The organism is Patescibacteria group bacterium (assembly GCA_018817715.1).
GTDB lineage: Bacteria > Patescibacteriota > Patescibacteriia > Veblenbacterales > UBA10138 > JAHITT01.
Genome location: JAHITT010000001.1, coordinates 164,353 through 222,023, shown reverse-complemented (window position 1 = coordinate 222,023; position 57,671 = coordinate 164,353). Strand labels below are relative to the sequence as shown.

49 protein-coding genes and 2 tRNA genes (1 of these 51 running past the window's edge) are annotated in these 57,671 nt (G+C 37.7%); 27 read left to right on the top strand and 24 right to left on the bottom strand.

All coding sequences use genetic code 11. The annotated features are described in order from the left end of the window. On the top strand, positions 1-2,943 hold the 3' portion of the coding sequence (locus KKC17_01255) for a DUF2341 domain-containing protein (protein MBU1038852.1). Its footprint begins 1,908 nt before the window's first position; only the last 2,943 of its 4,851 coding nucleotides appear in the window; its start codon lies beyond the left edge, outside the window; its stop codon occupies positions 2,941-2,943. A gap of 103 nt (positions 2,944-3,046) precedes the next feature. Here KKC17_01255 and cas2 read toward each other — a convergent pair whose 3' ends face one another. Continuing rightward, positions 3,047-3,610, bottom strand: coding sequence for a CRISPR-associated endonuclease Cas2 (gene cas2 / locus KKC17_01250; GenBank protein ID MBU1038851.1), 564 nt, complete (start codon positions 3,608-3,610; stop codon positions 3,047-3,049). Positions 3,611-3,877: 267 nt separating this feature from the next. On the opposite strand from cas2, the gene KKC17_01245 reads away from it, so the two are divergent. From KKC17_01245 to recA, 6 genes are all read left to right on the top strand, one after another. After that, positions 3,878-5,146, top strand: coding sequence for a UDP-N-acetylmuramoyl-L-alanyl-D-glutamate--2,6-diaminopimelate ligase (locus KKC17_01245; GenBank protein ID MBU1038850.1), 1,269 nt, complete (start codon positions 3,878-3,880; stop codon positions 5,144-5,146). Between the two features lie 425 nt (positions 5,147-5,571). Beyond that, entirely contained in the window at positions 5,572-8,964 is a 3,393-nt protein-coding gene (locus tag KKC17_01240) for a DNA-directed RNA polymerase subunit beta (protein MBU1038849.1), read from the top strand. A 23-nt stretch (positions 8,965-8,987) separates the two neighbouring features. Beyond that, the gene (gene rpoC, locus KKC17_01235) at positions 8,988-12,992 is read left to right on the top strand and encodes a DNA-directed RNA polymerase subunit beta' (protein ID MBU1038848.1); all 4,005 of its coding nucleotides are present in this window, start codon (positions 8,988-8,990) and stop codon (positions 12,990-12,992) included. Positions 12,993-13,114: 122 nt separating this feature from the next. Continuing rightward, positions 13,115-15,388 carry a DNA translocase FtsK gene (locus tag KKC17_01230; GenBank protein MBU1038847.1) on the top strand — a complete coding sequence of 758 codons (2,274 nt, stop codon included), beginning with the start codon at positions 13,115-13,117 and terminating at the stop codon, positions 15,386-15,388. Between the two features lie 119 nt (positions 15,389-15,507). Further along, entirely contained in the window at positions 15,508-16,194 is a 687-nt protein-coding gene (locus KKC17_01225; protein ID MBU1038846.1) for a helix-turn-helix domain-containing protein, read from the top strand. Positions 16,195-16,546: 352 nt separating this feature from the next. After that, positions 16,547-17,584, top strand: a complete 1,038-nt coding sequence (recA, locus tag KKC17_01220) for a recombinase RecA (GenBank protein MBU1038845.1) — start codon at positions 16,547-16,549, stop codon at positions 17,582-17,584. A 165-nt stretch (positions 17,585-17,749) separates the two neighbouring features. Here recA and efp read toward each other — a convergent pair whose 3' ends face one another. From efp to rpsF, 4 genes are all read right to left on the bottom strand, one after another. Beyond that, on the bottom strand, positions 17,750-18,316 hold the full coding sequence (gene efp / locus KKC17_01215; protein ID MBU1038844.1) for an elongation factor P: 567 nt from the start codon (positions 18,314-18,316) through the stop codon (positions 17,750-17,752). A 21-nt stretch (positions 18,317-18,337) separates the two neighbouring features. After that, positions 18,338-18,568 (bottom strand): 30S ribosomal protein S18, encoded by a 231-nt coding sequence (rpsR, locus tag KKC17_01210; protein ID MBU1038843.1) that lies wholly within the window; start codon positions 18,566-18,568, stop codon positions 18,338-18,340. A gap of 17 nt (positions 18,569-18,585) precedes the next feature. After that, positions 18,586-19,017: a single-stranded DNA-binding protein gene (gene ssb / locus KKC17_01205; GenBank protein MBU1038842.1), complete on the bottom strand. Its 432-nt coding sequence runs from the start codon at positions 19,015-19,017 to the stop codon at positions 18,586-18,588. Positions 19,018-19,102: 85 nt separating this feature from the next. Continuing rightward, positions 19,103-19,597, bottom strand: coding sequence for a 30S ribosomal protein S6 (rpsF, locus tag KKC17_01200; GenBank protein MBU1038841.1), 495 nt, complete (start codon positions 19,595-19,597; stop codon positions 19,103-19,105). A 294-nt stretch (positions 19,598-19,891) separates the two neighbouring features. On the opposite strand from rpsF, the gene KKC17_01195 reads away from it, so the two are divergent. Both KKC17_01195 and KKC17_01190 read left to right on the top strand, forming a co-directional pair. Then, positions 19,892-21,094, top strand: coding sequence for a hypothetical protein (locus tag KKC17_01195; protein ID MBU1038840.1), 1,203 nt, complete (start codon positions 19,892-19,894; stop codon positions 21,092-21,094). A 160-nt stretch (positions 21,095-21,254) separates the two neighbouring features. Beyond that, on the top strand, positions 21,255-22,265 hold the full coding sequence (locus tag KKC17_01190) for an adenosine deaminase (GenBank protein ID MBU1038839.1): 1,011 nt from the start codon (positions 21,255-21,257) through the stop codon (positions 22,263-22,265). Here KKC17_01190 and KKC17_01185 read toward each other — a convergent pair. Both KKC17_01185 and ychF read right to left on the bottom strand, forming a co-directional pair. Further along, on the bottom strand, positions 22,258-22,998 hold the full coding sequence (locus KKC17_01185) for a polyphenol oxidase family protein (GenBank protein MBU1038838.1): 741 nt from the start codon (positions 22,996-22,998) through the stop codon (positions 22,258-22,260). The two genes, KKC17_01190 and KKC17_01185, sit on opposite strands and share 8 nt — an antisense overlap. A gap of 10 nt (positions 22,999-23,008) precedes the next feature. Next, positions 23,009-24,076 carry a redox-regulated ATPase YchF gene (gene ychF / locus KKC17_01180; protein MBU1038837.1) on the bottom strand — a complete coding sequence of 356 codons (1,068 nt, stop codon included), beginning with the start codon at positions 24,074-24,076 and terminating at the stop codon, positions 23,009-23,011. A gap of 139 nt (positions 24,077-24,215) precedes the next feature. Here ychF and KKC17_01175 point away from each other — a divergent pair, with 139 nt between their 5' ends. Both KKC17_01175 and KKC17_01170 read left to right on the top strand, forming a co-directional pair. Further along, the gene (locus tag KKC17_01175; protein ID MBU1038836.1) at positions 24,216-24,665 is read left to right on the top strand and encodes a putative toxin-antitoxin system toxin component, PIN family; all 450 of its coding nucleotides are present in this window, start codon (positions 24,216-24,218) and stop codon (positions 24,663-24,665) included. A gap of 5 nt (positions 24,666-24,670) precedes the next feature. Next, entirely contained in the window at positions 24,671-25,459 is a 789-nt protein-coding gene (locus KKC17_01170; protein MBU1038835.1) for a 1-acyl-sn-glycerol-3-phosphate acyltransferase, read from the top strand. Here the strand turns inward: KKC17_01170 and typA are convergent. The 4 genes from typA to yjjX form a co-directional block, all read right to left on the bottom strand. Continuing rightward, positions 25,452-27,269, bottom strand: coding sequence for a translational GTPase TypA (gene typA, locus KKC17_01165; protein MBU1038834.1), 1,818 nt, complete (start codon positions 27,267-27,269; stop codon positions 25,452-25,454). The two genes, KKC17_01170 and typA, sit on opposite strands and share 8 nt — an antisense overlap. A 181-nt stretch (positions 27,270-27,450) precedes the next feature. After that, positions 27,451-27,780 (bottom strand): RNA-binding protein, encoded by a 330-nt coding sequence (locus tag KKC17_01160; protein MBU1038833.1) that lies wholly within the window; start codon positions 27,778-27,780, stop codon positions 27,451-27,453. Between the two features lie 177 nt (positions 27,781-27,957). After that, positions 27,958-29,349 carry an Nramp family divalent metal transporter gene (locus KKC17_01155; GenBank protein ID MBU1038832.1) on the bottom strand — a complete coding sequence of 464 codons (1,392 nt, stop codon included), beginning with the start codon at positions 29,347-29,349 and terminating at the stop codon, positions 27,958-27,960. Next, entirely contained in the window at positions 29,346-29,885 is a 540-nt protein-coding gene (gene yjjX / locus KKC17_01150) for an inosine/xanthosine triphosphatase (protein MBU1038831.1), read from the bottom strand. Before yjjX ends, KKC17_01155 begins: the two co-directional genes overlap by 4 nt. A gap of 146 nt (positions 29,886-30,031) precedes the next feature. Here yjjX and KKC17_01145 point away from each other — a divergent pair. The 6 genes from KKC17_01145 (at position 30,032) to KKC17_01120 (ending at position 32,195) form a co-directional block, all read left to right on the top strand. After that, a tRNA-Ser gene (locus KKC17_01145) sits at positions 30,032-30,120 on the top strand. Positions 30,121-30,139: 19 nt separating this feature from the next. After that, positions 30,140-30,229: transfer RNA gene (locus KKC17_01140), tRNA-Ser, on the top strand. 273 nt (positions 30,230-30,502) lie between these two features. Beyond that, on the top strand, positions 30,503-30,748 hold the full coding sequence (locus KKC17_01135; protein MBU1038830.1) for a hypothetical protein: 246 nt from the start codon (positions 30,503-30,505) through the stop codon (positions 30,746-30,748). Between the two features lie 9 nt (positions 30,749-30,757). Then, positions 30,758-31,255 carry a GreA/GreB family elongation factor gene (locus KKC17_01130; protein ID MBU1038829.1) on the top strand — a complete coding sequence of 166 codons (498 nt, stop codon included), beginning with the start codon at positions 30,758-30,760 and terminating at the stop codon, positions 31,253-31,255. A gap of 87 nt (positions 31,256-31,342) precedes the next feature. Beyond that, positions 31,343-31,588 carry a DUF4342 domain-containing protein gene (locus KKC17_01125; protein MBU1038828.1) on the top strand — a complete coding sequence of 82 codons (246 nt, stop codon included), beginning with the start codon at positions 31,343-31,345 and terminating at the stop codon, positions 31,586-31,588. A 4-nt stretch (positions 31,589-31,592) separates the two neighbouring features. Further along, positions 31,593-32,195, top strand: coding sequence for a hypothetical protein (locus tag KKC17_01120; protein ID MBU1038827.1), 603 nt, complete (start codon positions 31,593-31,595; stop codon positions 32,193-32,195). Here KKC17_01120 and KKC17_01115 read toward each other — a convergent pair. The 5 genes from KKC17_01115 to KKC17_01095 form a co-directional block, all read right to left on the bottom strand. Then, positions 32,185-32,910, bottom strand: coding sequence for a ComF family protein (locus tag KKC17_01115; GenBank protein MBU1038826.1), 726 nt, complete (start codon positions 32,908-32,910; stop codon positions 32,185-32,187). The genes KKC17_01120 and KKC17_01115 overlap by 11 nt on opposite strands. A gap of 197 nt (positions 32,911-33,107) precedes the next feature. After that, the gene (locus tag KKC17_01110; protein ID MBU1038825.1) at positions 33,108-35,618 is read right to left on the bottom strand and encodes an ATP-dependent Clp protease ATP-binding subunit; all 2,511 of its coding nucleotides are present in this window, start codon (positions 35,616-35,618) and stop codon (positions 33,108-33,110) included. A gap of 183 nt (positions 35,619-35,801) precedes the next feature. Beyond that, the gene (locus tag KKC17_01105) at positions 35,802-36,683 is read right to left on the bottom strand and encodes a M48 family metalloprotease (protein ID MBU1038824.1); all 882 of its coding nucleotides are present in this window, start codon (positions 36,681-36,683) and stop codon (positions 35,802-35,804) included. Positions 36,684-36,760: 77 nt separating this feature from the next. Beyond that, positions 36,761-37,315 carry a LemA family protein gene (locus KKC17_01100; protein MBU1038823.1) on the bottom strand — a complete coding sequence of 185 codons (555 nt, stop codon included), beginning with the start codon at positions 37,313-37,315 and terminating at the stop codon, positions 36,761-36,763. A 485-nt stretch (positions 37,316-37,800) separates the two neighbouring features. Beyond that, positions 37,801-38,310 (bottom strand): hypothetical protein, encoded by a 510-nt coding sequence (locus tag KKC17_01095; GenBank protein ID MBU1038822.1) that lies wholly within the window; start codon positions 38,308-38,310, stop codon positions 37,801-37,803. A gap of 254 nt (positions 38,311-38,564) precedes the next feature. Between KKC17_01095 and KKC17_01090 the strand changes: the two genes are divergently transcribed. Both KKC17_01090 and KKC17_01085 read left to right on the top strand, forming a co-directional pair. After that, positions 38,565-41,735, top strand: a complete 3,171-nt coding sequence (locus KKC17_01090; protein MBU1038821.1) for a fibronectin type III domain-containing protein — start codon at positions 38,565-38,567, stop codon at positions 41,733-41,735. A 488-nt stretch (positions 41,736-42,223) separates the two neighbouring features. Next, positions 42,224-43,810 (top strand): T9SS type A sorting domain-containing protein, encoded by a 1,587-nt coding sequence (locus KKC17_01085; protein ID MBU1038820.1) that lies wholly within the window; start codon positions 42,224-42,226, stop codon positions 43,808-43,810. 228 nt (positions 43,811-44,038) lie between these two features. Here KKC17_01085 and KKC17_01080 read toward each other — a convergent pair whose 3' ends face one another. After that, entirely contained in the window at positions 44,039-44,803 is a 765-nt protein-coding gene (locus KKC17_01080; GenBank protein ID MBU1038819.1) for a hypothetical protein, read from the bottom strand. Between the two features lie 106 nt (positions 44,804-44,909). On the opposite strand from KKC17_01080, the gene KKC17_01075 reads away from it, so the two are divergent. Next, complete coding sequence (locus tag KKC17_01075; GenBank protein MBU1038818.1) at positions 44,910-45,578, top strand: deoxynucleoside kinase; 669 nt, start codon at positions 44,910-44,912, stop codon at positions 45,576-45,578. Between the two features lie 63 nt (positions 45,579-45,641). Here KKC17_01075 and KKC17_01070 read toward each other — a convergent pair whose 3' ends face one another. From KKC17_01070 to KKC17_01040, 7 genes are all read right to left on the bottom strand, one after another. After that, complete coding sequence (locus tag KKC17_01070) at positions 45,642-46,118, bottom strand: GreA/GreB family elongation factor (GenBank protein MBU1038817.1); 477 nt, start codon at positions 46,116-46,118, stop codon at positions 45,642-45,644. A gap of 9 nt (positions 46,119-46,127) precedes the next feature. Next, positions 46,128-46,361: a hypothetical protein gene (locus KKC17_01065; protein MBU1038816.1), complete on the bottom strand. Its 234-nt coding sequence runs from the start codon at positions 46,359-46,361 to the stop codon at positions 46,128-46,130. Beyond that, a complete protein-coding gene (locus KKC17_01060) occupies positions 46,354-46,794 on the bottom strand; it encodes an NUDIX domain-containing protein (GenBank protein MBU1038815.1) in 441 nt (146 codons plus the stop codon). The genes KKC17_01065 and KKC17_01060 overlap by 8 nt, the downstream gene beginning before the upstream one ends. 14 nt (positions 46,795-46,808) lie before the next feature. Further along, entirely contained in the window at positions 46,809-48,074 is a 1,266-nt protein-coding gene (locus KKC17_01055; GenBank protein ID MBU1038814.1) for a DegT/DnrJ/EryC1/StrS family aminotransferase, read from the bottom strand. A gap of 6 nt (positions 48,075-48,080) precedes the next feature. Beyond that, a complete protein-coding gene (locus tag KKC17_01050) occupies positions 48,081-49,097 on the bottom strand; it encodes a Gfo/Idh/MocA family oxidoreductase (protein ID MBU1038813.1) in 1,017 nt (338 codons plus the stop codon). A gap of 112 nt (positions 49,098-49,209) precedes the next feature. Beyond that, positions 49,210-51,069, bottom strand: coding sequence for an alanine--tRNA ligase (locus KKC17_01045; GenBank protein MBU1038812.1), 1,860 nt, complete (start codon positions 51,067-51,069; stop codon positions 49,210-49,212). A 136-nt stretch (positions 51,070-51,205) separates the two neighbouring features. Next, complete coding sequence (locus KKC17_01040; GenBank protein MBU1038811.1) at positions 51,206-51,382, bottom strand: 50S ribosomal protein L28; 177 nt, start codon at positions 51,380-51,382, stop codon at positions 51,206-51,208. A gap of 101 nt (positions 51,383-51,483) precedes the next feature. Here KKC17_01040 and KKC17_01035 point away from each other — a divergent pair, with 101 nt between their 5' ends. The 7 genes from KKC17_01035 (at position 51,484) to rpsJ (ending at position 57,457) form a co-directional block, all read left to right on the top strand. Continuing rightward, positions 51,484-52,101, top strand: coding sequence for a site-2 protease family protein (locus KKC17_01035; protein ID MBU1038810.1), 618 nt, complete (start codon positions 51,484-51,486; stop codon positions 52,099-52,101). Positions 52,102-52,272: 171 nt separating this feature from the next. Continuing rightward, a complete protein-coding gene (gene rpsL, locus KKC17_01030; protein ID MBU1038809.1) occupies positions 52,273-52,692 on the top strand; it encodes a 30S ribosomal protein S12 in 420 nt (139 codons plus the stop codon). A 14-nt stretch (positions 52,693-52,706) separates the two neighbouring features. Beyond that, positions 52,707-53,174 carry a 30S ribosomal protein S7 gene (rpsG, locus tag KKC17_01025; GenBank protein MBU1038808.1) on the top strand — a complete coding sequence of 156 codons (468 nt, stop codon included), beginning with the start codon at positions 52,707-52,709 and terminating at the stop codon, positions 53,172-53,174. 103 nt (positions 53,175-53,277) lie between these two features. Beyond that, complete coding sequence (gene fusA / locus KKC17_01020; protein ID MBU1038807.1) at positions 53,278-55,356, top strand: elongation factor G; 2,079 nt, start codon at positions 53,278-53,280, stop codon at positions 55,354-55,356. A gap of 3 nt (positions 55,357-55,359) precedes the next feature. Next, positions 55,360-55,689, top strand: coding sequence for a hypothetical protein (locus KKC17_01015; GenBank protein MBU1038806.1), 330 nt, complete (start codon positions 55,360-55,362; stop codon positions 55,687-55,689). A 160-nt stretch (positions 55,690-55,849) separates the two neighbouring features. Continuing rightward, positions 55,850-57,052: an elongation factor Tu gene (tuf, locus tag KKC17_01010; protein MBU1038805.1), complete on the top strand. Its 1,203-nt coding sequence runs from the start codon at positions 55,850-55,852 to the stop codon at positions 57,050-57,052. Positions 57,053-57,097: 45 nt separating this feature from the next. Next, entirely contained in the window at positions 57,098-57,457 is a 360-nt protein-coding gene (gene rpsJ, locus KKC17_01005; GenBank protein MBU1038804.1) for a 30S ribosomal protein S10, read from the top strand. The last annotated feature ends 214 nt before the right edge of the window (positions 57,458-57,671 follow it).

The following is a 57,671-nucleotide window of genomic DNA, read 5'->3' as shown; positions in this document are numbered from 1 at the left end:
ACAAGCTCTAACTTTATTTTTGGTTCTAATTCTCATACTTTTTCAGCTTGGGTTAAAGGAACCTCTTTTACCAATAGTTATAATTATATTTTTAGTGTTGGTGATAATGTCACAGGCCAACAAAGTGGTTTTGGTATTACCAGTGGTGGCAATTTATTTCATTCTGCTTATTCAAGTCCATTGGTTACTTTTACTAACACTATTTCTACTGGCAATTGGTATCATGTTGTTTTAGTTCACAAAGATGGAATTAGTTATGTTTATGTTAACGGTGAGCTAAAAAATCAACAGAATATAACAATGAATGTTGCCACAGGTAAATGTTATATAGGTTCGCATACTGGTGCATCTTCGTTTTTTAATAATGGTTCAATGGACGATGTTCGTGTTTACAACCGTGCTTTGTCCGGCCAAGAAGTAGCGGATTTATATTCTTGGGCGCCGGGGCCGGTGGGGTATTGGAAGTTTGATGAGAATACTGGTAGCACCGCTTACGATTCCAGTGGCAATGGTTTTAATAGCACTTCTTTTAGTGGTTCACCAACTTGGAAGCCGGGTAAACACGGTAGCGCTTTGGATTTTACTGGTACTAACAAATATGTTGCCTTGCCAGCCATGACAGGTAAATATGGTAGCGCTTTAACAGTTAGTGCTTGGGTATACCATACCGCCAGTAGTAACTGGGATGATATTGTAGCTGGTGGTTGTGCTGATATTTTATTTGGTTTTAGTAATAACCAATTAAATTTTGGTAGCCAGTGTAACAGCCCCGTAACTATGCTAGCTTATGCTACTAATATTAATGATGCCTGGCATTATGTTACTGGTACTTATGACGGAGCAACTTCCAGATTATATGTGGATGGAATACAGGTAGCTTCGGGAAGTAAATCTGGAAGTTTTACAGCTGCTGCTGGTTTAGCAATTAGCCGTAGCAGTGAAGATTTTCAGGGTAAAATAGATGAAGTAAAAATTTACAACTACGTTCGCACGCCAAAACAAATTCAAGAAGATATGGGAACAGGTATTGGTGGGCCAGTTAATTGGTGGCGGTTTGATGAGGGCCAAGGCACAACTGCTTATAATAATGTTGTAGGCGGACCCAATGGCACAATAACTGGTGGTACTTGGACTACCAGTGGAAAAATTAGCAAGGCTATAAGTTTTAATGGAACAACAACTAAAGTTAATATATCTCAACCGCTTGGCAATACTGTGCCTAGCCAACTAACAATTTCTACTTGGTTTAAAAGAACAAGGACTGGTGTGGTGGAATATGTGGTGGATAGTGACGGAGACGAAAGTACTATTTATATTAAAGCTGATAATAAAATTAGATGTGAATATTGGAATGGAACAGTTTCACCATCTGTTGATTCTAATACAACCATTACTGATACAAATTGGCATCACACAGCTTGTGTTCTGGACTACGGAAACCAACTAAGGGTTTATTTAGATGGTAAATTAGACAATACTAATAATTCACCATCAGGTGCTTTAGGTAATGGTATTTTAACAAATTCAAATATTGGCGCCCGTAACACAACTAACTTTTTTTCCGGTTTGATTGATGATGTAAAAATGTATACATATGCTCTAACCGATGCCGATGTTGTTCGAGATTATAATCAAGGTTCTGCTATAGCTTTAGGTAGCGGGGTAGAATCAGGGAGTACAGGCAATGCACCAGTGGCTTGGTGGAAAATGGACGATAATACCGGTACCAGCGCCGTAGATAGTAGTGGTAGTGGTGGTACAGGAACTTTAATTAATGGCCCAACTTGGAAGCCGGGTAAATACGGCTCGGCTGTAAGTTTTGACGGTAGTAATGATTATATAAATGTAGGTAATACTTTAGGTACCTTAACCGAAGGAACAATTTCTGTTTGGTTTAAGCGACGTACTTCTACGCCAACCTATCAGATGATTTTTACTGATAATGGTTCTCAGTTTGAAGTTTGTTATAACAATAATACTCTACAGTTTTATGTTAACAATGCAGTTGTTTCTACTGGTAGCGCTAATAATACTAATTGGCAGCACGTTGAAGGAGTATTCAGTGAAACTGGTAATTATCAGAATTTATATTTAAACGGTAATTTAGTGGCTAGCAGTACTTACCCTGGTGATGCTACAGCCGCTGTTCGTTATATTGGTAGTCGGGCAGGGAGTTTCCCTTTTGATGGTTTAGTTGATGATGTAAAAATTTATAACTACGCTCGCAATCAAGCGCAAGTATCTTATGATTATAATCGCGGTAAGCCAGTGGGGCACTGGGCTTTGGACGAAGGTGATGGCACAACAGCCCGCGATTTCAGCGGTAATGGTAATAATGGAACAATTACTATTGGGGCAACCGGCACACAAACTACTGTGGCTCAAGCTTGGTCTAATGGAGCAAGTGGTAAATTTGGTAAAAGTTTAAATTTTGATGGGACAGATGATCAAATAATAGCTTCAAACGCTTTAACCCTTAAATCAAAAACAGGTACATTTAGTTATTGGTTGAATTTAGCCGCTTCGGATAGAAATCATGGGCTTTTTCATTTTTATGAAAATAGTACTGCGGATTATATTAGGAGTTATATAAGTTCTGGAAATGTTATTGATTTGGTTATAGAAGACGATGATGTGGCTAAGGTTAATCTAAATTATGATTTAGATAATTTAGGGACGTTTACTAATCAATGGCTTCATATTGCTTGGGTGCAGGATGGCGTAGGGGTTAAATTATACATAAATGGTAAGGAAGTTACTGTAACTGGTACAAATTCTGGGGATTGGTGGAGCGATCATTTAATAAGCGGCTATCAATGGAGAATAGGTTTGGCTTGGTATTATTTGCAAGGTAAAATTGATGATTTTAGGGTATATAATTATGGTTTAACCGCCGAGCAGGTAAAGCAAGTTATGCAGGAAGCCAGCGCTGTTAGGTTTTAGTATTGTTGAGATTTTTTTGATAATTCAGCTTGCGGGGAAAAGTGTCCACGTGGACACTTTTCCCCGCAAAGTAATAAAACATAGATTGTATTTTTTACTCGCTTTATTTATAAATACTTTTAGGTAGGTTTAGTATTTTGTCAGCGTATAATATATTAACCCAGGAATCTAGGTTATTTTCTTTAATAAATTTTTTAAGCAGGTTATAATTGTCTTTTTGGCTTAGCCAAACACTTTGTTGTAGCATTTTAAAACCACCCCTCCTGAGTAGCCAGCGGAGGTGTCGACGAGCGGGATTTTGTGTTTTTGGTATGTCGAATATAACAATAGTGTAATTCTTTGCCATTTTGGGGGCTTGATTTAATTGGCAAGTCAGTAATTTAAAAAGTCCTTTGTCCGATATTTTATAAATCAAATTTTTACCGATTTTTTGGCTTTTAATATATTTGGATCTTTGGAGTTGTCTTAAAGTTTCCTTTAACTGTCTTTCTTTTTGGAATTGTTTAATTTCAGCCACATAGTCAGCACCTGAAGGAAGGGTGCGTAAATATCCGTAACGTTTAATGTCATAAAAAAAATTAATATAATTAAAACCGGCCTGGCCAGCCAAAGCTATCAGGTTTAATAATACTGTAGTTAAATTTAATTTAGACCCCTCCTTGGTCATGAATATAGTATAATAAATTTTTTTAATATATAAAAGAGTTCAATATCTTGCGGGGATTTATGTCCACGTGGACACTTTTCCCCGCAAGATAAAAAAGTAAGAAAACCACAAAAATATATAAGATTAGAAATGAAAGGGAATATAATTTTAAATATTTTGAAGGGATTTTTTATTAATTAAATAAAGGGTATAATAAATTACATGGGAATCAAGTCGTTTGTTAGAAAATTAATACCGCGCCCAGCGCTCCGGGTTTATCATTTTGTTATGTCCTGGTTAGTAGCTTTGTTTTATGGTTTGCCAGCCAGGCATTTAGTGGTAATTGGTGTAACCGGTACCAAAGGTAAAAGCACAGTTAGTAATATGATTTGGTATGCTTTGCAAAATATGGGCTATAAGACTGGTTTAATTTCCACAGCCCAAATGGCTATAGGTTCTACCGCCTGGCCTAATGATTTAAAAATGACTATGCCAGGCAGGCTAAAGTTGCAACAACTACTTAGGCAAATGGTTAAGGAAGATTGTCGGTATTTGGTAATGGAAACTTCGTCCGAGGGTTTGGCACAGTTTAGGCAAGCCGGCTTGCCTTATGTAGTTGGCGTGTTTACCAATTTAACTCCGGAGCATATTGAAGCTCATGGCAGTTTTGATAATTATAAATCAGCCAAAGGTAGGTTGTTTGCTTATTTATCTAAAATAAAAAAGCCATTAGTCAGTCCTTTAGGTTTGGTTAAACCAGCCAGTGTTATTAATTTAGATGATAAGTCAGCTGATTATTTTTTAAGTTTTCCTGTGGCCGAGCGTTATGGTTATAGTTTTAATAACAAAACGAGTAGTTTAGCAACTAATAATCAAATAGCTAAATTTGAAGAAGTTGGTTTGGATAAATTAAAAATAAATATAGATTCAATAGATTATGAATTTTTAGTGGGTGGTCAGTTTAATGCTTATAATATTTTAGCCGCGGCTTTGGTTGGGCAGGTTCTTAATTTCCCCTTGCCAAAGGTTTTAAATGTTTTAACTACTTATAGTGGTACGCCGGGCAGGCTGGAATTTATAAACGAGGGGCAAGATTTTAAAGTTGTGGTGGATTATGCCCATACTGTTGAATCTTTGGAGCAAATTTATAAATTACTAGGTGGTTTTAGTGAGTTAGTAGCAGTGCTGGGTTCTTGTGGTGGTGGTCGGGATAAAGCTAGGCGAGAGCCTTTGGGTAAGTTAGCTGGTCAATATGCTAAAGTGGTTTTGGTAACAAATGAGGATCCTTATGACGAGGAACCAGTAAGTATTATGAAACAGGTAGCGGTTGGTGTTTTGGATGTTGGCAAAAAAGAAGGTGTAGATTTATTTATTGAGCCAGATCGACGTCAGGCTATAAAAAAAGCCTTACAAATAGCTAAGGCCGGGGAGATAGTAGTTATTACTGGTAAGGGTTCGGAACAATGGTTATGTGTGGCTAATAATAAAAAAATACCTTGGGATGATAGGCAGGTGGTGAGAGAGGAGATTAGAAAAATACTAAACCCTAAATCCTGATTTCTAAATAATTCCAAAATCCAAATAGCAAATAACTAACCAATGACCAATTAATAAATATCAAATTTATTGATTTGATATTTATTAATTGGTAATTTGACATTAATTCTTATTTTATTCCTGTGGATTAGTTGTGCAAGCAGTTTTTTGATTTATTTAACAAAGCCAATTAAGGTATTATTTGGTTGATTTTTTTGGCTAAGTAGAGCCAAAAATAAATTAAATAGGAAATTATTGATTTTTAAGCTCTTGACAGCTTGACAAGGGGATAAGTAATTGATAGAATCTAACTACTTTAATGACGTTTTTTGGCTAAGCCGTGTGGCTTTTAACCTAGGCGTCTCCAAGCGTTTTGTCTAACATAATTAATTAATTTGCATCTCGTTCCTAAATTTGTCCCTTAAATCTGGAAGGAGATATTTTTTATGTCTGAAAAAAATACCGATCTCTTAAACCCGTATCGCCAGCGTCTTAGTTTTACTAATTTAAAGGACGCTATTGAGTTACCCGATTTAGTGGAAACACAGCGGGCTTCTTACGAATGGTTTTTTGCCGAAGGGCTTAAAGAATTATTCGATGAAATATCGCCGATTAAAGATTTTATCGGTCGTGATTTAGAATTATATTTTTTGGATTATTATTTGGATGAACCAAAATTTGATGAAGTAACTGCTCATGCCAAAAATACTACTTATGAGTCTCCCTTGCGGATTAAGGTTCGTTTAGTTAATAAACGGACTGGTGAAATAAAAGAGCAGCAGGTTTATTTGGGTGATTTTCCAGTTATGACACCCCGAGGTACTTTTGTAATTAACGGTATTGAACGTGTAGTGGTTTCACAGCTTATTCGTTCGGCTGGTGTATTTTTTACTTCAGAATTTAACCGCGGACGACGTTATTATGGCGCTAAAATAATACCTAATCGTGGGGCTTGGTTAGAATTTGAGGTGGATAGCAATAATGTAATTTGGGTAAAAATTGACCGTAAACGTAAAGTAGCCGCTACTTCTTTACTTAAGGCTTTTGGTTTGTCCGACAATGAAGAGATTAAAAAAACTTTTGCCGAAGTAGATAATCATCCGGAAGTTAATTATATTTCAGCTACTTTGGCTAAAGATATAACTAAAGATGAAGCCGAAGGTTTAATAGAAGTTTATAAACGTATTCGTCCGGGCGATTTGGCTACGGTGGAAAATGCTCGTTCTTTGATTCATAACATGTTTTTTAATTTTGCCCGTTATGATTTTGGCCGGGTTGGACGTTATAAATTGAATCAACGTTTTGGTTTAAAATTAGCTATTAATAAAGAGAACCGAGTTTTGCGTTTGGATGATTTGGTTCTTATTATTAAGGAAATTATTCGACTTAATAATACTCAAGATGAACCCGATGATATAGACCACTTGGGTAATAGGCGCGTGCGAGCGGTTGGTGAATTAGTGCAAAATAAATTCCGGGTCGGTTTGGCTCGTTTGGAAAGAATTATTAAGGATAAAATGTCCACTTTGGATATTGCCACTTTAACACCCAATCAATTAATTAACGCTCGACCGATAATTGGTGCCATAAAAGAATTTTTTATGTCGTCGCAGTTATCCCAATTTATGGACCAAACTAATCCTTTGGCTGAATTGGAACATAAACGTCGTTTATCAGCTATGGGTCCAGGTGGGCTTTCCAGAGAGCGAGCCGGTTTTGATGTTAGAGATGTGCACCGTACGCACTATGGCCGAATTTGTCCGATTGCTACACCCGAAGGTCCGAACATTGGTTTAGTTGGCCATTTGGCTTCTTACGCCCGGGTTAACAGTTATGGTTTTATTGAAACGCCTTTTCGAAAAGTGGTCCACGATGTACCTAATGATGGCCAATCATCAACTGGTGAAAAATTAAGACAAGATATTGTTAATGAACAAGGCAAGGTTTTATTTAAGGCTGGTGAAAAAGTTACGGCCGAAATGGCTAAAAAAATCAAAGAGGTTAAGGGTTTAACCACTGTGGCTTTGGTACCGCGGGTAACGGAGGAAATTATTTGGTTAGATGCTTTTGCTGAAGAACGTCATATTACTACAGCGGCTACTACACCGATTGATGAAATGGGTTATTTTCTTAAAGAACGTTCCGAGGTTCGGGAACATGGTCAACCTAAATTAGATGATGTGGAGAAGATAGATTATATGGATGTCTCTTCTCAGCAAATAATTTCTATCACCACTTCTTTAATACCTTTTATAGAACATAATGATGCGGTGCGAGCTTTAATGGGTACCAACATGCAACGCCAAGCTGTGCCTTGTATAAAACCTCAAGCACCAGTGGTGGGTACGGGCGTGGAGGCTAAAGCGGCCCAAGATTCCGGTCAGGTTATTGTGGCTCAACAAGACGGTGAAGTTGTTTTGGCCCAAGGTGATCGTATTGAAGTTAAAGACAGTGCTGGTCAAGTTCATCCTTATAACTTGGGTAAATTTGTACGTTCTAACGCTTCAACTTGCATGAACCAAAAAGTTATAGTGGATAAAGGACAAAAAATAAAGAAAGGCCAGGCTTTGGCCGATGGCGCTGCTACTGAGCGAGGGGAATTAGCGATTGGCCAAAATGTGGTGGTAGCTTATATAGCTTGGGAGGGTGGTAATTACGAAGATGCTGTTTTATTATCGGAGCGTTTAGTGCATGATGATCGTTATACTTCCATTCATATTGAAGATTATAAAATAGACGTGCGGGATACTAAATTAGGTCCTGAAGTAGTTACCCAAGACATTCCTAATGTTGGTGAAGAAAAATTAAAAGATTTAGATGAGGAAGGTGTTATTCGTATAGGTGCCGAAGTTTCTTCTGGTGATATTTTGGTGGGTAAAATAACACCTAAGGGTGAAACTGAATTATCGGCTGAAGAAAAATTATTAAGAGCTATTTTTGGTGAAAAAGCCAAAGATGTTAGGGATTCGTCTTTGTATTTGGAGCATGGTGAGCATGGTAAAGTTATTGATATTAAAGTTTTTTCCCGAGAAAATGGCGATCGACTTTCTTCTGGTGTTATTAAATCTATTCAGGTATCTATTGCCCAACTTAGGAAAATACAAGTTGGTGACAAAATGGCTGGCCGACACGGTAACAAAGGTGTAATTTCTAAAATTGTACCGGAAGAGGATATGCCTTTTTTGCCCGACGGCACGCCGGTCGACATAATATTGAATCCTTTGGGTGTGGCTTCTCGTATGAATTTGGGTCAGATTTTAGAGACTCATTTAGGTTTAGCTGCTCGGCAGTTAGGTTATTATGTAGCCACTAAGCCTTTTAATGGTGTATCAGAAAAAACTATTAGGCAGGAATTAGTGAAAGCTGGTTATCCCGAAGATGGCAAAATGACTTTATATCATGGTCGGACTGGTGAAGCTTTTGATGAAAAAGTGACAGTTGGTTTAACTTATATGTTAAAGCTTAATCACTTAGTGGAAGATAAAATACATCAACGATCTATTGGGCCTTATTCTTTAGTTACGCAACAACCATTAGGTGGTAAAGCTCAATTCGGTGGTCAAAGATTCGGCGAAATGGAAGTCTGGGCTTTAGAAGCTTATGGTGCAGCTTATAGTCTTCAAGAAATTTTGACTATTAAATCAGATGATGTGCCGGGTCGATCCAAAGCTTATGAATCAATAATTAAAGGTGAGCCGATAACGCGTCTTAATGTGCCGGAATCTTTTAATGTCCTTATTAGGGAATTGAAAGGTTTGTCTTTAGATGTGGAATTGATTAAAGATGGTCAGATAGTGTCGACTGATCCAAAGAAAAATTCGGAGCAACCAACTACTTAAAGTTCAATCAATTAAAAAATAATATGACATCTATGTTTCCCGAAAAAGAACACTTACACGCCAACGATTTTGATTCCATTCGTTTGCGTTTGGCTTCTCCAGACCAGATTTTAAAATGGTCCTTTGGTGAAGTAACCAAACCTGAAACCATAAATTACCGCACACAAAAACCAGAGAAAGATGGTTTATTTGACGAAAGAATTTTTGGTCCGACCAAGGATTGGGAATGCTATTGTGGTAAATATAAACGTATTCGTTACCGTGGTATTGTTTGTGATAAATGCGGAGTGGAAGTTACTCGAGCGGTTGTTAGGCGAGAACGTTTTGGTCATATAAAATTGGCTAGCCCAGTTTCTCATATTTGGTTTTTACGGGGTGTACCTTCTAAAATTGGTTTGTCTTTGGGTTTATCGGTGCAAGATTTGGAAAAAGTTATTTATTTTGCTTCTTTTATAGTTACCAAAGTAGATGAAACTAAAAAGCAGGCTTTATTGAATCAGGTAACTGGTGAGTATAAGACTAAAAGGAAGGGCTTAGAAGCTGAGTACCAAAAGCAAACAGAATTAGCGGCCCAAAAATATACTGGCAGTCAATTAGAGCAGGAAAGGCATTCTTTGGAAACTATCAAAAACGAAAAATTAAGTAAGCTAGAACAAGCTTTTGAAACGGCTCGTCGAGAAATTAAAGAATTGAAGGTTTTACAAATAATTTCTGAGAATCAGTATCAAGATTTATCGTTAAAGTACGGCCAGGTTTTTGAAGCTTCTATTGGTGCTGAAGCAATTCATGAGTTATTGGAAAAGATAGACATAAAAAAAGGTATTGCTGTTTTGGAGGAGGAAGTTGCTCAGTCTGTGTCGACCAAACAAAAGAAGTTAATCCGTCGACTTAAGTTATTAAAAAGTTTTCAGTTGGTTAACATTCGTCCGGAATGGACAGTTTTGGACGTTTTGCCAGTTATTCCGCCGGACTTGCGGCCAATGGTTCAGTTGGATGGTGGCCGATTTGCCACTTCCGATTTGAATGATTTGTACAGACGAGTTATTAATCGTAATAACCGTTTGAAGCGTTTAATGGATTTAAATGCGCCGGAAGTAATTTGTCGTAATGAGAAGCGTATGTTGCAGGAAGCAGTTGATGCTTTGTTAGATAACAGCGCTCGTCATGGTAAGACCGTTACAGCTTCTACTGGTCAAAGACGCATGCTTAAATCCATCGCCGATATCTTAAAGGGTAAGCAAGGTCGTTTTAGACAGAATTTATTGGGTAAGCGTATTGATTATTCTGGCCGGAGTGTTATTGTGGTTGGTCCAACTTTACAATTACATCAGTGTGGTTTGCCTAAACGAATGGCTTTGGAATTATTTAAGCCCTTAGTTATTTCCAAATTGATTAAGCGCGAATTAGTTCATAATGTTCGGAGCGCCAATCGTTTTATTGAGGCGGGCAAGGGTGAAATTTGGGATATTTTGGAAGAAATAGTTAAAGGTTCTTATGTGTTATTGAATCGTGCACCGACCTTGCATCGTTTAGGTATTCAGGCTTTTCAGCCTGTTTTAATTGAAGGTAAAGCTATTCAAGTTCATCCTTTGGTTTGTCCGGCTTTTAACGCTGACTTTGATGGTGACCAAATGGCTGTTCATGTACCCTTGACTGAAGAAGCTAAGTGGGAGGCGGCCAATATTATGTTGTCGTCTAAAAATTTGCTTAAGCCGGCCACGGGTGAACCAGTAGCTACTCCGTCCAAAGATATAGTTTTGGGTTGTTATTATATGACCAACAAAACAGAAGTTAAAGCTGATGAAAAAATTAAAGAGTACGGTTCTTTGGGGGAAGCTATTTTAGCTTATCAATCTGATTGGTTATCTTTGCAAAAGGCCATTAAAGTTCGTTTGTCTGATGGGCAAAAGATGGAAACTTGTGTCGGTCGTATTTTATTCAATGAAATCCTACCAGAATCTTTGCGTTTTTGTAATGAAGTAGTGGATAAAAAAGTGTTGAATAGGTTAGTTTCTCAAGCTTTGGCTGAAGATGGTTTGGATGAGACAGCTAAATTATTGGATCGTCTTAAGGTTATGGGTTTTGAGTATTTAACCAAGTCCGGTTTGTCTTGGGGTATGTCGGATTTGCCCGAGGTTAAAGAACGGGAACAAATTTATAATGAAGCGGAAATGCAAATTGAAGAAATTTATGATCAGTATCAGCAAGGTTTGTTAACTGATGATGAACGTCATATTAAAGTGATAGAAATTTGGGCTCAAGTTAAAGATCGGGTAACGGAATTTTCCCGTAAGGCCTTGCCAAACCATGGTTCGGTTTTTTCTATGATTCAATCAGGAGCTCGCGGTTCTTGGGGGCAAATTACTCAAATGATGGGTATGAAAGGATTGGTAACTAACCCGGCCGGTGACACCATGGAATTGCCAGTCAAGGGTAATTTTAAAGAAGGATTTGATGTCTTGGAATATTTTATTTCTACTCACGGTGCCCGTAAGGGTTTAACTGATACTGCTTTAAGGACAGCTAATGCCGGTTATTTGACTAGGCGTTTAGTGGATGTGTCGCATGATATTGTAGTAGTGGAAGAAGATTGTGGGGATAAAGAAGGTTTTAATTTTACTTATAATGATAGTGAAGATATTGGCGATTCTTTAGGTAAAAGAGCTGCTGGTCGTTTTTTGGCCAAAGATGTAGTAGTTGGTCAGTCTAAAAAAGTTTTATTGAAAAAGGGTAGTATAGTTAGCCAAGAGGATGGTAAATTAATTGATGAATCTGGTGTAACCGAAGTTTTATTAAGGTCACCCTTGTCTTGTAAAACCAGACGCGGTATTTGCCAAAAATGTTATGGGTATGATTTAGGTTTTAATGCTTTGGTGGAAAATGGTACGGCTGTTGGTATCATAGCTGCTCAATCAATTGGTGAGCCGGGTACACAATTGACTATGCGCACTTTCCATACTGGCGGTGTGGCTTCAGCTGAAGATATAACTCAAGGTTTACCTCGAGTAGAAGAAGTTTTTGAAGCCCGGCCGGTTAAGAGAGCTGGTTTATTGGCTCCAGCTGACGGTAAGGTGGAAGTTTATAATCAAGGTCGGCAGAAATTTATTAAAATGAATTATCACGATGGTGGTGAAGAAGTTATTAATTTAGCTCTTCATGAAGCTCCCAAAATTCTTGTTAAGAAAGGCCAAGCTGTAACCGCTGGGCAAGAAATAGTACAGGCTGGTGATCAAATGATTAAAGTGCAACGGGCGGGTAAGGTAAAAAATATTACTGAAGAGAAAGTGGTTATAAATGTGTCAGCGGAAACAGAGCAGGAGTTTGCCGTACCAGGTGGTTTAGCAGTTTGGGTAAAAAATGGTGAATTGGTTGTAAAAGGGCAACAATTAACAGAGGGTAGTTTGAATTTACATGAACTTTATAGTTTACGAGGCAAAGAAGCTGTTCAACATTATATTTTGAAAGAAATTCAATATATTTATTCTTCGCAAGGTCAAAAATTAAACGATAAACATATTGAGTTAATTATTCGTCAAATGTTTTCTCGGATGGTTATTGTGGAAACCGGTAGCAGTGATTTGTTGTCTGGTGAAGTAGTAACGGTTGCTCAGTTTGAAGAAGCGAATGAGCAGATTAAAATTAAGGGAGGGCACCCAGTCAAAGCTGAGTATTTGTTATTGGGTATTACTAAAGCCTCTTTATCAACCGATAGTTTCTTGTCGGCCGCTTCTTTCCAAGAAACCGCTCGCGTTTTGATTGATGCCGCCGTGACTGGTAAAATTGATAGATTAAGAGGTCTTAAGGAAAATGTTATTATTGGTCGTTTAATTCCAGCTGGTACGGGTTATGGCCCTAAAGCCGAATTGTTAGCTACGGCCATGGATAAATTACAGGTACAAAGAGAAGCTAATGCTATTAAAGAAGCGGCTGAAGCGGAGGCGGCTTTACAAGCCAGAATTAAAGAACAAGAAGAATTAGACGCTAGTTTGACTTTGCCAATTTCTACGGATACGGTAGTAGAGAATTAGTTTTATTTACAAGAAAAAGACAGCTTTAAAGAAGTAAGATTGTTATTGTTAAGCAGTGCCTAGGTTGGCTAAGAAACCTTAATTAGCGTTATACTGTCTAAAGTTAGAGAGAAGTATAATTTATGGCTCGGGTTAATAATAAAAATTCAACAACTAAAAATAATAGCGGATCAGTTGGTTTATCAGCCGAAACCAAGCATGGTTTGGTAGTGGTTGGCTTAGTAGCTTTGTCCATAATTTTTATTTTGTCTTTTTTGGATTTATCAGGCTTGGTCGGCCAAGGATTAAAAAGAGGATTAATTTTTACTTTTGGTTGGTCAGCTTATTTAATACCCGTTATTTTATTAATGGTTGGTTACGCTTTAATGCAACCTGGTTGGCGGATTCAATTAAGGCAAGTTGTGGGTTTATTTTTGTTTTTATCAGGTTTAGCCGGTTTGACTCATTCGGCTTTGGAGAATATTACTTGGTGGCAAGCTGTTAAAGAAGGTGTGGGTGGTGGTTATTTGGGTTTTATTTGGTTATGGGCTTTAACGCCGATTTTAGGTGATTGGGGCGCCATAGTTTTATTGTTGACTATTTTAGTAGCTGGCTTATTGGTTTTGTTTGATACTTCACCTATTAGTTTGTTTAAACGTTTTAAAGATACTTTAGCAAGTTGGCAGAGTGCCCTTAATCAATCAGTGGTTAATAGTTCCCCGATTAATTCCAAGGAGGATAAAGCAGCTTTATGGCGTGAAACTAAACCACCCAAAGAAGAGGAGCCGGTTAGCCGGATTAAAGAACAAATTTTACCAACTTTGGATAAAGTTTTTAAGAAACGTCCAGTAGATAATTTGCTGACTACTTTGGAAGTAACTGAGCCGGAGGTGGTTAAATTGCCTTTACCGCCTCGCCAAATACAAATTAAGACGGATTTATTAGAGGAGCGCAAAGGTAAACCTACTTCGGGGGATATTGAAGCAAATAAAGAGAAAATCCGTCGGACTTTACTTAACTTCGGTATTGAGGTGGAAATGGGGCCGATTAATATAGGTCCGACTGTGACGCAATATACTTTAGCTCCATCACAAGGTGTTAAACTTTCTCATATTACAACCTTAAGTAATGATTTGGCTTTGGCTTTGGCCGCTCACCCCATTAGAATAGAAGCGCCAATTCCCGGTCAGTCTTTAGTGGGTATAGAAATGCCCAATCAAACTGTGGCTTTGGTCGGCTTAAGGGATATTATAGAGTCAGAAGCTTTTAAAAAACGTTCATCTAATTTAACTTTTAGTTTGGGGCGAGACGTGGCCGGCCAAGCTTTTGTGGCTAATTTGGAAAAAATGCCTCACTTATTAATTGCTGGCGCCACTGGTTCTGGCAAATCAGTTTGTATTAATACTATTTTATTGTCCTTGCTTTACACTAATTCGCCAGATGAATTAAAACTTATTTTAGTTGATCCGAAAAGAGTGGAATTAGCTTCTTATAATGATATTCCTCATTTATTAACGCCGGTAATAACCGATGTTAATAAGACGATTAATTCCTTAAAGTGGGTAGTTGGGGAGATGGACAGACGTTATCAGGTTCTAAGCTCTTCTGGTAAGAGAAATATTCAGGCTTTTAATCAGTTGGGTGGCGAGTTAATGCCCTATATAGTTGTGGTGATAGATGAATTAGCTGATTTAATGGCGGTGGCGGCTCAAGATGTGGAAGCGGCCATTATTCGGTTGGCACAAATGGCTCGAGCCGTTGGTATACATTTAATCGTGGCAACTCAGCGACCATCGGTTGATGTAATTACTGGTTTAATTAAAGCTAATATAACTTCCAGGATAGCTTTTGCTGTGGCTTCCAGTACTGATTCCAGGACTATTTTAGATACCAGTGGCGCTGAAAAATTATTGGGTCGAGGCGATAGTTTATTTATTTCGGCTGATTTATCCAAACCTAAACGTATTCAAGCTGCTTTTGTTGGGGATGGGGAAATAGAAAAAGTAACCAATTTCTTAAAACAAGCTGCTAAACCAGATTATAATCCGGAAGTTGTAGTAAAGCAGTATGGTCGGGGAGTTAATTCTTTGATTGGAGGCAGTCAGCCAGATGATGATGAGTTGTTGCCTGAGGCGCAGGAGATAATTATTCGGGCTGGTAAGGCTTCAGCTTCTTTTTTGCAAAGACGTTTAAGAGTTGGTTATGCCCGGGCTGCTCGTTTATTGGATTTATTAGAAGAAAAAGGCATAATTGGACCAGGTGATGGGGCCAAACCTAGGGAGGTGTTGGTTAGTCAACAAGATTTAATGAACGACACAGCTGGTTTGCCTGAGGAAGCAGATTCGTCAGAAGTGGTAGATGATGAGGAGTTGCTTGAATCTGAAGAAGAAGCTGGTGATGACTTTGAAGAAAAATAAATTTTTTTAAAATAACATATTAAATTCGAAAGCTTAATTTTTAAATAATACTCTAGTAATTAGGTTTTTAATTTAGACTATTGGGGATTATTTAAGGTTTAATTTTTTAGTTTTATCTAATGGCTCGTTTTAGTACTCATAAATTAAATAATAGTGATGGCCAAGGATCTTTTTTGGCTAAACAGCGCCAGTCTAAAGGCTTGTCCATAGAAAAGGCCAGTCGGGATTTGGGTATTAGTGGTCGTTATTTGCAAGCTTTAGAACAGGGCCGTTGGTATGATTTGCCTTTTGGTTCTTATGGTAAGATGTTTTTAAAAAAATATTCTCAGTTTTTAGGTTTAGATCAAAACAGTTTGGACACGGAAACGGTTTTGCCGGTTAGTCTTTTTGTTAATCAGTCAAAAAATTTTACCAGCCAACGTAGCTCAAATATTTCTTGGCACAAGAGCCGATTATTTTTGTTATTTATGGCTGGGGCGGGAATTTTGGTTTATTTATTGGCCGGTGCCTGGTTGGCTATTGTGCCACCCCGTTTTAGTTTAGTGGAACCGGTTGGTGATTTTACTACTAGCCAACCAACGGTGGTGGTTACAGGTTCGACTCAAGCTGGTACTTTAATATTTATAAATAATCAGCCTTTGGTGGTTAGTGAAGAGGGGTTATTTAGGGCGGTGGTACCCTTACAACCGGGTTTAAACAATTTGTTAGTAGAGGCCCAAAAAAGTTATGGCCAGCGTACTGGTTTAACTAGGCGAGTCATGTTTAAACCAGACAGTACGGTGGGTTTGCCTTTGCAGATATTTTAGAAGTTCAAAATTTAGATATTGAAATAATCCGCTTCTGGCGGACAGCAGGACATTTAGTTTTTAATTTTTTTAAATATCTAGGTTATTTTTGGCAATAACAAATAGTAGGTCATTACGAGGAGGGAGGCTGTTAGGCCGACTGACGGGGCAATCTAATGATTCTTAGATTGTTTCGGTCGTTTTACTCCCTCGCAATGACAATTGATATTACCGTAGTCGTTAAAGCTGCTTTGTAATGATAGAATAATTATTAGATAAAGTTAGATTTATTTATATATATACCATTCCTGCCTCGGGTAATTTATGTTATTATATTTAGACTAATTATTAAGGAGGGAAAGTTAAAATTATTATGAAAACTAGTAATAAAAAAAATATAACTACTACTGAAAGTACTGGTCGGCAAAAAGCCGCTCAATTAGCCATTGATCAGATTAAACAAAGGTTTGGTGAAGGGGCAATTATGAAGTTAGGTGAAGCCCAATCTATGTCGGTTGATACTATACCGACTGGTTGTTTATCTTTGGATATTGCTTTAGGTGGCGGTTTGCCCCGAGGTCGGGTGATCGAAGTGTTTGGTCCGGAAGCTTCGGGTAAAACCACTTTGACCTTGCATGCTATTGCCGAAGTTCAAAAAACTGGTGGTTTGGCCGCTTTTGTGGATGCCGAACATGCTTTGGATCCTTCTTATGCTAAAAAAATTGGCGTTAATATAGACGAGCTGTTAATTTCTCAGCCAGATACTGGCGAGCAAGCTTTGGATATAGTTGATACTTTGGTTAGGTCTAATGGCGTGGATATAATTGTGGTAGATTCAGTGGCCGCCCTGACCCCCAAAGCGGAAATAGAAGGCGATATGGGCGACCATCATATGGGTTTGCAAGCTCGGTTAATGAGCCAAGCCTTACGTAAATTAACAGCCATTATTTCCAAATCAAAAACCGTGGTAATTTTCTTAAATCAAACTAGAATGAAAATTGGTGTATTTTTTGGCAATCCAGAAACTACTACCGGCGGTATGGCTTTAAAATTTTATTCGTCGGTTCGTATAGAGATAAGGCGTATTGGTCAAATAAAACAAGGTGACAAAATGGTGGGTAATCGCACCAGAGTTAAGGTAGTTAAGAATAAAGTTGCCCCGCCTTTTCAGGGAGCGGAATTTGATATTATGTATAATGAAGGAATTTCTTTGTCTGGGGATTTGATTGATTTAGGTTTAACTAGGGAAGTAGTTAAAAAGAATGGTAATACTTTTAGCTATGGTGAAACAAAATTAGGTGTCGGCCGCGAACAGGCTAAGCAGTTTTTACGAGACAATCCTAAAATAGTTAAGGAAATTAGGACCGATGTTTTAAAAAAAGTAGAAGAAGAAAGAATGGCGGAGAAGTAGTTTAAGAAGTTGGCAGGTAGCAACCGGAGCTATAAAGAATAAAGTCGATCCTATTTATTATTTAAACGGCTAGTAAAGGAAGGTTTGAATAAAAGCAATTTTTAGCTAAAACAAACGGCTCACTTCATCTGATGAAGTGAGCCGTTCAAGGTATTTTAAGCTAGCTTAAGCTCTTTCTACGTACTGGCCGGTTTCAGTGTTAACTATAATTTTTTCGTCATTCTTAATGAATAAAGGTACGTTGATAATTAGACCAGTTTCTAAAGTAGCTTGCTTACTACCACCGGTAGCTGTGTCGCCTTTAACGCCGGGCGGAGTTTCCTTAACTTTAATGGTAATTTTGTTAGGTAATTCCACACTGACCGGCTGGTTGTTAAAATTAAGAATATTAACTTCTAAGCCGTCAATTAAATAGCCCGCTTGGTCGGCTAAGGCTTCTTGAGAAAAATCAAATTGTTCAAAAGTTTCCTGATTCATAAAATGATAACCGGAATCATCAGCGTACAGGAAGCTGGCTTTAAGGCGCGACATGTCGGCCTCGGTTACTTTGTCACCCGGTTTAAAAGTTTGTTCTAATACTTTACCGTTAAGTAAATTTCTTAGTTTGGTGCGCATTACTGGTTTGCGTTGAGCAGTGCGCATAAAAGAAGCTTCTAAGACTAAGTAAGGCTCTTCGTTGACTAGAATACTAAGTCCGACTCGGATGGAATTAAGCGAGGGTAAAACAGCCATAAATTATTCGTTAAACTAGGATTATTTAGAAACAAAAGCTAGTAAAGCCATAAAACGAGCTCGTTTAATAGCTAGAACTAATTTTCTTTGATGTTTCATGCAAGTACCAGTACGACGTCGGGGTAGAATTTTGGCATAACCGGACAAGAATTTTTGCATTACCCGAGTATCTTTATAATCTACTTCATTAAGTCCGTTAACGCAGAAGTAGCAGACGCGCGGTTTAGTTAGGGTATTGTTTTTTCTAATCATAGATAGTTAATAGATTATTAAAATGGTATATCTTCGACATTGACGGTGGTTTCTTCGTTATCGGTTGGATTGGCGGTTTCTTCTGGTTCGTTAGTATTGGTTGCTGAGTTGTTAGCACCAGCCCGATCCAGCATTATCATATTATCGGTTATTATTTCGGTGCGCCAATGCTTTTGTCCTTGAGCGTCATCCCAGGAACGGGTTTGCAGTCGTCCTTCAATAAAAACTTTGGAACCTTTTTTTAAATATTGCCCACAGATTTCCGCTAGGCGACGCCAAGCGACCACATTATGATATTCAGTTTTGTCTTGTCTCTCGCCAGCTGAATTGGTCCAGCGTAAGTTGGTGGCTACAGTGAAAGTGGTAACAGCGGTGCCTTGAGTAGTGGTTCTAACTTCAGGATCACGGGTGATGTTACCTATGACCATAGCTTTATTTAAGTAGTTCATATTTTTTTTACCTTGTAAAGGCTTAGGGTTTTTAAAATATTTTTTAAGAAACCTTTGGAGCCATTAAAGTGGTTATAAGGAATGATTATTTAACAATTTCTTGTTCTAAAATTTCTTCTATTTTTTTGTCCAAGTCATCAAATTGAACAGGTCGGGGAACCGACTCAACAGCTGGCGCGGGTTTTTCTGAATCAGCCGGTTTGGCTGGTTCTTTAGTTTCGGCTTCTTCTCGAGCTTGTATTTTCATTAATTTTTCTTGGAAGGCTTTTTCTCTGGCTAATTGTTCCGGTGATTTAAGCGGTTTAAGGATTATTTGACTGCGCAATACTTCAGTAGACATTCTAAACCAGTTATTTACCCGGGCTAATTTGGTTGACTCTAAATCAAATTCCACTAAAATATAATTACCATGCCTTAACCCTTTAATAGGATAAGCCAGCTTTTTTTTACCCAAAGAATCTTCTTGGCTAATAGTGGCGCCTTCTTCTTTTAGCATGGCGCGTACTTTGTCGGCCACAGTTGTATCTTCTTCACTACCAGCTTTAATGGGTATTATATAAATCAGTTCGTAATGCTTCATAAGTTATTTTTTTAAAAATAAAAAACGCTGAAGTTTTTTGCCCTAACCAGTAAAACCCCTTGAACCAGTTAGGACCTCTAAATTTTAGAGGTATGGAGCGCTAAACTTATTAAGCGCTAAGTTAAAATGATGTTATCATAAAGCTAATGGTTTGGCAAGGGCCGACCGGGTGGCCGAGGGATAGAATTTACAAGCGGGTTTTAAGCTGTTCGCCGGGTGAATTTATTAATGGCCAGTAAATAAAAGAATTTTAAATTTAGTATTTTTTATTATAATGTTATACTTTAGTCTATTATGACTAAATACATATTTATTTTAGGGCGGGAACCGGTTTTAAGCGTGGCGGAGATTAACAGTCAATTAATTAAGAATAATCTATCGGCAACTTGGTTAGCCATAACCCAGACTTATGTTTTATTGGCGGCGGATTTGCCAGCTGATTTTTTTGATAATTTAGCCGGTTCGGTTAAGTTGGCTGAATATGTGGACAAAGTGGCGGGGGATAGGCCGACAGTGGAAAAAGTTATTAGAGATTTTTTAAAGAAAATAATTAGCAGTAGCTATTTGTTTGGTTTTAGTTGGTATGGTCGTCGGCCGCCTAAATGGTTGAATTTAGCTGGACTTAGCCTAAAGAAGGAATTTAAACAATCAGGCGCCAGAGCGCGTTTGGTAGTTTCTCGGGAAGCGGATTTATCTTCAGTAGTAGTGGAAAAAAATAAATTATTACCACCGACTGGCTATGATTTTATTTTTTTACCGCAAGCTGACGGTAGTTTAATAATCGGTCGGACTATTAAAGTTCAAGATTTTGCCGCCTGGTCCAAACGTGATTACGGCCGGCCGGCCCGGCAAGCTAAAGTTGGCATGTTGCCACCTAAATTAGCTAGATTAATGGTGAATTTATCTTTGGCGGATAAACAGCAGGCCTTGTTAGATCCTTTTTGTGGCTCGGGCACTGTTTTGCAAGAAGCGGCTAGTTTGGGTTATTTAAAATTGTGGGGTTCGGATATTGATCAGCGGGGAATAGACAGAACTAATAGTAATTTAGAGTGGTTAAAAAAAGATTGCCTCGATAAATTATTTACTTGGCAATTACAAGCGGTGGATGTTCGGCAATTGCCTAATTTTATTAAACAGCAGACTTTTGGTGCCGTAGTAACTGAGCCTTATTTAGGTCCGCCCTTAAGCGGTCACGAATCAACAGCCGAGCTTAAAAATATTCAAGTCGAGTTAACGCAATTTTATGCAACCACGCTTAAAATTTTATATTCAGCTTTGCAACCAGGCGCCCGGTTGGTTATGGTTTGGCCTAGTTGGCGCCTAAGGGAAGAAAAAATATTTTTGCCTTTGGTGGACAAAGTTAAAAGTTATGGTTTTAAGATAGAAAATTTATTACCTAAGGAGGCACCAGTCGGTTGGTTAAATAATCGCGGTTCCTATATATATCATCGGCCGGACCAACGGCTGGCCCGGGAAATATGGGTGTTTAGGAAATAAAGTTAATTTGTGATTTTTATATGGAGATGGAGGATTGAAAGAGCTGCACAACGAGGGGTTGTTAATTTGCTGTTTTTTATCTGATTCTGCTATACTTAATCAAAGTGAATAGAAGAGTCCTTGGTTTAGGGGATTCTTTTTTGCTTATTTAAAAAACCTTATGATTTTTTATAAAAACCAATTAAATATAGAATTAATCGACTTGCATATACATATTGGCGGCGCTGTGGCGCCTCATATTATGTGGGAGTTGGTCCATCAACAAGGTTTAAAATTGCCCGTCAAGAATTATTGGGATTTTTGGAAGTTGATTACAGCCAGTGATGAAACAGTGCAAAATTTAGAAGAATATGTGGATATTATGCATCAATGGACCGAGAAAATACAATCTAGTCCGGTAGCTATGGAGCGTTGTGTTTATGCTATTATTGCCAAAGAATATCGTTCGTCCAATATTAATCAAATTGAGCTTAGATTTAATCCAATGAAACGCAATAATGGCGGACAAATGGATTTAGATCATATTATTCAGTCCAGTCTTAATGGTATGTACCGAGCCAGTTTGGATTTTGGTGTTAAAGCAGGTTTAATGTTTTGTTTAGCTAGAGAATTTTCTTTTGAATTAAATGAAATTATAGTTAAAAAAGCGCTTAAGTATCAAAAGTGGGGAGTAATTGGTATTGATATCGCCGGTCCAGAGAAAAAAACTTTTGAACAAGAACCAGACTTTAAAAAATATATTGAACTTTTTAATACAGCTAAACAAGCTGGTTTAGGTATAACTGTGCACACTGGTGAAACCGATGCCACTGGTCCGGATAGTGTGCGCCAGGTTTTGCGTGATATTAAACCACAACGCATTGGCCATGGTATTCAGGCGGCCAAGGATGAAAGTTTGCTTAAAGAATTAGCGTCCGCCGGCACAGTTTTGGAATTATGTCCTTCCTCTAATTTGCAAACTCGGGCTATAAAAGATTGGTCGGAGTTTAAAGATATTGTAAATAAGTTTAAAGAATTTGGTGTAAAATACACGATCAACACTGACGGGCCTTATTTGCTTAATAGCAATATGAAAAAAGAAATAGAAATAATGTTAAATAATAACATTATGACCAAAGATGAACTTAGAGACAGCTTTGATTTAGCCCGGCAAGTTAGTTTTATTAAATAAAGTATTTGAAACCAGCCACTACTGTAAAACGGCCTTTATCAGGCTGGTTTTGTTGTTGATCGCGGAAGTGGGAATAGTAATTATGGTTGTGGGCCGTGCAAGCCGAATTAGCAATGATATTATTCAGCTTAATTCCGGCCTTAGTTAATTGTTGTTTGGCCAGATTGATTAAATCAATATGTATTAAACCATCAGCTTGTTTATTAAGAAACGGTTGCCAGGTTTTATCAGCACTTTGTTTTACAGACTCATAGGCATAGCAACAAGTTTGAATAGCCGGGCTAATTATAGCCAGTAGATTTTTAGGTTGGCTGTTTAGATTATTTTGTAAATAAGCAGCTGTTTTAGGAATTATGTTTAAGTTTAAACCTTGCCAACCAGCGTGAATCAAGCCTAGGGATTTATTTTGGGGATCAACAAGAATAATTACTAAACAGTCAGCCACCACCGTAAATAAGTAAAGACCAGGTTGGCTGGTAACCAAAGCGTCGGCTGTTAAATCATAATCCGGCGTTAACATATTACGCCCTAGGTCGTTATTAGTGAGCCTGATGATTTTATCTTTATGTTCTAATTGACTAGTGGCACAATTTTTTATATCAATACCTAATTTTTGGCAAAAGTTTTGGCGGTTTTGTCTAACTAGTTTAGTTGACCCGAATTTAAACGACATAGTGCCGTCGGAAATTTGAGAAAAGCCATATAAGAAATCTTTCGGTAAATTTACAGACATTGGTTGGTTGTTAAACACTGAATCTAAAGTGACAAACGTCGCCATCTTGAAGCTGGTAATCTTTGCCTTCTAAACGAAATTTACCTTGGTCTTTAGCGCCATTTTCGCCACCACAATTTACAAAATCTTGATAACTTATAACTTCAGCTCGAATAAAGCCCTGTTCAAAATCACTGTGAATTACGCCGGCGGCTTGGGGTGCTTTATGGCCTTGGACTATAGTCCAAGCGCGCGACTCCAGGGGTCCGGAAGTAAAAAAGGTAATTAACTTAAGTAATTGATAACTGGCGGTAATAAGTTTATGTAAGCCGGTTTCGGTTAGCTTAAGTTCTTGTTGGTATAAAACTGCTTCGTCAGCCGATAGTTCTGTTAATTCAGATTCTATTTTTGCCGAAATGCCAATAGCTGGTGACAGGGTGGTTTTAAGCGGTTGGTTAATATCTTTTTCAGCTACGTTAAAAACATAGAGCAACGGTTTAGCTGACAATAAAGGCAGTTCTTTTAAGAACGTTACATCATCATCAGTTAAAGACAAAGTTCTGATAGATTGACCAGTTTTTAAATGACTGGCGAATTTTTCTAGGATGTCTATGTGTTTTTGGCAAGTTTTATCAGCGCCGGTTTTAAGTTTTGGTCGTAGGGCTGCCAGTCTTTTTTCTACAGTTGATAAATCAGCCATAACAAGTTCCAAGTTTATAACAGTGGCATCGGACTCGGGGTTAACTTCATTGTGGACATGGATAATATTACTGTCTTTAAAATCCCTGACTACTTGAATAATAGCATCTACTTCTCGAATAGTGGCTAAAAATTGGTTACCCAAACCTTCGCCTTGATGAGCATTTTTAACCAGACCAGCTATATCCACGAATTCAATAGTGGTTGGTACGGTTTTGGCTGACTTGGATAGTTCTGTTAGTTTGGTTAGCCGTGCGTCCGGTACTGCCACTACACCAACATTAGGATCAATAGTGGCAAAAGGATAATTTTCAATGGTTACTTGTTTGCGGGTTAAGGCTTTGAATAAAGTGGATTTGCCGACATTAGGCAGTCCCACAATGCCGATTTGAAAAGACATAAAGCTCTAGAATTAAGAATCAAGCATAAAGAATTAGGAAAAATCCGTAATGTAAGGATTTATAATTTTTAAGTCTATTCCACTTTACCTTAATTAATTCATTTGGCAAGCGCTCTGCCAGCTTCTATACTAGATAGATATGTGGCGCGTCGTTTTAGACACTAATGTTTTAATAAACGCTGATAAGGGTGAATTTAGCTACCCGAAGCGTATTTTGGATTTGGTTTTACAGGGTGCCCTGGAAGCTGTTATTACGTCTCAGGTCTGGCGGGAGAATCGATTATTGGTGGACAGATTAGTTAAAGATGAAAGGTTAAAAGGCGATATACAAGATTTTTTAATAATGGCCGAACAAGTAGAGCCGAGCCGGGTGCAGGTGCCAATTGAAGATAAAGAGGATCTTAAATTATTAGCAGCGGCTAAGGGTGGTCGAGCTAATTTTTTAATAACCGAAGATAGGCATTTGTTGGATTTAGGAAATTTTAATGGTTTTGATATTTTAACGCCGGAACAATTTTGGTCGCGTTGGGAGCAAACGGGTGGAGGAGATTCTTGGAATAGTTGGATTAAAAATATAATAAGTAATTAATTATTATGTCTAGAGAATCTTTAAATTTTTTTAAAGACAGCGTTATAAGAACTGTAGAAAAATCAGCTATTAATTTGCCTAAGTTTAAGGAGGAGTTTGATAAAAAGGGATTTAAAGGCGTTGGGCATTATCTTTTGGAAGCTGTGAATGTACGGATTGATTATACCAAAGAAGCGGACCCTTCTTTTTCTGGCCTGCGACAAAAATTACAAAAAGAGCCAGGATTGATTATTGGTAATCATCCTGGGTATATTGAAATTCCCGCTATTTTAAATACTTTAGACAGGGAAGATGTTAAGTTTATGGTGACCCAGCATTTATATGAACATTTTGTTAGGCAATTTGGTGAGCAATATTTTGTGCCCAATGCTAAAAATATTTCGGAATTAAAACCAGTTTTGCAAACAGTAAAGAGTCATATTAAGACCGGGGGAGCAGTAATGATATTTCCTTCTGGTGGCGGTGAACAAAATATTGCTCAACCGGAATTTAAGAGTGGTTTTAGATTTTTTTTACAACAACTGCCCCAGGAAGCCATGGTTTATTCTTTTTATACCGACCCGGAACAGTCTCGGCAATTGGTTAAAGAATGTTTGCCTGATTTTGCCGGGTTATCTTCTGATGTTTTAACCAAGGGTCTATTTAATATTAATCGTTTTTCAGAAACTAAAACCGTTAAAATAGACGAAAGTTATAGGCCGGTCGGTGATTGGCAAGAAGTTTTAAGAAATAATAAAACCGACGGCAAAAATAACGTTTTGAGTGAATATTTTTTAAGTCAGTTTGTTATTTAATTCCTAGTTCTTTGCGCCGGGCTTCGACTTCGTCCAGTATTTTTTTACGCATACGGATATTTTTCGGTGTTATTTCCACCAATTCATCAACGCCAATGTATTCCAAAGCGTCTTCTAAGTCCATATCTTTGGGCTTGTTAAAATGTTCAGCTGAACCGTCGCCTTTGGAACGCATATTGGAAAGTTGTTTGGTTTTACAAACATTGACTCGTAGGTCTTTTTCTCTGGAGTGTTGGCCAACGACTTGTCCTTTGTATACTTTAACAGCCGAACCAATAAATAAAATACCTCGATCTTGCACATTAAGCAGTCCGTAAAGATTGGTTAAACCAGTTTCGTGGGCTACTAAGGAGCCTTGTTCTCGGGGACGCCAGTTGCCTGGATCGGGCTGATAATCGTAGAATAAACTGTTCATTATCCCAAGACCTCTAGTATCAGTTATAAATTCACTACGATAACCCAACAAACCTTTGGTAGGGATAATAAATTCCAATAAAGCTAAATTATTATCTACTTTCATTTCTTTAAGTTCACCGCGCCGGGCGCCTAGTTTTTGTATAACTACTCCGGCAAAATCTTCTGGTACTTCAATAAACAATTGTTCAAAAGGGGTTAAGGTAACTCCGTCGATTACCTTGTTGATTACTTGCGGTTGAGAAACTTGCAGTTCATAGCCTTCTCGCCTTAATCTTTCTAAAAGTATGGCCAAGTGTAGTTCGCCGCGGCCAGCTACACTCCACAGACCGGCTTGAATTTCTTCCACCCGTAAAGCCACGTCGGTTTCTAACTCTTTAAATAAACGTTCTTTAATTTGCCTAGAAGTTGTAAATTGTCCTTCTTGGCCAGCTAAGGGAGAATCATTAATCATTACTGACAATTTAACAGTCGGTTCTTCCACGCTGAGCAGGGGAAGACTTAGAGGTTGTTCACTATCGGCGATGGTTTCGCCAATGGTTATGTCGGGTATGCCGGCTAAAGCGATAATATCGCCGGCTTGAGCTTGAGGGGTTTCTAAACGTTCCAAGCCTTCAAAAGTCATTAAAGAGAGCAAGCGATATTTTTTTATGTCGCCGGTGCGGTTAATATGAGCCACCGTGTCATTGGCTTTAACAGTACCTTGCCAAACTCGGCCAGTGGCTACTCGCCCTTTAAATGGATCGGCGCTTAAACTAGTAATTAAAATTTGTAAAGGTTTATTAATATCGCCTTGGGGGGCTGGTATGTGTTGAACGATTGATTCAAAAACCGGTAAAATATCGGTCATTTTATTAAGATCGGCCGTAAGGCCGGCTTTACCTTGTTTGGCCGCCGCATAAATTACCGGAAAATCCAAAGAAGCGTCATCGGCACCCAGCTCCACGAATAAATCAAAAGTTTTATTTAAGGCGTAATCGGGTCGGGCATCCGGTTTATCTATTTTGTTTATAACAACCAATATTTTTAATTTCATTTCCAAAGCGCGCCTTAAAACAAACCTGGTTTGGGGCATGGGGCCTTCTTTGGCGTCCACCAATAATAAACAACCGTCAACTAGAGTAAGTACCCGTTCTACCTCGCCACCGAAATCGGCGTGGCCGGGCGTATCAACGATGTTTATTTTATAATCACCCCATTGGACGGAAGCATTTTTAGAAAAAATAGTAATACCACGTTCTTTTTCCAGTTCGTTGCTATCCATTATTAAATCAGCCTGCTGTAAGTCTTTTTTTAACTTAGTGCTGGTTTGCCTAAGCAGGGAATCTACTAAAGTGGTTTTGCCGTGGTCCACGTGAGCAATAATAGCTACGTTTCTTATTTTGGTTTCGGTCATAATAATTTAAGGAGTGAATTTACTTAACAAAAAATCCTCGTTCGACGAAGAAAGAGGATAGCCTCTTAACTTTAGGATAATAATGGTTTAAAGTGTTTTTGTCAATTGGTTAAAGTGTTTTTTTAAATAAAACACCCCCCTTTAGCTCTAAGCTAAAAGGGGGTGAGTTTTGAGTTGTGCTTTACCAGCGATTTTGACGTGGAGCAGAGTTGCCACCACCAAAACCACCGCGATTAAAACCGCCGCTGCGAGGCGGGCGAGGAGCCAAAGGCCTGGCTTCGTTCACAGTTAAAGTTCGACCTTCGAACTCTTTACCATGAAACATGTCAATTGCGGCCTGAGCTTCTTCATCAGTGGACATTTCCACAAAACCAAAACCTTTGGAACGGCCGGACATCTTGTCGATGATAACGGTGGCCGAGGCAACGGTGCCGGCTTGTGCGAAATGATCTTGCAAAGCAGCGTCAGTGGTGCTGTAAGGCAAACCACCAACGTATAATTTCTTCGCCATTTTGAGAATATACAAAAAATCAATAAACGTGTAAGGCGACCTATTCTCCTTTCCAATCCTCAAGCTTAACGCTTGCTCCTTTAAATTAAAGGATAATTTAAGAAACTGGCGAAGAACTCTTACATCTAGGTAAGAGTCTAGTATATTTTTTATATTTAGTCAAGTCTTAAGCTAACTTTACTTTAACCAATTGCTTAAATTACTCCACAAAGTTATAGCGCTAAACAGGCCGAAGAATAGGAAAATTATTATAATAATAAGTTGGCGCCACATTTTGGGACGTAGAATTTTTGGCAATAATTTGTGGTTCATCCAATTTACTAAACCAACATGAATAAACATAGCTACAGCGTTTATAACCGCGCCGATAATTATTAAAGTTTTTGGTTCGTAAATATTAAATAAGAATAAAATAATACCGAAAATAATTTGTGCCCATAAAAAATTGTAGTATATTTTTCCCAAAGGAAATTGGTTTTGATTATTTAATTTTTTTAGCGCCAAATTTTCCGCCATAATTCTGGAAGTGGAATCTAAAACTCCCAATTGGGTTTGCCAGAGCATTATGCTAATAACTAACAGGAAAATAGTACCGACAATAGGCGAGATAAGTTGTCCGATAATTCGTCCTTCATTTAAAATAAATTTAATACCTTGCAAATTGCCGGCTAGATTATAAGTGGTGCTGTAACTTAAAATCATTAACAAACAAATACCCAAAAAACCTAAAAACCAAAAGACTAAAAAGTGTTCCAAATTTATTCGTCGCCACCAAGTTTTAAAATTTTTAAGATTTCCTTCGGTTAAATCAAAATCTTGGCCAGTTAATTTAATGGTTGGTTGTGGGCTTTTGTTGTGGAACAGGCCGGAAATTTTTTGAGCATAATAGCCCATACCATAGCCTTTTTCCCGAATGTAAATTGATTGAGTTAAATTAAGGTTGCCACCAGCACCGGCGTAAGCAAAAGCAGCTAAGAAAGTGGCTAAGCTTAAACCTTCAGGTAGCCAGTTATAGCCCTGGCCTTGGCCAACCAAACCCTGAGCCAAAGCCAGCCAGTCAGTGGACCTGGAAACAATAATTGCTAAAATAATAATAAAGGGTAAACCAATAAAAATTATGGTTTTGGTTATTCTTTCCATTAACCCGTAAACAGTTCGGCCCGAACTTATTAATACGCCAATAATAAGTAGGAATAATATGGCCAGCCATTTAAAATCTGTTAAACCAATTACTTGGGCGAAAACTTGAGCTGAGGCGGCCACGATGCCCGGCAAACCAAAACCTAAAAAAGTGGAAGCAATAAACCACCACGGACTAAAAGGCCAGATTTTTTTTAAACCAACAAAAACGCTTTCACCCTTAATAAGAGCGTAGCGTTCTATTTCCATGTTAATAAAAAATTGAAAAGTAATACCTAGCAAAGCCCCCCAGGCTATACCCAAGCCAACGTTACTGGCCAAATAGGGCCAGAGAATAACTTCACCCGAACCAAAACCTAGGGCCAATAAAATAAAACTTGGGCCGATTAATTTTTTTAAAGGTAAAGCGACAGGCAAAGGTTGTGTCATATTAAGGGATAAAGATTAGGATTGGTAAAAGGAATTAGCGCTAAGGTAACAGCTTGTTGGTAATAAGTTGCGCGGTCTATTAAATTGTTGGTTAAAATGCCCACCGCGCCGTTTTGTTGTTTAGAATTGGTTTGGCCAAATACTTGATCATCGGCTTCGCCCAGTTCTAAACCTTGTTTTATTAGAGTGGCTATTTGAGGTGGTAAATAAAAACTAGCCGTGCGAGCTTGGCCAGTTTGACCAGTTTTATTTTGAATAACTATCCAAGCAAAAGCTTCTAAACCAATTTCTTTTTGTTCCACACCACCTTCTAAACCGACCCAGTAATCAGCTTGAGGCTTAACCAGTTTAGCTTGGTTAAGACGATTAATAGCGCCCTGTTTAGTTTCTTGATCGTTTAGGGGTTGGTTGCTAACGCCCGAAGGTACGGTTAGGCCGGTAAAAATAAATTGGTTACCAGGCAACATTAAAGTAAAAGCTTTTTTAACAGCTTCAATTTTAACTGGATTTTCTGAGGCGATTATAATAATAGGCATAGTTTTTACCTTAATACTATAACATAAGAGGTAATTGACATATAATTTAGCTGTCGGTATTATACGGTAGCATCAGAGCTTTAAATTTATCCTTAGGAGAGGTGCGAGAGTCCTGCCGGCAGGCAGGGGTTTAAAAATAAATGAAAGGAGGCGTGGCCGAGTGGTTTAAGGCGACGGTCTTGAAAACCGTTATACCCAAAAGGTATCAGAGGTTCGAATCCTCTCGCCTCCGCCATTAAAATTAAATATATTACGGAAGGGTGGCCGAGTGGCTTAAGGCAACAGGTTGCTAACCTGTGACCCCGTAAGGGGTCTCATGGGTTCGAATCCCATCCCTTCCGCCATAACAAAAACGCTCATTTAAACAAACAAGTGGGCTGTTTTGTTATTTTTGGTTGATTTGGTGGGATTCGAAGGGTACAATAAAAAGGTAAACTGCTTTACGTTTTTATTGACCCGGGCTTTGGAGGAGAAATACAGCTTACGTTGAAGGCGTTGCTATATTTCGGGGGAAAAGGAATCCCATCCCTTCCGCCAAGAGAACACCTTAGTACTTTTAAGGGTAAAATATTCTCATAAGTTAAATAAAATTATTTATTATTTTTAATATTAATAATATGCAAAATGATAAAGATATCCCTACTATAGATTGTATTATTATTGACGAGCTAAGTTTAGAGACATATAAAGTTGAATTAATGTGTCCAAGTGGTAAGAAGCATACACATGGATTAAACAAGGATGAGATAGAGATGAAAAGCCATAGAGGAGATCATTGTTCGTATTGTAAAGATGGTTATTATTTATATTTAAGAAACGAAGAAGTCTTAAAATGGAATCAACACAAACAAAATAATAAATAATTTTATCTCATGCAAGTTCCCAGAAGAAAACCAGGTAAATATACCCATTTAAAGCCCGATCCTTGTATTACCCAAGAAAAGTTTAATGAGCTTAAAGCAAAGTTGGCTAAATTAAAAATAAGCCAACCCCAAGCAGCCGAAGAAGTTAAACGTTTGGCGGCTATGGGAGATTTTTCCGAAAATGCTGGTTATATTATGGCTAAAGGGCGCTTAAGAAGTATTAATCAAAGAATGTTGGAATTGTCCGAGCAATTAAAAAAAGCTCAAGTAATTAAAGTGGTTAAAAATGTATCTAAAATTCAATTAGGTCATAAGGTAACTATAGTTGTGGCTGGCCAGCAAAAAACTTATCTTATTTTAGGTTCAGCCGAAACTAATCCTGGCCAAGGAACCATTTCTCACAATTCACCCATTGGTCTGGCTTTAATGGGGCGCCAGGTGGGGGATAAGGTAATTTATCAGGCTGGCGCTCAGGATATTGAATGCCAGATAATAAAAATAGAATAAGAGTAGTTAATTATAAGTTGTTGTGTTTATTATTTTTTAAAAAAATAGTATTATAATACTACTGATTAATATTAAACATTTTATTTTATGGACAAAAAAACTCAGCAAGAATTTAAAATTATGGGCCAGGATTTGGTGGCCACGGTAAAAAAGTTGATTAAAGAGGGAAATGTGCGTCGGATTATCGTAAAAAACGAAAAAGATAAAATTATGTTGGAAATTCCGGTTACCGTAGCGGTAATTGGTACGGTATTTTTGCCGGTACTGGCAGCTTTGGGTACTTTGTCAGCCTTGTTAACCAAGTGCACTATTGTCGTGGAGAGAAAAAAGTAGTTTTATGATTAAGGCAATTATTTTTGATTGGTTTGGGGTTTGTACCACAGAAAATTGGGCTGATTGTTTAGCTAGAGAATTATCAGCTAAGCTTAAAATAGATGACGGGGTTATTCGTTCTGAATTTAAAAAAGTCTTACAACCTTTTGCCGCTGCCGAATTAACGGATCGGGAATTTTTGCAAAAGTTTTTAGCCACTTTGGACCCCAACGGCCAAGTGGATGATTATTTGTATTTGTTTAATACTATACCCCAGGTAAATTGGTCTGTTTTACAATTAGCTGGCGAGTTAAAGAAAAAATATAAGGTTTATTTGTTGTCTAATAATTTCGGTCCGGTTTTTCCTAATTATCAGATTAAAGTTAATTTTCGAGAGTATTTTAACGAATTATTTTTGTCACATCAATTAAAAGTCAGTAAAACCAATCCCAAAGTTTGGGATTTGGTGTTGGCCAAGATTCCTTTTTTACCAGCCGAGATTTTGTTTATAGATAACAAACAAAAATATTTGGCTTTAGCCACAGAGAGAGGTTTGTCCACAATTTTGTTTAAAGATGCTCAGCAGTTGCGGGAGGCTATAAATAGTTTATCTTTAATTACCCCTTAGCTACGGTTAAACCCCAAACTTCCAGTGCACCGGCCTGTTTTAAAACTTTAGCCCCAGCGTTCAGAGTGGCGCCGGAGGTGTAAACATCATCCACTAGTATATAAATTTTGCCACTTGGTTGAGCCTGATCTGTTAAACAAAAAGCTTCAGTCAAATTCGTTTGTCGCCAATAATTAGTCAGCCGACTTTGTTTAGGAGTAGGCCGTTGCCTTATTAAAGTTGTTTCAAACGGCAAATTGGTCAGCTGGGCCAGTTGGCGAGCCATTAACTCCGCTTGATTAAAGCCGCGTTGCCGTTGCTTTCTTTTAGCTAAAGGGATGGGCGTTATAAACCAACTGGTTAAAGGTACTTGGTGCCAAGGTGGTGGTAGTTGATAGTTAAATAAAGTGGCTACTAAAAATTGACTTAAAATGTCATTAATTTCCCAAACCCCTTCGTATTTAAAAGTTTTAATTAATTGTTTTATTAAGGGGTGGGCGTAGTTTTGGGCCGGCCATAAGCCATTTAAGTAAAGGGTATCTTTTTGGCACTTAGCACAAAATTGGCCCAGTAGACTGGGTTTATGGCAGTTGGGGCATTTAAGTTGTTTTGTGAAACTAAGCTTGGTTAAACAAGTTGGGCAAGCGTAAGTGCCATGTTGGCGGCAACCTAAACAAAGCTTAGGAAATAAAGCTTGTTTTATAAAGTTCCAGCCTCCTTGGAACCAATGGTACATAGAATTAAGAATAAGAGCTTAGCTTTTACCTCACGTACACGGGATGATTGCTAAGGCAACTAAAATTTATTAAACCCCAAATTTTAAATCCTAATATCTAAATAATACTCAAATCCTAATTACTAATTTTGGGTATTGGGATTTATTTAGGATTTAGATATTAAATTTTAGGATTTTAAGTATGTATTTTTGGATTTTTAATTCAGTTTCAGCTGTCCTTTGACCACGCTTAGTTTTATTTTTTCTTTAAGTTTATTTTTAAGCAATAAATCGCTTAACTGGTTTTCCAATTGATTTTGTAATAAACGTTTTATACCACGGGCGCCTTGGTCGGGTGACCAAGCTAATTTAGCAATTTGTCTGGAAGTTTTAAGATCAAGTTCAATTTGACTGGGGATTTTTTGGGTGGTTAATCGCTGATTAAAATCGGCTATTTGCAGTTTAACGATTTTGGCTAAATCTTTTTCGCTTAGAGGATTAAAAACAATAATATCATCCAGCCGGTTTAATAATTCAGGATTAAAAAACTGTTTAACCGAGGCCATTAACTTATCTTTAGTTTCCTGCAGTCGGGTTTGCTTAATTTGTTTAGTGTGGGAATTATCTTGAGCAGTAAAACCCAGTTTAGCTTGTTGGGTTAGTTCTTTTAGGCCAAGGTTAGAAGTTAAGATAATAATGGAATTTTTAAAATTAACCTGTTTACCGCCAGCGTCGGTTAAATGTCCTTCGTCCATAATTTGCAAAAGTAAATTAAAAACATCAGGATGGGCTTTTTCTATTTCATCAAATAATACCACACTAAAAGGCCGGCGTTTTACTCGGTCGGTTAATTTGTTACCGTCTTTGTAGCCAACATAGCCGGCTGGCGCGCCAATCAGTTTAGCCATGTTAAAAGATTCGCCAAATTCCGACATATCCAACCTAATTAGGGAAGCGGGATCTTGAAAAACTATTTCAGTTAGTAATTTGGCTAGTTCGGTTTTACCCACACCCGAAGGACCCAAGAACAAAAAAGAGCCAATGGGACGGCCTGGATTATTAAGTCCTAGGCGACTACGTTTAATAGCTTTACTAACCGCTAAAACAGCTTCAGTTTGACCAATAAGTTTTTGGTTAAGGGTTTTTTCTAAAGCACTAAGTTCAGTTTTTGTTTGATTGGTTAATTCCGTTAAAGGTACGCCGGTAATAAAAGATACGGTGGTGGCAATTTGTGTCCGGCCGATAATCGGTAGAGCTTTGGCGGAAGGCTTGGCAGTAGTTTGAAGTTTACTTAAGTTCTGATTTAAGATTTTTAGGGTTTGTTTGTGTTTTTTAGCCAATTCAAAGTCTTCTTGGGCAATAGCTGTTTCTTTAGCTTGATTGGTTTTTTTGATTTTGTCTTGCAGATCTTTAATTTTAATTAAGACTGGCGGTACGGGTTTTTTGTTTTTGCAGCGCGAAGCGGCCTCGTCGATTAAATCTATGGCTTTGTCGGGGAAAAATTTTTCCGGTAAATATCTTTGAGAATATTCTACAGCTGCTTCCAAGGCCTGGTCGCTTATTATAACGCCATGGAATTTTTCGTAGTTGGTTTTTAAACCTTGCAGTACGGCCAAAGTTTCCGTTGGCGTAGGTTCGGCAATTTGCACGACTTGAAAACGCCTCTCTAAAGCGGCATCGGTTTCGATATTTTTTTTGTATTCTTCTTGGGTGGTGGCGCCAATACAGCGGATTAAACCTTTGGCCAGGGCCGGTTTAATTAAATTCGCCAAATCCAAAGAGCCAGGCGCTGAGCCTGTGCCAACGATGGTGTGTATTTCGTCGATAAAAAGGATTATCTCTGGATGATTTTTAAGTTCTTCTAGAATTTGTTTTAAACGGCCTTCAAATTCACCGCGATACATAGTGCCAGCCACCACCAGACCCAAATCCAAGGATAGGATTCTTTTATCCAGCAGCCAGTTGGGCACGTCGTTATGGTTAATGCGTTTGGCCAGTCCTTCTACAATAGCGGTTTTACCAACGCCGGGATCGCCCAATAACAACGGATTGTTTTTGGTGCGTCTGGAGAGAATGTTTATTAGTCGGTCAATTTCTTTGTGCCGGCCGATGACCGGATCAATTTTATTTTGCGTTTCTAGATTGGTTAAATCCAAGCAAAAAAAGTCCAAAGCTGGTGTAGCATTACTGGAAGCATCGGTTTCTTTTTCGGTTGTTAAATTGTCGGTTAATTCGGCAAAACGTCCGGCACCCTTAAGGGCTTGATGCAAATTATCTTTTAGATTTTTAGTATCTAGTTCGATTTCTTGCCACAGGGCATTTATTTCTTGTTCCGGGGCGGAAATTAAAGCGAGCAGTAAATGTTCGGTGCCGATATAACGATGTTTGTTGCGCCAGGCAATTAAAACAGATTGTTCAATTATTTTTTTAACAGCTGGCGACAAACCTTTATTTAATATTTCCAAAAGTTCTTCAGATTTTGGTTGTGCTTTTTGGTTGACAGCCTCTATGTCAGCCGGGCTAGCATCAGTTTCCAATATTTTAGAAGTTTTAGTCTGGTTTTGATATTTGTTAACCAATTCCGCGGCCAAAGAGCCTTGTTCTAAAGTTAAAGCCAGTAGTAAATCTTTAATATCTATTTGTCCGCGGCCGTCTTTTTGAGCTTCGGCTTTAGCCTGAACCAGAATTTTTTGATAATGGGAAGTTAATTTGGAAAAAAGATCTAACATAATTAATATAAAAATTTAAAATCTTAAATCCTAATATCTAAATAATAACCAAATTCTAAAATTTAACAATTGGGTATTGGGATTTATTTGGGTTTTAGGCATTAGGATTTTGGATTTATTAGGGCTGCTGTTTTATTTTTTAAAATTTTTATCTACTAGACGCTTTTTAACAAAGAGATAATTTTAGGTCATTTGTTTAAGGGCTTTAATCCTAGCCTCAATCGGTGGGTGAGTGGCCAAAAGTTTCATAAATTTTTTGCCAGTAAACGGGGCAGCCAAATAAAGATGTTGGGTAGCTGGCGAAACTTTGGTTAAAGGAGTAGTGTCGTTGGCAATTTTATTAAGGGCGTTGGCCAAGCCTTCGGGATATCTGGTCATTAGGGCAGCGGAAGCATCGGCTAAGAATTCTCGTTTTCTGGAAATAGCCAGCTTAATAAGCTGAGCAATTAAAGGAGATAGCACTGCTAGGATTAATCCCAGTATCATAATCAGTCCACCGCCTTGGCGATTGTTGTTGCTGCTACGGCGGGAACCGAATAAATGCGAACGCAGTAAAATATCAGACATAATAGCAATTAAACCAACTAAGACAATTACCAAGGTGGCCAATCTAATGTCAAAGTTTTTTATGTGGGAAAGTTCGTGAGCCAAGACGCCTTCTAGTTCTTCGTTAGTTAGTTTGGTTAAAGCGCCTTGAGTTACGGCTAGGGAAGCATGTTTAGGATCCCGGCCGGCGGCAAAAGCGTTTATGGCTCCTTCGGGCATAACATATACTTTGGGCATGGGCAGGCCTTGGCTTAGGCATAAGTTTTCTACCAAACGCCATAAGTAAGGATTGTCTTGTTTGGTGGTAATTTTGGCGCCAGCTAATCCTAAGGCCACTTTGTCACCACCGTAGTAGCCGACTAAAGTCATAATTATGGCAATTAAACCGGCTAAACTAAGCAAACCTACAACATCGCCATAGTAATAGCCAAAGGCGTAGCCCAAGGCTAAAATGACGCCAAAAAATAATATCAGCAAAAGCCAGGTTTTTCGTTTGTTGGAGGTAATTTGGTTATACATATCGAAATTCGTTAGTCGCTGCCTGGCTACTCGTAATCTTTATTTATGGTTGGTAGTTAGCGAGTAGCGATTAACGTTTAGAATTTTACTTCCACATTTTCTTTTTCCACCTCATCAGCGGCAAAAAATTCTCGTTTGTTAAATTTAAAAACATTACCCACTAAATTGGAAGGAAAGGTTTCTAAGGCTGTATTAAGATCGCGAACCAGTCCGTTATAAAAGCGCCGGGCAGCCTGGATTTTATTTTCTGTATCGCTTAGTTCATCCTGCAATTGTAAAAAATTAACACTAGCTTTTAATTCCGGATAACTTTCGGCTACGGCAAATAAACTTTTTAAAGCCTGACTTAGTTGATTTTCGGCCGCTTGTACTTCACCTATGGTACCGGCCGACAAGGCAGCGGTTCTGGCTTTAGTAACTTCGGTAAAAACACTGGCTTCATGGCTGGCATAACCCTTAACCGTATTTACTAAGTTAGGTATTAAATCATGGCGCCTTTTTAATTGGACATCTATGTCGCTCCAACCCTCCTCACTACGGTTTTTAAGAGTGACTAGGCGATTATAAGTGCCGACTAGCCAAAAAATTATTATAGCCACAGCGGCTAATATTATCCACAGTAGGGAAGACATAAAATTATCTTATTTAATGATAAAGTTTAAATATATTGTAGCATTCATTTTAGCGGTTTAAATAGGAAAAATCAACTGTTAATAGATAGAAGTTGGAAGTTGAAATATAAAATAAAACTATAAACCATTATGTCACTGCGAGTCGATCCGCCAACTGGCGGAGAAGACGTGGCAGGCTAGATTGCTTGATCTGTGGCTCACAATGATTAAAGAGTAACTAAGCCATAACAATTTATTTGTCATTGCGAGGAGGCCTTAAGGCCGACGTGGTAATTGGGGACCCAGAGATTGCTTCGGTCGTTTTACTCTCTCGTAATGACAATGAGGGTGAATGGTTCGCAATGATGGTTCTGTATGTTATCACAACAGACTTTGCCTACGCGGGACGATTACTAAAGCAATCAGAATTAGGAATTTTGTAAGAGATTACCAAAAACCTCCAAGTTTCCCCAGAGGTTTTTGTTTTCGGTTTTTGTTTGATGGGTTTATTGTATGTTCAACACTTCCACCCTGGAGGCAGTAAAGGTGGTTTGGCCTTTAATATTAGTAGCCGAAACTACAGTTACTTGGTCGCCTGTTTTAACATCGTCCAAAGTTACGGTTTCCTGTTTGAACAAGTTGGCTACATTGCCATCCTCGGGTAAAACTTTAGGAATAGTCCGTTTAACAATTTGAGTTTCTTCGTTAGTAGTTACTGTTAAACTGGTATCAGCAGTTAAATAATTAACTACTGGTTTAGCCAAAACAGTTAATTCGTTTTCGCCAACAGTTGTAACTTCACCGACATAAGAAAAGACTTCTTCTGGCATAGGTAGGCTGTCACCGGCTTGCTCACCAGTTTGTTCACTGTTAGCTGGTGTGTTTTCGGTGCCAGTTTGATTACTGGTTAAATAATAACCCAAAGCCAAAAGGATAATGGCTACCACCACTACCACCACCATTATTAAAGTGGTGTTGCGCTTAGGGGCCGGCGCATTAGGTGTGAATTCATTCATAGGCGTAATCTATTAGTTGGCCCAAGCTGATTTTAGATTAATCAGTCAGGCTAAATTAAATTAATAAGATATCTATATTTTACTAAGTATTGGCTAAAGATGTCAAAGGTTTAAGTTCGGGTCTGGAATTTAGAATAGAAAAAATAGATTTTAGTTCCAATATTTTAACCCTTTAATTCTATTTTTATTTGAGTTGCTTTCCTTTTGATAATATGCTATAATTCAGTTATCTTAACCCTTAAAAAATAAAATTTATGATCAGGGGGAATAAGCTATTTTCAATCGCCGCCATTACTTTAAGTATAGCGGTCGGTGTTTTTTTATTATTGGATACAGTTAAGGCCGCGCCGTTATTTGTTCCGCCAACTATTTCGGCCACAGTTACCAGTTCTACCAGTGTTAGGATAAACGTTTCCAATATACACGAAAATACCGATTACATGTATTTGTATAAAAATGGTTCTTACTATTCTACTATTTGGTCATATAAAGATGTTACGGGTTTACCTTGTGGCCAGCATTCTTTTAGGGTATTAGCCGAAGATGTTTACGGTACTACTGGTTATTCCAATACTGTTTATGCCACGCCAGCTACTTGCCCCACTATGACTGGCCCTTCCTTGTCTGGCTCGGCTGGCGGACAAACTAGCATTAATTTGGCTTGGAACGATCCCAATACCAACGAGCAGGGTTACAAAGTGTATAATCCGCCTTACAATACGCCGATTGCTACCCTAGGTGCTAATACTACTTCTTATACGGTTAGCGGTCTTTTATGTGGCACCAGTTATTCCTATTATGTACAGGCTTATAACACTACTACTGGTCAGGTAGCTTCTTCTAATTCAGTTAGCCCTAGTACCAGTGTTTGTCCGGATAACTCACCGCCCAATGCTGCGCCCTCTAATTTGATAATGAATAATATAGCTACCACTTCAGTTGGTTTAACTTGGAACGATAATGCTACTAACGAAGATGGTTATTATGTGTGGCGTGAAGGTGGCGCTAAAATTTCTTTAAGTGCTGGTAGTACTAGTTATACTTATTCTGGTTTAACTTGTGGTACTTTTTATACTTTCAATGTTTCTGCTTATAAGCATTACATTAACGTGGTTTATAAAGATAGTATCTGGCTTAAAGCTTTAGGGTGGTTAGGTATTCTTAATGTTGCTCGAGCCGTGCCACAGGATATTTATGTAGAAACTAGTGCGGCCACTGTATCTGGTTCTACAGCCAGTTGTGATCAATCGCCACCTTATATAAGTTCTTGGTCGCCTAACCCTTCTACTATTGGTAATAGTATGACGGTCAGCATAAGTTATGCTGACAACATAGCAGTTTCTCAAGTTTTAGGTTGTGCTTCGCAGTACGGCAGTATTTGTACGCCTAGTACTACCGTAGCTAATCCTTGGTCTTTTACTTCCACCGGAGCCGACACAGTTACTTGTACTAAAGCTAAGGACATAGGTGGCGTGTGGAGTAGTACAGAGTGTAAACATTATTATTTAGCTCCGGCGCCGGCTAACAGCGTAACCGCTACGGCTTATGGCTCAACTATTCAGATTAGTTGGTTTACCGGTTCTGGTTCTTATCCTTTGAATTTTGCTGTTTACCGTAATGGTTCTTATGTTGGGGCGGTTTCTAGGGGCAGTACTTATGAATCTTCTTTTTCTTTAAACGATGCTAGCTGTCCGGCCGCTGGCAATTATACTTATACTGTTGTCTCTAGCGTACCGGCTCATAGTTATACTTCTAGCGCCACTAGCAATTCAGTTTATAAACCAAATTGTGATACCACGGCTCCTACCGGTTATGTAAACATAAGTGGCGGCTGGGATACTACACCAACAACCTCTAACAGCGTAGCAATTAGCTGTTCAGATTCAGGTAGCGGTTGTGCCAGTTATAAAATTTTTGCCAACACAGCTGGTTGTAGTGGTACTCCAGTGTCTACTGGTACTGGTTCCAATGGTAGCGCTACTGTTACTTTAAGCAGTGGTGATGGCCCTAAATATGTTAGTACTGAGGTAAAAGATAATGTTGGTTTAACTGCTTGTGCTAGTGACAGTATTTTTTTAGATACTACACCGCCGGTTGTTACAGCAGCTATAAACAATGGGGCGGCTACGACTTCTAGTCAAAATGTCACTTTGAATATGACTTGTTCGGATAATAGTTATTCTGGTGGTGGGGTAGCTTATTTACCTTTTGGTAAAACTTACGCCTTGGCTGGGCAATTATTATCTTGGTTGGGTTTAATTTCCGAAGCCAGAGCCGCGGCCGCTCCGCCTAATGGTATAGTGGGGTGTCAGCAGTATAAAGTTTTTACCAATAGTTCTTGTTTGGGTACAGCCGTAGCTTCTAATTATGGCGCTTTGGATGGTCCCAGTGCGGTTTCCATAACTTTGCCCGGCACGGGTACCCAATATGCCAGCGTGGAATATATGGACGGGGCTGGTAATTCTTCTTGTGCCTCGGATAGTATAACTGTAGGTGCCGCACCTACAACTTGTAGTAGCGTTACAGTTACTAATGCTAACTCCGACGCTGATGCTGGTTATACCAATGTTTCACCAATGACTTTCCAGTGTAATGGTTCTGTAGGTGCTACTTATTATAATCACTATATTTATTTTAATGGTGTTTATAAATACTCCAGTACTGCCGGCGCCTCTAATAGCATTTCGGCAAGTTATGGGGAAGGTAGTTATGTAGATGCTGTAGGGGCTTGTAATACAGTTGGTTGTAGTTCTACCACTTCGGGCGCAGTATTTTATAAAACAAGTTCGCCTAGTGTTTCTGGCACTCCTACACCTAGTGGCTGGACTGATGGCAATGTTGATGTGGCTTTAAATGCTTCGTCTGATATTAAAGACGCTCGGTATTCTATCGGGAGTAATAGTCTTAATGCTACCTGTACTTCGGGCGGTAGTTTATATTATTCTGGTGGTAGTCGGGTTATTTGGGCTTTAACTTATTCTGCTAACGGTTCTTTGTATTTGTGCGGTCGGGATAGGGCAGGCAATACAGCTACAGCCACGGTGAATATTACTAATATAGATAAAGTCGCGCCCATAAAGAGCACTGTAAAAGCTGGTTCTTCTGGTAATTTGCAAGTTGCCACTTCGACTTCTTCTAATGCTCCGGCTTTTGAAGTGTATCTTAGTGATAGTTTGTCTGGCGTTTCAAACGCGACTTGTCTTTTAAAAAATCCAACTCTTGGTAATAAATTAGGTAGTTGTAGTTGTGACGCTACTAAATGTTGGGGGAGCTATGCTTATGGTGATAATAATGGTAGTAGTCATAGTTTTTCAATAGATGTTGTTGATAATGCTGGAAATTCTACGACGCTTAATCAGACTTTCCAAGTTAATAATCAAGCACCTACTGTAGTAATTCCTAAAAATATTGTTGAAATCCAGTAATATTGTAAAAATCTTTAAAAATCCCTGCTATTTAAATAGCAGGGATTTGAGTTTTGTCTAATATTAGCCTAAATAGGGTAGTATTGGTTCCATAGGGATTGACAAATTGGCTATTTGGCTGTATAATGCAATGTTAAACAATAAAAAATCAATTAAAATATAAATGACAGTCGAAATAAATATAAATTAAAAAAGTCTGTCATCCTGAATGAAGCGTAAGCGCAGTGAAGGATCTAAATTACCTAAGACTTTAAAAACAAATAATATGTCATCCTGATCACCCGAAGGGTGAGAAGGACCTCAAAAAACCAACATTGTTGTTTTAAGAAAGAATATTACTCCTCCCCTTAGTCCGCCGGCTGGCGGAAAGGGGAGGTTAGGAGGGGTTAATAACTCTCCCTAACTAATTCTCAATCTTCTTTCTTAAAATAACAATTTCTAAAACAGTAAATTAAAAAATTAATAACAATAAATAAAAGGTGACAAAAATGAAACGCTTAGTAATAGCAGTATTCGTATTGTTGTTCGCTGGCGTTATAAACGCTCAGTGGACACAAGTAACGCATGGTGACAATCTTTGGATAGAAGAAGTCGCTTTTGCCGATTCATTAAACGGTACAGCCACTGCCAGCGGTTTTGGTTTTTACCACACTACTAATGGCGGCCAAACCTGGCAGTTAAAGGCAACCTGGGATTTAATCTGGCTGTCTTCCCGCGGGGTAACCTTCATAGACAACAAAATAGGTTGGATAACAACTTATCAAGGTCCTTATCAGGGTTACTTTTACAAAACTACTGATGCTGGTGTTAATTGGCAAAAAGTAGATAACGGCACAACCGACGGTAAAGCTCATCGTACATTTTGGTTTAATACTCAAGTCGGCTTTGCATGTGGTGGTAACAACGCTTCCTTTTTCTGGTCAGATTCCGTTAGTGCTAAGGGCTTGTTCTGGAAAACTACTAACGGTGGATTAACTTGGACATACAAAGAAGTTGGTAAACCTAAAGGCGGTTGGCAAGAAATATGGATGCTTTCTACTGGTAGAGGATTCTTATCAAATGGTTATGAATTGTATGTTACCAGTGATATGGGTGAAACCTGGCAAGAATATGGTTTTTCTTATCATCCAGAAGAACTGATTAAACAAATTCATTTTTTTAATGATACCGAAGGATTGCTTTTTTCTTCTAGAACTGAACTTGGCAAAAGTAATACTTGGGTATACAGAACTACCAACGGTGGGCAAACTTGGCAAGTAATATCAGAAATTTCTTTGCTAACGATTTCTCTTACTAAGCCCGTATATGTTGTTGATTCTAATAATATAGTTATGGTTGGTCAATATTTTAATCACGACACCAGGGAAGCTAATATGCGTATTCTAAGAAGTCTGGACGGCGGTAAAACTTGGTTTTTGGAACAGAAATTAGGTTATAACGATCTTATTTATAGCTTAACCAAGAATGGTAATACTTATTGGGGCGGCGGTTTACAAATGTGGCGCTGCGATAACGTAAAGCCTTACTTTACTGAAACAATTTCTGATTCCATAGCTTACGCTGATTCACAGTATTCTCAAGCTTTGCAAGTAGTAGACCCAGATGGCGACCAAGTTACCTTATCAATTATTGAAGGACCTTCGTTCTTAACAATTGATAATTGTTGTGTAGTTGGAATGCCTAGCAGTCAAGATACCGGTAACTATATTGTTAAGGTATTAGCTTCAGACGGTAAGGGTGGTACAGATACTTTAAGTTACAACTTGAAGGTTGATAAAACTACTGGGGTAGAAGTTATTGAAGGTATTCCTGTTGAATATCAGTTAGTTCAAAATTATCCCAACCCGTTTAATCCTTCAACCAAGATTAGATATTCCATACCAAAATCTTCTAATGTTACTCTGACAATATATAATATACTCGGTCAGCAGGTTACAGTTTTGGTAAACGAATATCAGTCAGTCGGGAACTATGAATATAGTTTTACTGCTGAAAATCTAGCCAGCGGTACCTACATCTACCGCTTGGTTGCAGGCAACTATGTCAGCACCAAAAAAATGGTGTACGTAAAATAAAAATATAGTTCTCAAAATAATGTCTAGGTAAAAATGCAAAATAGCGATGTTTCTTCTAGTGTTTAGGTGTTAATTCTTATACAGTACTCATAATCCAGTACTCAAGAATTAACACCTTATTTTTTTACTTAAATAAAAATATCTTAGGTAAAGTCTAAGATATTTGGATAGGCCGATGATTGCTAAATTGACTATTAGATTTTTAAGGCAGTGGTTTTAGTGTGTTAATTAATCTATACTATACTTTTTCTTTTTCAGATTTGTCCAATAGTCGTTGTCGGCTATGTCAATAAATCTATAGCCATATTTATTAGAGAAACAATATTCGGTATAAACCTTGAGTTTTTCCAATTTTTTTCTATTTATTTCGGGGGTAAAATATCTTAATGCTTCAAGCATTATATTTTTTTCTTCCAAGTTGGGTTCGCCTTGGCTTACAAAATGTAAGTCGAATCTATTGTTATTTATCTCCAATTTTTTGATACCAGTTTCTGGATTAATAGTTGGGGTAGCTATTGATTGATTTTCTAAATTAGCATGACTTCCTTTAACTTGTTCAATAACCGTAGAGCCATCACCATCTGATATTATAGTTCCAGAATAATTTGGCTCCCAATGCTCTCTTATTTCTACGAAATAATTATTTTTACCTTCTGGTAGATTGTTAACAAAATTTATTACTTCTTCTAAGCTTATATTTCTGCATCTCTGAATTTTTAAACCCCCATTATTTTTGGGTACACAACGTACTAAGAATTTTTCAACACCCCATTTATTTTCTGGTATGTAGGAGATAGCTTCTTCTAATGAAGAATGGGTTCCGGTAGTAGCATAGGTGGGCAATCTATATTTTTTTAAACGATCTTGTTTTTCCTCGTTTTCTTTTAATAATTTTTCAGTTTGTTTAGGATCTATTAAACTGTCTTTCTGTTGGGCTAGAAGCCAATCGTACATTCCCGGATTATTGGGTGCGGATTTTTCTAAGTTGTCCATAAAGTTATGGTTAATTGATAAATTATAGCATTAATCTATCAATTTGACAATATTAGGCAAAAAGTATAATCTTTTAAAAAAGTTATTTAAAATATAAGGAGTTTATATGGAAAAAGGATTATTAGTTTCTTTAGAGGGGCAAGATGCCTCTGGTAAGTCAGAAATACTAAAGCTTCTTTTGCGAGAATTAGATAATCGTAAGGTGCCGGTGGTAGTTGTATCAGAATTTTCTTCTAATGTTTTAGGTAATTTTATAAAGAAAATTCTTGGGGAAAATAAATTTTTTAGATTAAATACATGTGGACCAAGTGCTCTTACAGAAACAATGTATGTTATCTCTGATCTTTATTCTCAAGATGAACTGGAGATAGGTCCAGCCTTAAAAGAGGGGAAGGTTATTATTAAGGAAAGGCATATTGATTCAATATTTGCTTGCCAGATTCCTAAAATTATTGATGATTATCCTGGCAGTAATCCGGAGTATTTATTTAAATGGCTTGAACAATCTCTAAAAAAATTAAGGAGACCTAATTTAACTTTCTTTTTGGATGTAAAGAAAGAAATTTTAAAAAATAGAATTGTTGGTAGAGGAGAGGAGGTTTCCGCGGTGGATTTAAGGGTTTTTCAAAAAAGACAAAACATATATAATAAACTGGCTTTAAAGAACCGAGGTCGTTGGTTAAATATCAAAAATAATGGTAGGCCAATGGAGTCAGTAAAAGAAATAAGCGATATAATTATTGATAAATTTAAATTATTTAAAGGACAGATATAAATCTGTCCTTAATTTATTTTGTAAAAATTTTAAATTAAAAGGCTCCTTTAGGGGAGCCTTATGTTAGCTGATTGAGATAATTTTTAACTTTTTAATTTTTCCATTAATTACCCCTTCATAAGTATCATCGATAGAGTGATTAATTAATAATTTAGCCATAGGGGATATATAGGAGATTTTTTTGTTGTTTTTTTCTGCGGGTTCATTTTCTTCTAGTAGCATATAACTACTAATAGTATAAGAAAATTCTTCATCGTTAATTAAACAGACAACTGTTTTTCCTATACTAACTTTATCATTAGATTTGGTTGGTGTTATGATTTTTGATTTGTTTCTTATATTGGTCAGTTGTTTTAAATGACTAGACACCATATGCATTTGGCGCATACCTTCTTCATAATCAAAATTATCATGCCAGGTATCAGCGCCACTCTCACAACTTTCACCAATTTTTTCACCAATCTTTTTAATTTCTTCTAATATTTCTAGTATTTTTTTTTCCAGATTAATTAGATCTAGTTTTAAAAAATAGTAAAACATATAACCCCCTTAAATAATAATGGTAGCACTATCGCCGTTGTTTATTTTTTCTAGTGCCTTATTATATCCCGGTAGATTTTTAATATGAATTGTGTCAATTTCTACTATTTCGAAGTTGTTGTTAATTATTTTATTAGAGAACTTTTTTTTGATTGCCTCTAGTGATACACCTATGAAATAAGGGCCAATCTTTTTTCCTGTATTTACTAAAGTAATTACCGCTCCAATATTTTTATTATTCATTTTTACTCCTTAAAATTTTTTTTAATATTTGTTTTGTTTCTTTTGATATGTATAGTTTATTTATATCTCCCGAACCCACCCATTTATAATCCGTATGCTCTTTACTAAGTTTTATCTTTATTTTTTTATCATTGATTAATTTTACCAAAAAATTTATTTGAGTAGTTTCCCTTATTTCATTATTTTTATTAATTTTATAATCAAATATCGAAAAAGGATTTAAGCAGGATATAGATAAACTTGTTTCTTCTTTAAATTCTCTTTGCATAGCCTGTATAGTTGTTTCGCCGAGTTCTTTTTTACCCGAAGGAATTTCCCATAGGTTAGGAAATATTTTTTCTTTAAAAGATCTTTGTACTAATAAAACCTTATTTTTTTTAAGCAATAGACCAGCAACAACGATACGCTGAATTATGTTTTTTTTTCTAGTCATATAGATAATAAAACTTAGGACATTTTTTGTAGATCCCGATAATTATGTAGTACTTTTTTAAAACCGTCAATATACTGACCTATAATTTTTTTATCAGAAGGGTTAACCCAAATTGATAATTTTATAGCTTGTTTATAGAATTTTTCAGCATTGGGAAATTGTTCAGGTTTATACATTGTTTTATTGGGATACAATTGGGGAAATAATAAATGAGGGTTTTGTAGTAATGGTAGTTTATTAAGAGGGCATGTTGAATTAGGTAAATCGAATTCTGTTAAACCTTCTGCTTGTAAGGCGTTATATAATGTATTGATTGGAATATTACCGAGTTGGTTAGCTTGATATCGCCAGACTAAAGCATACCAACTAGGCAATACATTTTTTGGTATTATTGGTGGTTGCAAAGCTTTATATTTTTTTAAACTATTAATTAGTTTTGTGGCATAGCGTCTTTTTATAGATAACCATTTATCTAAATTCTGTAAATGGTAATCAGCTATAGCAATTGCTAAGGGATGAGCTCTAAATTTAAGACCCATACCAGTAACTGAAAATTTATAAAGTGGATGAGTTGACGGAATTTCTTGCTTGCATCGTTTGTTATAGTGCCCTAACAATAAGGCACGGTAATAGAATTCAGGATTATTTGTAGTAAAAATTCCACCCTCGCCACCAGTTATTATTTTTTGTCCTTGTAAACTCCAAGCCGACATATTACCCCAACTACCAACTTTTTTATTGTTTATACTAGCCCCATGAGCGTGGGAGCAGTCTTCTAATAAGAGTAACTTATTTTTTTCAGCTATTTTTTTGATCTCTTCCATTTGGGCGGGGATTCCCCACATATGAGTTACAACAATCGCTTTTGTCTTACTAGTTATTAAGTTTTTAATTTCTTTTGGATTAATATTACCGTTTTCGTCACAGTCGGCTAATATCGGTGTAGCACCAGTAAATAATAATGGACTGACGGTAGCAAAAAAGGTATACGCCGGGCATATAACTTCGTCTCCTTTTCCTAAACCCGCTGCTACATACATAGTATAGATTGAGGTTGTACCCGAATTACCGACTAAGGCGTATTTTAGGTTGTGATATTCAGCAAAACGATTTTCAAATTTTTCAAAAATTCCAGAACGATTATAAATTGAAATAGTTTCTTTGGTTTGTTTTTTTACAATTTGTAATATCTCTTTATTTATTATCGGCCAATTAAAGTTGCTTTTATTTTTAATTATTGGTCGCCCGCCAAGTAGAGCTAAAATAGAGTTATTTTTCATAATAGATTAAGATATAAAATATTTATGAGGATCAATGTATTTGCCAGTTATGTTTGATTCGTAAGCTGCTTCGATTAACGCCATATGTTGTATATGGTAGTTATTTCCTTGAAAGTTTTTGTCTTCACCTTTGATTACTTTAGCGAAGTAATCAATCTGATCAGAAAAGGCAGAGGGCCACGAGTTTTCCCTTAACAATTTTTCTAGACTTTTACCATCAGAGGAAAATCTTTCAAGTCGACCCCGTTCTAATTCAATTATACCGCGAGTGCCTACTACTCGAAATATTTCGTTTTTGGGCGGGACCACTCTGGAAATGAAAAGGTTTCCCCAAATTTCTTGTTTGTCGAATTTCATAGTTAAAGAGGCTGTGTCCTCGGCATCATAGTCGCAGTTTTCTTTAGCTGTAGCTGACATTTCTGCAAATATTTTATCAGGCATACCAAAATACCATATTATTAGGTCAATCATGTGATAACCCATATCAATTAAGCATCCTCCGCCAGCTAATTTTTTTTGACCTCGCCAACCACCATCTGGGTCGGGAGTAAAAAAGGTGTAGCGACCTTCAAAAAAAGAAATTTTACCTATTTTATTTACTAGTTGTAAAAAAGTTGTAAATATAGGATTAAACCTCCTTTGTACGGTAGTTAAAATATGGACACCGTTATTATTAGCCGATTCAACAATTTTTTTGGCAGATTTTAGATCAATAGCAAAGGGTTTTTCTTTAATGATATTTATTTTATGTTTTATAGCAGATTCAACTATTGTTTGGTATGCATAATGAGGTACTGATACAAGAATGAAATCGAGTTTTTCATTATTTAACATCTTTTCTGAGTCACTATAGCCAGGTACTTTGTATTTTTGGGATATTTTTTCAACGATTTCTGAGTTAATATCACAAACTGAAATTAACTCAGCTTCCCTGGAACCAATTATACCTGGTACATGATCTTCCAAACTCTGTTTACCTAGACCAATAACCGCTACTCTCATTTTTTTATTATTTATTCTCATAAAGTTACTATTAATATTTAAAAATAATAAAAGGATATTGTTTATGATATCAGAAAAATACTCTTAGTTAATTACCCAAGAGTATTTAGTAATTAATATTTTCATGGTGATTTTATAGTAATTCAGCCTTAAGACGCCTAACGCCGGCCGAGGAAGCTTCTTCTTTGGTTATTTTATAAGTACCCAACTCACCGGTAGCGGTAACATGCGGACCGCCGCAAATTTCTTTGGAAAAATTACCAACTGAATAAACTTTTACTCTAGCGCCGTATTTATTTTCAAATACGCCAGTGGCTCCTAAAGTTTTGGCTTCATCTAAAGTCATTTCTTTACAAACAACCGGCAGGTTTAATTTTATCTGCTCATTAACTATGGTTTCTACTTGGTTTATTTGCTCTGGTGTTATTTTATTAGGATAAGAAAAATCCAAGCGCAATCTTTGGGGTGTAATATTAGAACCTTTTTGTTGGATTTGTGGATCTAAAACTTGTTTTAAAGCTTGCAGAGTTAAGTGAGTAGCGGTGTGCAGGCGAGTGGTTAATTCACCGTGATCAGCTAAACCACCTTGAAATTTGCCTATGGAGGCGGTGCGGGAATTATCTTGATGCTCTTTAAGTAATTTATAAAAAGTTTCTTTGTCTACTTTAAAGCCTTGTTCAGTGGCAATTTCTTCCGTCATTTCAATAGGAAAGCCGTGGCTGGCGAATAAGTTAAAAGCGTCCTGGCCGGTTATCGTATTATTAGTAATGGTGATTTTTTTAAATTCGTTCAGTCCTTTATTAATGGTTGTTAAAAATTTAGTTTCTTCTTTGGAAATTTCTTTTATCAAAGAGTCTTGGCGGTCTTTAAGTTCGGGAAAATCGTTGGCGTAAACGTTGATAAAAGTTTTGATTAATTTATCGGTAAAAGGCTCATTAAGGCCGATTAAGTTAGCGTAGCGTACGGCTCGGCGGATTAGCCGGCGGGTAAAATAGCCTTGGTCTTTATTACTGGGTAAAACATTGTCGTTCAGCAAAAAAGTTACAGCCCTTAAATGATCTAAAATTACTCTAAAAGATTTAGCGGTAATTTCGTCTTGCTTATAAGTGTGCTTGCTTAGTTTTTCTAAGATTGTTAAAGCTTCTTTAAAAACATCTAATTTAAAAATGTCCGGTTGGTTGTTAGCGGCCGCTGTAATTCTTTCCAAACCGCCGCCGAAGTCAATATTTTTTTGCGGTAAGGGGGCAAACCCGTTTGGAGTTTTTGCATATTGCATAAAAACACTGTTACCAATTTCCATAAACCGGCCACAGTCGCAATTAGGGTGGCAAGGTTTATTTTGCCAAGCTGAGTTTTCGTGCAGTTTTAAATCAGCACCAAAATCCCAAAAAATTTCTGAATCTGGCCCGCCTAGTTCGCCGACTGGCATATTTTGTGGTTGACCAGCCCGGGACCACCAATTCTTACTATCATCATAAAAAAATATTCGGCCGTCTTTTAGACCTTCTGTTTCTGGATTAAGCACGGTTAAAGCGGTTAGTCCGACAGTGGCAAATTCATTTTTCCATAAATCGGCCGCTTCGGTATCTTGGTCAATTTTAAGGTTAGGGTCGCCGCGAAAAATTGTAACATATAAACGCTCGGGATTAAGTTTTATATGATTAACCAAAAAATCAAAAACAAAATGAATTTGTTCTTTTTTAAAATAATCTCCCAAACTCCAATTACCCAACATTTCAAAAAAGGTTGTGTGTCGATTGTCACCGACTTCGTCGATATCTTGAGTGCGAAAACATTTTTGTGAATTAACCAAGCGACTGCCTAAAGGATGTTTAGTGCCCATTAGGTAGGGGATTATTGGTTGCATGCCGGCCGAGGTAAATAAGGTGGAAGGATCGTTGTCTGGTACTAGCGGTGCCGAAGGCACAACAGCATGTTGTTGTTGCTTAAAATAATTTAAATAAGCTTGGCGGACAGAACTGACAGAAGTCATAAAATAGTTGCTGTAATTTTAGCTAAGATATTGTCAATTTTATTATTCAACAGGCCTTTTGTCAATTTGTTTTTAGTTATTTTTTAATCAAAAAAGTCTCTGATGGAGCAGAGACTTTGAAGGAAAATTAGATGAACTAATTAGATTTTTTGCTTAAACCCTTAATACAACGAGTACAAAGTTTTTGCCTTTTACCATCTACTACTTTGCTTTGCAAATTAATATGTTGGCGCTTAAGGGTTGGTATATTGGAGTGACTGCGCGACAAGGCTTTTAAATAGCCGCGGGCGCACTTATCGCAAGTTCTAGCCATAAAATGATTGAAATTAGCTTAAATTTAAGTTATAGTATTACTTACCAAGACAGTTTTAAAACTAGCTTAGTATAGCATTATTAGTTTATTCGTCAAGTTATATGTCCAGTTTAGAAATGGTTTTTTTCTTAATAGTTATTATCCCGTCAGCTATTTTACATGAATACGCTCACGCTTGGATGGCCGATCGTTTGGGCGACCCGACACCGCGTTTAGCTGGCCGATTAACTATTAATCCAGTGCCCCATATTGATCCTTGGGGAACTTTGTTTTTACCTTTTTTGCTGTTTTTTGTGTCGGGCGGTGGTTTTTTGTTTGCTTATGCCAAGCCGGTACCTTTTAATCCTTTGGCTTTACGGGCGCAAAAGTGGGGCAGTGCTTTAGTGGGTGGGGCTGGTCCGGTAATTAATCTACTGGTGGCTTTTGTTTTAGGTTTGGTAGTTCAGTTAGTTAATTTGGGTAGTTTGACTAATTTTTTAACTATTGTTATTTACGCTAATATTTTATTGGCCGTATTTAATTTAGTGCCTATTCCGCCTTTGGATGGTTCCAAAATTTTGTATGTTTTATTACCGGATAAATGGTATGGTTTTAAATTGTGGTTGGAAAAATACGGTATTTTTGTTTTGTTTTTCTTTATTTTATTCCTGTTTGATTGGTTAAGGCCGATTATGGAATTTTTGCTTCAATTGGCTGTGGCACCGGGTAGTTTATTTTAAAAATTTTAAAGAAGTTATAAATAAAATTGGACTTGTGAGCTTATTTAAGGCTTGACTTGACGTTCGGCTTAATACTTGTTACACTCCGAGCCGTATATAAATAGTTGGGTGGAGCTGTTTTTTTATCTTTTAAAGGTTAATCCTTAAGGCTCCAAAAAGTATTATAAATTTATGCCTACGATAAATCAGTTATTGCGTAAAGGTCGCAAGACTTTACCTAAAAAATCCAAAACTCCAGCCTTGGAATCTATTTTTAATGTCCAAAGGCGCAAGCGTACTTATTTATCTAAGGGTAGCGCTTTTAAAAGAGGGGTTTGCGTTAAGGTAACTACTACGACACCAAAAAAACCTAACTCAGCTTTGCGGAAAATCGCCCGTGTTCGCCTGTCTAATGGTATGGAAGTAACCGCTTATATTCCGGGCGTGGGGCATAATTTACAAGAGCACTCTATTGTTTTAATCCGGGGTGGCCGAGTAAAAGATTTACCAGGTGTTCGTTATCATATTGTTAGGGGAGTTTATGATACTTCGGGAGTAGAAAACAGAAAACAAGGTCGTTCTTTATACGGCGTTAAAAAACCTAAATCCTAAGCTTAAGATTATTTATGAGAGGCAAAAAGCAAGCAATTAAAAGAGTAATTGAACCAGATCCTAAATACGGCAGTGTAGTGTTGGCCAAGTTTATAAATCATTTGATGGAACGCGGTAAAAAAACCGTAGCCAGAAAAATAATGTATGAAGCTTTGGCGGAAATGGAAAAAAAGACCAAACAGCCACCTTTGGATTTGTTTGATGAGGCTATGAAGAACGTTTCTCCTCAAGTAGAAGTAAAAAGCCGCCGAGTAGGTGGGGCTAATTATCAAGTGCCCATTGAAGTTCGGGGAGATCGCAAGCAAACTTTGGCCATGCGTTGGATAATTACTGCTACTCGAGCCAAAAAGGGCCGCCCGACACATTTAAAATTGGCCGAGGAATTAATGGCGGCTGCTAACAATGAAGGTGATGCCATTAAGAAAAAACAGGATGTGCATCGTATGGCCGAAGCCAACCGTGCTTTTGCTCATTTTGCTTAAGATGGGTAGTTCGTTAATCGTTATTGGTTATTTTTTATAATAAACTTACTGCCCAAAGCGGTTAGGCCTTGGGTGAAGACTTTTAATTTTTGATTTATCTATTATGGCTCGTGAATACAGTTTGGATAAAGTACGTAATATAGGGGTAATTGCTCATATTGATGCTGGTAAAACAACCGTTTCCGAGCGTATTTTGTTTTATACTGGCAAAAAACATAAAATTGGCGAAGTTCATGAAGGTGAAGCTACTATGGATTGGATGGAACAAGAAAGAGAAAGAGGTATTACTATAACCGCCGCCGCTACCACTTGTTTTTGGAAAGGGCATCAAATTAATTTAATAGATACACCGGGTCATATTGATTTTACTGTGGAAGTTAAACGTAGTATGCGCGTTTTAGATGGTGGTGTAGTGGTTTTTGATGGTGTAGCTGGTGTAGAGCCACAATCGGAAACTAATTGGCGCTATGCTGATGAATACAAAGTGCCACGTTTGGCCTTTATAAACAAAATGGATCGTATGGGTGCTGATTTTTATGCTGATGTTGCTTCCATTCACGAACGTTTAACTAAAAGTGCTTTTCCAGTTCAATTACCAATTGGCGCGGCCGAAACTTTTACTGGCATTATAGATTTACTTACTCGTCAAGCAGTTATTTATAAAGATGATATGGGTAAAGAATGGGAAGAGATAGCCGTGCCCGAAGACATGAAAGACAAAGTGGAAGAATATCGCCATAAATTAATTGAAGCCATAGCCGAGCATGATGATAAATTATTAAGCGTTTATTTAGAAGGCAAAGAAATTCCAGTAGCCGATTTAAAAAAGGTTTTACGGCAGGCTTGTATTGCTAATAAAATCGTGCCGATATTTTGTGGTTCAGCTTTAAAAAATAAAGGTGTTCAATTTTTGTTGGATGGGGTTATAGATTATTTGCCATCACCTTTGGAAGTGCCGCCGATTAAAGGACTTAAACCTGGTACAGAAGAAGAGGTTAAGCGTGGCACAGATGACAAAGAATCTTTTTCTGCTTTGGCTTTTAAAATCGCCGCCGATCCTTTTATAGGTAAGCTGGCCTTTTTTAGGGTTTATTCTGGTACTTTAAAGTCTGGTTCTTATGTTTTGAATTCAACCAATGGTGAACGAGAAAGAATTAGTCGGATTGTCCGTTTGCATGCCAATAGTCGCGAAGATGTGCAAGAGGTTTATGCTGGTGACATAGTGGCGGCGGTTGGTTTAAAAGTTACAACCACTGGTAATACTTTGTGCGATGAAGCTAATCCAGTAATTTTAGAATCCATTACTTTTCCTGAGCCAGTTATTTCTTTGGCTATTGAGCCTAAGACTAAAGTTGATCAGGAAAAAATGGGCATAGCTTTGCAGAAGTTAGCCGAAGAAGATCCAACTTTCCGGGTACGCAGCGATGAAGAAACAGGTCAGTTAATTATTTGGGGAATGGGTGAATTACATTTAGATGTGATTGTTGATAGAATGAGACGCGAGTTTAAGGTGGAGGCTAATGTTGGTCGTCCCCAGGTGGCTTATAAAGAAACTATTACTAAAATCGCTCAGGCGGAAGGTAAATATATCCGTCAATCTGGTGGCCATGGTCAATATGGTCATTGTTGGGTAAGGGTAGAGCCGAATGAAACTGGTAAAGGTTTTGAATTTATTGATGAAGTTAGAGGCGGTGTGATTCCTCGTGAATTTATCCCAGCTATCCAAAAAGGTATTAAAGAAGCTTTAGAAAATGGTATTTTGGCCGGTTATCCAGTGGTCGATATTAAGGCGGCTGTTTACGATGGTAGTTATCATGATGTGGACTCTTCCGAAGCGGCTTTTAAAATTGCTGGTTCTATGGCTTTTCAGTCGGCTTTTAGGCAAGCTACTCCGGTTATTTTAGAACCGATTATGAAAATAGAAGTTGTTATGCCGGAAAATTTTATGGGTGATGTAATTGGTGATTTAAATTCCAAACGAGGTCAAATATTAGAAATGCGTGATCGAACTAACGCCAAAGTGGTGGATGCTCTGGTGCCTTTATCGGAAATGTTCGGCTATGCCACTAATCTTCGGTCAATGACCCAAGGCCGTGGTTCTAATACTATGGAGTTTGATCATTACGCTGAAGTGCCTCGGCACGTAGCCGAAACCATAATCGGCGATAAAGCTAAGAGTTAATTTATGTCAGAGGTTTTGGATTGGCAACGTTTAGCTGCATTACTAGGACCAGTCAGTGATAAAGTGGTGGTAATATTACCATCTGGTCAAACTTTAATTCTGACTTCTTTGGAACATTATGAGGCTTTAGTAAAAGGTAAAAAAAATCTTGATTCGTTACCTATTAAAAATTCTTTAGCACCTTCAGCTACTAAGAAGCGCGGTCGGCCACCTAAAAGTAAACCAGTCGAACCAATTGCTTTACCGCAGTCTAAATTAGGTGAGGTGGAGGAAATAGGTGGTTTAGTTGGCGGGTTAAGTAATGATGACGAGTATTACCCCGAACCAATCTAAAGGTCCTTAAGGGGGGACTTGCTAAAGTTTTAAAGTCGTGCTAGAGTAAGCAAGCTACTAAATTATTAAATATTTTTTTTAGATATTATTTTTGGCTAAACTTAGCGCCTGTTAATCTAATAAAACAGGATAAGTTAGGGCCGTAAAGGAGTTAATCAATATGGCAGACAAATTTGACCGTTCTAAACCGCATATTAATATCGGTACTATCGGTCACGTTGACCACGGCAAAACTACTTTGACCGCGGCTTTGTTGCAGGTACTTAAGTTGGGTGGCCATGCTTCTCAGGACAAGTCAGTCGATCAGATTGACAATGCTCCGGAAGAAAAGGCTCGTGGTATTACTATTAATACCGCTCACGTTGAATACGAATCAGGCAAGAGGCATTACGCTCACGTGGATTGTCCAGGTCACGCTGATTATGTAAAAAACATGATTACTGGTGCGGCCCAGATGGACGGCGCTATTTTAGTTGTGTCGGCGGCTGATGGTCCAATGCCTCAGACTCGCGAGCATATTTTATTGGCTCGTCAGGTAGGTGTGCCTTATATTGTGGTTTTTTTGAATAAAGTTGACATGGTGGATGATAAAGATTTAATTGATTTGGTGGAAGAAGAAGTTAGGGATTTGCTTAAGAAATATGAATTTCCTGGTGATACTACCCCAATTATTCGCGGTAGCGCTTTAAAGGCTTTGGAAGCGGCTAAGGCTGGTAAAGCTGATGATCCTTATGTTCAGTCTATTATGGAATTGGTTAATAAAGTAGATGAATATATTCCCGAGCCAACTCGCGAAGTGGACAAAACTTTCTTAATGCCGATTGAAGATATTTTTTCTATTGAAGGCCGAGGTACGGTGGTAACTGGCCGTATTGAGCGTGGTATTTTAAAGTTGAATGATGAAGTTGAAGTAATTGGTTTAAGAGACACTCAAAAGACTGTGGTGACTGGTATTGAAATGTTTAATAAACAGTTAGATGAGGGGCGAGCTGGTGATAATGCCGGGTTGCTTTTGCGGGGTTTAAAAAAGGACGATGTGGAACGAGGTCAGGTTTTGGCCAAACCAGGTACGGTTACTCCACATACTGAATTTGAAGCTGAGATTTATGTTTTGACTAAAGATGAAGGCGGTCGTCATACACCATTCTTAAAAGGTTATAAGCCTCAGTTTTACATTAGAACAACCGATGTAACAGGTGAAGTTATTTTGCCAGAAGGTACGGAAATGGTTATGCCGGGCGATAAACTTAAAATTAACGTTAAGTTAATTTCACCAGTAGCTTTGGAAGCTACCCAACGTTTTGCCATACGTGAAGGCGGTCGAACCGTCGGCGCTGGTGTGGTATCGGCTATTGTTAAATAATTTATAAAATAGCTCTTTACTTAAAATAAAAGATTTAATTGCGGTATGGTAACTAACACGACAGACAATAAGGTTAATAAACCCGCGTCAGAAGAGGAAAGTAAGTCTAGGGTTCGAATAAAAATTCGAGCTTATGACCATAAAATTATTGATCAAGCCATGCGCACGATTTTGGAAACAGCTCAAAGGACTGGTGCCAGAGTGGTTGGACCAATACCTTTACCAACCGAATTAACGCGTTATACCGTAAATAGTTCCAGTTTTGTTCATAAGAACGCTCGGGAACAATATGAAATGAGAATACATAAGAGGCTTTTGGATATACTGGATCCAACAGCCAAAACCATTGATGGTTTAACCAACCTTAATTTGCCAGCCGGTGTCGATGTTGAGATAAAAATGTAGAATTAATTGGTGACCCTTTAGCTTTGGCCTTGTGTACGGTGTTTTCCCAAGAAAACAAACCTGCAATCGCTAGCTAGCCAATTTAAAAATAAGGGTTATTAGGAGTATAATTACCAACTTAGAAGTTAAATTCACAGCTACTAAATCAGAAAATATTTATGAAACCGTTTACTTATTGGAGCAGTCAGTCAAGTTGGTTATTGTTTTACATTAA

Excerpts from the sequence above, each read along its gene's own strand:
- tuf (MBU1038805.1), top strand. The coding sequence starts at position 55,850 with ATGGCAGACAAATTTGACCGTTCTAAACCGCATATTAATATCGGTACT.
- rpsF (MBU1038841.1), bottom strand. The coding sequence starts at position 19,597 with ATGAAGCATTACGAACTGATTTATATAATACCCATTAAAGCTGGTAGT.
- KKC17_01045 (MBU1038812.1), bottom strand. The coding sequence starts at position 51,069 with ATGACTTCTGTCAGTTCTGTCCGCCAAGCTTATTTAAATTATTTTAAG.
- KKC17_01190 (MBU1038839.1), top strand. The coding sequence starts at position 21,255 with ATGATTTTTTATAAAAACCAATTAAATATAGAATTAATCGACTTGCAT.
- KKC17_01040 (MBU1038811.1), bottom strand. The coding sequence starts at position 51,382 with ATGGCTAGAACTTGCGATAAGTGCGCCCGCGGCTATTTAAAAGCCTTG.
- KKC17_01230 (MBU1038847.1), top strand. The coding sequence starts at position 13,115 with ATGGCTCGGGTTAATAATAAAAATTCAACAACTAAAAATAATAGCGGA.
- KKC17_01070 (MBU1038817.1), bottom strand. The coding sequence starts at position 46,118 with ATGTTTTACTATTTTTTAAAACTAGATCTAATTAATCTGGAAAAAAAA.
- KKC17_01240 (MBU1038849.1), top strand. The coding sequence starts at position 5,572 with ATGTCTGAAAAAAATACCGATCTCTTAAACCCGTATCGCCAGCGTCTT.
- KKC17_01170 (MBU1038835.1), top strand. The coding sequence starts at position 24,671 with ATGTCTAGAGAATCTTTAAATTTTTTTAAAGACAGCGTTATAAGAACT.
- ychF (MBU1038837.1), bottom strand. The coding sequence starts at position 24,076 with ATGTCTTTTCAAATCGGCATTGTGGGACTGCCTAATGTCGGCAAATCC.
- KKC17_01120 (MBU1038827.1), top strand. The coding sequence starts at position 31,593 with ATGATTAAGGCAATTATTTTTGATTGGTTTGGGGTTTGTACCACAGAA.
- KKC17_01125 (MBU1038828.1), top strand. The coding sequence starts at position 31,343 with ATGGACAAAAAAACTCAGCAAGAATTTAAAATTATGGGCCAGGATTTG.
- KKC17_01095 (MBU1038822.1), bottom strand. The coding sequence starts at position 38,310 with ATGAATGAATTCACACCTAATGCGCCGGCCCCTAAGCGCAACACCACT.
- KKC17_01155 (MBU1038832.1), bottom strand. The coding sequence starts at position 29,349 with ATGACACAACCTTTGCCTGTCGCTTTACCTTTAAAAAAATTAATCGGC.
- ssb (MBU1038842.1), bottom strand. The coding sequence starts at position 19,017 with ATGAACTACTTAAATAAAGCTATGGTCATAGGTAACATCACCCGTGAT.
- KKC17_01065 (MBU1038816.1), bottom strand. The coding sequence starts at position 46,361 with ATGAATAATAAAAATATTGGAGCGGTAATTACTTTAGTAAATACAGGA.
- KKC17_01160 (MBU1038833.1), bottom strand. The coding sequence starts at position 27,780 with ATGGCGAAGAAATTATACGTTGGTGGTTTGCCTTACAGCACCACTGAC.
- rpoC (MBU1038848.1), top strand. The coding sequence starts at position 8,988 with ATGACATCTATGTTTCCCGAAAAAGAACACTTACACGCCAACGATTTT.
- KKC17_01185 (MBU1038838.1), bottom strand. The coding sequence starts at position 22,998 with ATGTCTGTAAATTTACCGAAAGATTTCTTATATGGCTTTTCTCAAATT.
- KKC17_01050 (MBU1038813.1), bottom strand. The coding sequence starts at position 49,097 with ATGAGAATAAATAATAAAAAAATGAGAGTAGCGGTTATTGGTCTAGGT.
- KKC17_01245 (MBU1038850.1), top strand. The coding sequence starts at position 3,878 with ATGTCCTGGTTAGTAGCTTTGTTTTATGGTTTGCCAGCCAGGCATTTA.
- KKC17_01090 (MBU1038821.1), top strand. The coding sequence starts at position 38,565 with ATGATCAGGGGGAATAAGCTATTTTCAATCGCCGCCATTACTTTAAGT.
- KKC17_01080 (MBU1038819.1), bottom strand. The coding sequence starts at position 44,803 with ATGGACAACTTAGAAAAATCCGCACCCAATAATCCGGGAATGTACGAT.
- KKC17_01175 (MBU1038836.1), top strand. The coding sequence starts at position 24,216 with ATGTGGCGCGTCGTTTTAGACACTAATGTTTTAATAAACGCTGATAAG.
- KKC17_01130 (MBU1038829.1), top strand. The coding sequence starts at position 30,758 with ATGCAAGTTCCCAGAAGAAAACCAGGTAAATATACCCATTTAAAGCCC.
- KKC17_01060 (MBU1038815.1), bottom strand. The coding sequence starts at position 46,794 with ATGACTAGAAAAAAAAACATAATTCAGCGTATCGTTGTTGCTGGTCTA.
- KKC17_01225 (MBU1038846.1), top strand. The coding sequence starts at position 15,508 with ATGGCTCGTTTTAGTACTCATAAATTAAATAATAGTGATGGCCAAGGA.
- fusA (MBU1038807.1), top strand. The coding sequence starts at position 53,278 with ATGGCTCGTGAATACAGTTTGGATAAAGTACGTAATATAGGGGTAATT.
- rpsJ (MBU1038804.1), top strand. The coding sequence starts at position 57,098 with ATGGTAACTAACACGACAGACAATAAGGTTAATAAACCCGCGTCAGAA.
- KKC17_01100 (MBU1038823.1), bottom strand. The coding sequence starts at position 37,315 with ATGTCTTCCCTACTGTGGATAATATTAGCCGCTGTGGCTATAATAATT.
- KKC17_01015 (MBU1038806.1), top strand. The coding sequence starts at position 55,360 with ATGTCAGAGGTTTTGGATTGGCAACGTTTAGCTGCATTACTAGGACCA.
- KKC17_01195 (MBU1038840.1), top strand. The coding sequence starts at position 19,892 with ATGACTAAATACATATTTATTTTAGGGCGGGAACCGGTTTTAAGCGTG.
- recA (MBU1038845.1), top strand. The coding sequence starts at position 16,547 with ATGAAAACTAGTAATAAAAAAAATATAACTACTACTGAAAGTACTGGT.
- KKC17_01085 (MBU1038820.1), top strand. The coding sequence starts at position 42,224 with ATGAAACGCTTAGTAATAGCAGTATTCGTATTGTTGTTCGCTGGCGTT.
- cas2 (MBU1038851.1), bottom strand. The coding sequence starts at position 3,610 with ATGACCAAGGAGGGGTCTAAATTAAATTTAACTACAGTATTATTAAAC.
- KKC17_01055 (MBU1038814.1), bottom strand. The coding sequence starts at position 48,074 with ATGAAAAATAACTCTATTTTAGCTCTACTTGGCGGGCGACCAATAATT.
- KKC17_01110 (MBU1038825.1), bottom strand. The coding sequence starts at position 35,618 with ATGTTAGATCTTTTTTCCAAATTAACTTCCCATTATCAAAAAATTCTG.
- KKC17_01035 (MBU1038810.1), top strand. The coding sequence starts at position 51,484 with ATGTCCAGTTTAGAAATGGTTTTTTTCTTAATAGTTATTATCCCGTCA.
- rpsG (MBU1038808.1), top strand. The coding sequence starts at position 52,707 with ATGAGAGGCAAAAAGCAAGCAATTAAAAGAGTAATTGAACCAGATCCT.
- KKC17_01105 (MBU1038824.1), bottom strand. The coding sequence starts at position 36,683 with ATGTATAACCAAATTACCTCCAACAAACGAAAAACCTGGCTTTTGCTG.
- KKC17_01135 (MBU1038830.1), top strand. The coding sequence starts at position 30,503 with ATGCAAAATGATAAAGATATCCCTACTATAGATTGTATTATTATTGAC.
- rpsR (MBU1038843.1), bottom strand. The coding sequence starts at position 18,568 with ATGATTAGAAAAAACAATACCCTAACTAAACCGCGCGTCTGCTACTTC.
- rpsL (MBU1038809.1), top strand. The coding sequence starts at position 52,273 with ATGCCTACGATAAATCAGTTATTGCGTAAAGGTCGCAAGACTTTACCT.
- yjjX (MBU1038831.1), bottom strand. The coding sequence starts at position 29,885 with ATGCCTATTATTATAATCGCCTCAGAAAATCCAGTTAAAATTGAAGCT.
- KKC17_01115 (MBU1038826.1), bottom strand. The coding sequence starts at position 32,910 with ATGTACCATTGGTTCCAAGGAGGCTGGAACTTTATAAAACAAGCTTTA.
- efp (MBU1038844.1), bottom strand. The coding sequence starts at position 18,316 with ATGGCTGTTTTACCCTCGCTTAATTCCATCCGAGTCGGACTTAGTATT.
- KKC17_01075 (MBU1038818.1), top strand. The coding sequence starts at position 44,910 with ATGGAAAAAGGATTATTAGTTTCTTTAGAGGGGCAAGATGCCTCTGGT.
- typA (MBU1038834.1), bottom strand. The coding sequence starts at position 27,269 with ATGACCGAAACCAAAATAAGAAACGTAGCTATTATTGCTCACGTGGAC.